Origin of the sequence: Cytobacillus pseudoceanisediminis (assembly GCF_023516215.1) — a bacterium.
GTDB lineage: Bacteria > Bacillota > Bacilli > Bacillales > Cytobacillaceae > Cytobacillus > Cytobacillus pseudoceanisediminis.
Genome location: NZ_CP097349.1, coordinates 1152663 through 1210333 on the forward strand (window position 1 = coordinate 1152663; position 57671 = coordinate 1210333).

Consider the following 57671-nt stretch of genomic DNA (forward strand, 5'->3'; position numbering starts at 1 on the left):
GATGCCACGGAAACGATCGTGTTAATCAGCCATTTTGATACAGTAAATACCGAAGAATATGGCGATCTTCAGGAGTACGCGCATCTCCCGGAGGAATTGACGAAATTGCTTCATTCCAGGGCAGATGAGCTTCCGGAAGAAGCCAGGCAGGATCTTCTCTCGGGAGAGTTCTTATTTGGCAGGGGCACGATGGATATGAAAATGGGGCTTGTCATGCATATGGGATTATTAGAAAAAGCTACTGTTGAACGCTGGCCTATTAATCTAATTTTGCTGACGGTTCCTGACGAAGAAGTGAATTCATCCGGAATGCGGGCAGCTGTTCAGAAACTTTTAGAATTGAAGGAAAAACATCAGCTCACCTATAAGCTTTTCTTGAATGGGGAACCGGTATTTACGCAGGAACCGGGTGACAGAAACTATTATGTGTATTCAGGCTCTATTGGTAAAATCATGCCGGCCGCACTCTTTTATGGAAAAGAAACGCATGTGGGGGAACCGCTCAGCGGTATAACAGCGCCTTATATTGCCTCGTTTTTAACACAAAGAATGGAGTGGAATACAGCGCTGCAGGAATCAGAGAAGGGAGAGCAGACTCCGCTTCCGGTGACACTGCAGCAAAAGGATCTTCGTCTGGAGTATTCCGCGCAAACACCTTATCGTTCAGCGGCTTTGTACAATGTATTTTTAATGAAACGGAATGCCGGTGAAATCATGGATATATTCGAAAAGGTAGCGCTAAAAGCAGCTCATATCTGCAATGAAGCCTATAAAGAAATCTGCAGTGAACAGAATGTATCTCCCGTAGGTGAGGTGCGTGTGCTGCGCTATGAAGAACTGGAAAAGCATGCTATTCGAAAATTTGGTGCAGCTTTTGTTGCGGGCATCAAAGACTACGTACAGAAAAAAGCGGAATGGGATGACCGGGAGAAATCTATCCGAATTGCTGATGCGTTAATCATTAAGTGTCAGGAGCTGACACCCGCAATCGTTCTGCTTTATGCACCGCCTTATTATCCGGCAGTCAATTCCTCTGAGGATGAGCTGGTCGCAGAATGCATCGAATACGTTAAACAACAAGGCTTTGAAAAGTTTGGACTGCCTGTTAACCAAGTACACTATTTTAATGGGATTAGCGATTTAAGCTACGTCAATTATCAGGATGCTGGTGACGGCTGGATCGTATTTAAAGAAAACACGCCGGTTTGGTGCAGCAGCTACAGTATTCCATTCGATGAAATGACAAAGCTCCAGGCACCGGTACTAAACGTAGGCCCATTCGGAAAAGACGCTCACAAACGAACCGAACGACTTCACATCAAAAGCGCGTTCGAAGAAGTACCTGCCCTTGTAGAAGGGATGGTCAAAATGCTGGCAAAAAAGCATCTAATGGTGTCAGGCGCAACTAGTTGACAAAATGGCGATTTTGTCCATTCAGGTGGACAATTCGCGCAAGCTTAATGTGCCTGATGCCAATCTAATAAAGGGATGTGATCTAGATGGTAGAGCAAGATGGTCAGAAGAATCAATTAAACCGGTCGATGAAGCGCCGTCATTTGTTTATGCTTTCTTTGGGTGGAGTAATCGGGACCGGATTGTTTTTAAACGCCGGCTACACGATCAATCAAGCGGGGGCAGGAGGGGCTTTAATCGGGTATTTATTCGGTGGGGTCATTTTGTATCTTGTCATGGTTTGCCTGGGGGAGCTTGCTGTGTACATGCCAGTTACGGGATCGTTCCAGACCTATGCCAGTAAATTCATTAGTCCTTCGGCTGGTTTCTCATTAGGCTGGATGTATTTCATTGGATCGGCAACCACAGCTGGAGTAGAATTTACGGCTGCCGGAATTTTGATGAAACGCTGGTTTCCGGATATCTCCGTATGGGTATGGTGTGCAATATTCATCCTTCTTTTATTCGCACTCAATGCCTTAACAACAAGGGGCTTTGCTGAGGCGGAATATTGGTTTTCCGGCATTAAAGTTGTAGCTGTGATCTTCTTTATTATTATAGGCTTCAGTGCCATCCTGGGCATCATACCACTGGCGGACAGGCCGGCGCCATATATGGAACATTTAGCTCCTAAAGGCCTTTTCCCTGCTGGAATCGCCATCGTGTTTGTAACGATGATGAATGTTATATTTTCCTATCAGGGATCTGAATTAATCGGGATTGCGGCCGGAGAGAGCGAGGAGCCTCAAAAGAATATTCCTCGTGCGATTCGAAATGTCATATTTAGAATCATCATTTTTTATATTGCTTCTATTATTATATTATCCGCCATATTTCCAACACAAGAGCTCGGAATATTAGAAAGCCCGTTTGTAACCTTAATGGACCTGGCTGGAATTCCATTTGCCCCTGATATCATGAATTTTGTTATCTTAACAGCTATTTTATCTGTAGGAAACTCTTGTATTTATGCTTCGACCCGCTTACTTTGGGCGATGGCTCATGATGGAATGGCACCAAAAGTTTTTGGAAAACTCTCAAAACGGAAGGTGCCGTTCACTGCTCTAGTATTCACCATGATATTTTCACTTTTATCATTACTCACAAGCGTGTTTGCTGCTGAAACCGTGTTTGTATTATTAATGTCCATTGCTGGTATTTCTGTTACCATATCATGGATGGGAATCGCGCTCTCTCAATTCATGTTCCGGCGTAAATATATAAAAGCAGGCGGAAAGGTAGAGGATCTAAAATACAAAGTCCCATTCTACCCAATCATCCCTCTGATTTGTATTATATTCTGTGTCTCTATTCTAGTATTCCTGGCCTTTGATCCAACTCAGCTGGCAGGACTGCTTATCGGAATAGGATTCCTGCTTGTCAGCTATATATTCTATTACTTCAAAAATCGAAAGACAGATAAAGTTCGTTCCAATAATGAGATTGGTGCGTGAAGGCAATCTTAAACATTTGTAAGTTTCTAAGTATCTAAATGAATTAACCGGATGACCATGATGGCTGTCCGGTTTATTAGAATTATAGAGGGATATTGTAGTTTTCATAATTACCTATTCGAATAAACACTTACTTTCAAACGAGTTGATTTCATAGCACTCATCTGATAATGAGAATTTGCTGTAAAAGTAAATACCACATGTTCATTTGGCTAAAAAACATGTGGTATAACTTATTCCCATTAAATGCTTGAAATTAATTTGTCAAAAAAAATAACAATTAACCAGAAAATTATTATTGAGAAAACTTGTTGTTAAATACTTGAACAGCAGCCTCTGCAACCTGGAGATATCATGGGGAGCGGTACTGCCGCTGACTCCCACGGCGCCTGCCACTTTTCCATCATTGACCAGAGGGATTCCTCCGCCAAAAACGACAAGGCGTCCAGGCTTTATTTTGGGCAATTTCGATGCTGGCTAACCAGGCATCATCCATTCGGTGAACAGCAATTAGATTTCCACCCTCATCCACTACGGAGATAACCATGGAAACCCCAATTCTTTTTGCTTATTCTTCAGCACCTGCAATAATTTGCTTAGCTAAATCTAATGTGATTTTGCTCATCTTAATGAACCTCCTAATCTTTTATGGTTAGATTACCGGTATCATATTTTTTCAAGCGTTTTGTTCACATACAGAATACTTTTTGCCTCAAAATTTGCTCACTCAAATTTTTTAGTGAATGCTTCTGACAGACTTTATTTATTAAATATCCCGTGAGGGTCAATAACAAATTTCTTGGAAGCACCCTGATCAAATTCGGTATATGCTGCTGGTGCCTGGTCTAATGAAATCAACGTTGCATTTACAGCTTTGGCGATTTGTGCTTTTTCGTTTAGAATAGCCATCATTAAGTCACGGTGATAGTTCATAACGGGTGTTTGACCAGTCACAAAGGTATGTGCTTTTGCCCAGCCGAGCCCCAAACGGACCTTCAATGTTCCGCTTTTCGCATCATTATCGATCGCACCCGGATCACCAGTAACATATAGACCTGGTATACCCAGCCGTCCTCCGGCACGTGTTACTTCCATTATCGAGTTTAATACAGCTGCTGGAGCTTCACCTGCTCCAGCACCATGTCCGTGGGCTTCAAAGCCTACACAGTCAATTGCGCAATCCACTTCTGGAATTCCTAAAATTTGTTCAATTTGTTCCCCCAGATTTGGATGTTCTTTTAGGTTAACCGTTTCACAGCCGAAACTTCTGGCTTGGGCAAGTCGCTCGCTATTCAAATCACCAACGATAACGACAGAGGCACCAAGAAGTTGAGCAGAATGGGCAGCAGCCAAGCCGACTGGTCCAGCTCCAGCAACATATACTGTAGAACCGGGCTTCACGCCAGCGCTTACCGCACCATGATAACCGGTTGGAAAGATATCGGAAAGCATCGTTAAGTCAAGAATTTTCTCCATGGCTTGTTCTTTATCTGGAAATTTCAGTAATTGGAAGTCTGCATAGGGTACCATTACATACTCGGATTGGCCTCCAATCCATCCGCCCATATCTACATAACCATAAGCGGATCCGGGACGATCCGGGTTAATGTTCTCACAAATATGCGTGTTGCGTTCTTTACAACTGCGGCAGCGGCCACAAGCAATATTAAATGGAACGGATACAAGATCTCCTTTTTTGATAAATTCAACATCGCGTCCAACCTCAATGACTTCACCCGTGATTTCATGGCCGAGAACGAGTCCCTCAGGAGCAGTCGTCCGGCCGCGAACCATATGCTGATCGCTTCCGCAAATATTGGTCGTAATGACTTTTAGAATTACCCCATGTTCACACTTACGGCCGACATTTAAAGGATTTACTCCGGGTCCGTCTCTTAGAATCAAATCCGGATAGCTAATATCTTCCACGGCTACCCGTCCTGCACCCCTGTAGATTACTGCTCTGTTTCCTGCCATTCTTGCATCCTCCATTCTATTTAAATAGTGAGTTGGTTATCGTATAGATAGAGTGTTTTTTAGGATGCTCCACCCTAATTTTATAAAAAACCAAAATCTCAATTTTCTCTATCTTGAATATATTCTAAAAAATAATCCTTTTTTATGGAAGAACGCACTTTTTTGTGAGAAGGTTACTAAAAGGATACTTTTAGACTGCAGGGAAGTGGAGGGGATATTATGGATGACTTGCGGAGCGAAGTGAGGAAGAAAATTGAAAATAGAGAATTTAATTGTGAAAAAGAATTGACATTATCCCTTATTAGCGGCAAGTGGAAAATAACGATTATATACTATTTAGGAACTGAAGGGACTTTACGATTCAGTGAAATTAAGCGTCTGTTTCCAAAAATCACCCACAAGGTATTGACAACTCAGATTAGAGAATTAGAGGAAGATGGGATAGTTCATCGGAAAGTTTTCCCGGAAGTCCCGCCTAGAGTGGAATATTCATTAACAGAATTAGGGCAAAGCTTAATGCCGGTTATTTTAATGATGTACGATTGGGGGAAAGAAAATATAAAAACATTCATAAAATAGGTTGACAATGTATGGATTTATTTAAGAGATGCTGACTTTGTGACGTCCAATAGAGAGCAGGTATAACGCAGTTTCATATTGTTGAGAGGATAAAAAAGTTATGTTTCACATTTTCAATATAGCTCCAATACTATGCTTTATTTGAAAGAGGGATATTATGATTCCAGGTTCATGGAGAGCGTTAGGATGGATTGGATTAGCTGAATTATGCGCATTAAGCTTGTGGTTTAGTGCTTCTGTTATAGCCCCTGAACTGATTCAAGTATGGAATCTTAGCTCCAGCTCAGAAGCATGGCTGTCTGCTTCTGTCCCAATTGGCTTTGTAATGGGTGCATTAGTTAGTTCATATTTTGGGATAGCAGATCGTTTTAATCCCCGAAAGGTTCTTGCCGTTTCAGCGTTTCTGGGTGCGCTATTGAATGCCTTGCTTTTATTGGCAGATCAGGCTTTTTTCGGTATTCTGCTTAGGATATTAACCGGTGTATCACTCGCTGGTGTATACCCGACAGCTGTTAAAATATTATCTCAATGGTTTCCGAAAAAACGCGGGCTTGCAGTTGGTATCTTAATAGCCGCCTTAACTCTAGGGTCCTCTTTGCCACATTTTATTGTTATATTCTCTTCTTCTTTAAATTGGCAATTAGTGATTATTTGCAGTTCAATATTGGCTCTCCTGGCAGCTGTAATTGTCAATTGGGTTTTAACAGATGCTCCAGTAACAACGAAAAAATTACCTTTCTCTTTTAAATTAATAAAAAAGGTAGTTTCGAATAAACCAGTAATGCTTGCGAACTACGGTTATTTTGGGCATATGTGGGAATTGTATGCGATGTGGACGTGGATTCCCATCTTTTTGACTGCTAGTTTTACAAGCTATTCTCCAGGGATTCCTCCCTGGTTCATTGCATTGTCCTCTTTTATTATTATCGGAATTGCAGGGGGATTGGCTGTGTAGTAGGCGGGCTAGTCTCAGATAAAATTGGAAGAGCAAATCTAACGATTATTTCTATGTGTATCAGTGCCATTTGCTGTATCTTGATTGGCTTTACTTTTGGTCAATATATTTGGTTAACTCTTCTCCTTTCTATCATTTGGGGAATGTCTGTCATCGCTGATTCTGCCCAGTTTTCTGCCGCAGTTTCAGAAGTTGCAGAAGTTGAGTATGTAGGAACAGCTTTGACTTTTCAAATGTGCATTGGTTTCCTGATCACTATATTTTCTATAAATTTAATCCCTATTATACAGAGGTTAGTTGGCTGGGAATGGGTCTTTGCCTGTTTAGCGATTGGACCAATTCTTGGTATTGTATCTATGGTCCAGTATAAACGGCATGATTTTAATAATGTCAAAGGGACAATCGGTCATTTTAAATAAATTAAACAATATCTATTTGTACTAACTTTGTAAATTATATCCCAGCAAAAATTAACTCCTGAATAGCAGATATAAGTTCTTTTTACCAATTCCTATATCTAAAAGTCAAAGGCATTAACATAGCATTTAAAAAATTAAGAAAAAAATAATATGCCAAAATTGGTCATTATATGTTATATTAGTAAAAAATTAATATATCAATTTGAATAAGTGCTCACTTTGGTGAGGTAAAAGGGAAACCAGTGAAAGTCTGGTACAGCCCCCGCTACTGTAAAAGCTGATGAAATTACAATGCCACTGAGAAATCGGGAAGGTGTAAGAGTAAGAAGAAGCTTAAGTCAGGAAACCTGCTTATTTAAACGACACTTGCTTTTCGGAGGGAGAAGTATAGGCGGGACAATTATGATCAATTGTTTTTGAGTTTCAGTATGCTAATTTTTATACTGTCATTTCATATGCCTGTATTCCTTTGAAAAGGAGTGCAGGCATTTTTTATTTGGCAAGAAGCAATGAATTTTGAGAAATGTCCGGCGCAGGGCGCCTGCTAAGAGCAGCACGGCAGCAGGCAAGGCGCATATGCTTTTCTTAATTGGAGGTTACCTATGAAGAAGGGAAAAATCTTTGTTGTCGGCTTCGGTCCGGGCGATCGTGAGCATATAACGAAACGGGCTGTGGATGCGCTGCAGCAGAGTGATTGCATTATTGGCTACAAAACTTACGTAGATCTGATCATGCCATTCGTTACAGCAAGTTCCATTGTGAGCACGGGGATGACTGAGGAGGTATCCCGTGCGCAGGATGCAGTGAAAAGAGCGGAAGCCGGCCATATTGTTTCCGTGATATCGAGCGGTGACTCGGGTGTATACGGCATGGCTGGCTTAGTGTATGAAGTGCTGATCGAAATGGGCTGGACGGAAGAAGAAGGAATCGAAGTGGAAATTGTTCCGGGCATCTCTGCGATTAATTCATGTGCGAGTTTACTGGGGGCACCTGTCATGCATGACTCCTGCACCATCAGTCTGAGTGATCATTTAACACCCTGGACTGTGATCGAAAAGCGCATTGAAGCAGCCGGGATGGCGGATTTTGTCATCGCATTATATAACCCGAAAAGCGGCAGAAGGACACGGCAGATTGTCGAGGCACAAAGGATTCTATTAAAATATCGTTCTCCTGATACACCAGTGGGTCTTGTGAAAAGTGCTTACCGCGAGAATCAGAATGTCATTCTGACTACACTGGCGGAAATGCTTGATCACGATATAGGCATGCTGACAACGGTTGTGATCGGGAATTCCTCCACTTTCTTTTATGACAATAAAATCATTACGCCTCGCGGATATCAGAGAAAGTATACGCTCGGTGAAGAGAAGCAAAGCTTAAAGCCGCATCAGCGTTTAAAAAAGGAAGCGGAGCCATGGGCATTAAATCAGGAAACCGGGGAAGCACAGGCCGGCTACGAGCAGATCCAGAGAAGAAAACAAGAAGCCAGCTCAATGGATATGGCTTTAAAGGCTTTATCGATGGCAACGAAATCGGGGATTGACCAAACACATTTGGTGCAGCAGCCAATCGAAGATATTTTTGAATTTGCAGTAACGCCTGGGGTTGCCAATAAATTTATTACACCAGACCAAATGCGCGTATTGGCAGAAGCTGTTGGCGAGAAAGGCACCATGGAATATACACCGGATCACCGATTTTTAATCAAGATTCCAACTGGACGGCCTCAGTCGATTGTGGAAAAACTCGAACAAAATCAACTTACAGTCATGCCAGTGGGCGATGTTCTAAATGTAAAAGCCTGCGATTTTTGCTACGGGGAGAAAGCAGAATCCATTCCATATGCAGAGGAAATTGCAGCTGAACTGGGGGGTTAAAGCTTCCAAAGGAACTGCATATTGGTTTTAACGGCTGCGGTATGGCCTGTTATCGGGCCGTATTTGATGATATCGGCATAGTTTACCGCAAGAAGAAGTTTGATCTATTTATCGGGGCAAAGCCGGTTGGCCGTACAGCCCATGCTGCCCAGCCGGTGGCAGAGGGAATTGAGCCCGATCAGCTGGTGCCGTTATTAAAGGAGATTATCGAAGAATACAAAGAAAATGCGCATCCAAATGAACGGCTTTTTAAATATTTTAAGCGTGTGAAAAAATTCAGTATTTTACCTATCAGGATATGAGCTCCAAGATCGAAGTCGAGCCGGCACCATGCGGGGATTAGGGGGATCTTATGATTTTATTTTTAGCAGGCACAAGTGATGCGAGAGCATTAGCTATTCAATTGAAAAATCAAGGTTATCCCTTATTGGCAACCGTTGTCACAGAATCGGCAGCTGACAGTTTGAAGGCTGAAGGCATTGCTTATAAAGTGGGACGGCTGTCAGAAAATGACATGATTGAATTAATTCAGATGCAAGAGATGACCACTGTGATTGACGCAAGTCACCCTTATGCGGACGAAGCGTCAAAAACGGCAATGGCAGCAGCCAAAGCATGCAGCATTCCTTACATACGTTACGAAAGGCCAAATGAACAGTTTACCTCACCGCTCATAACTGAAGCCGAAAGTTATGAGGAAGCAGCAAAATTGGCTCAATCGCATAAAGGAACGATTATGCTGACAACCGGCAGCAAAACGCTGGAAATCTTCACAAAATATTTAATGCGTGATGATATCCGGCTTGTATGCAGGATGCTTCCAAACATGGGAAATATGGAAAAATGCCAAAAGCTTGGGGTTAAACAAAAGGATATTATTGCGATTCAGGGGCCATTTTCTGAGTCATTAAACAAAGCTCTTTGTGAGCAATATGAAGTGACCCTGATGATTACAAAAGAAAGCGGCAAAGTGGGATCGGTGGATGAAAAAATGACCGCTGCTCTGGAATTGGGGATTCCTGTTATTTTGATTAAGCGGCCACCGCTCGTATATGAAAACTTCTGCACTTCTTTCGAAGAAGTGATTCAAAGATTGGGAGGGCTTTACACATGGCAAACATGAACTTTAATACAACATTTGTACCGGTAACGGTAGATCCGGATAAAATTTATGATCACAGCTTCGCAATTATTAAAGAGGAGATGGGCGAGCATCCATTTACAGACGAGCAGTGGCTGGTGGTTCGGCGTGTCATCCATGCCTCGGCAGATTTCGAGCTGGGCAGAAGCATGATTTTTACACGGGATGCTATTGAAGCAGGTGTTCAATCCATTTTAGCGGGCCGTCATGTCGTGGCAGATGTACAAATGATTGAAAGCGGGTCAGGACGCAAGCGATTCCAAAAGCATGGCGGGGACCTGCATTGCTATATTGCGGATGAAGATGTTGCAAAGGAAGCGAAGGCCCAGGGAACAACACGTGCGATCATTTCCATGCAAAAAGCTGTGAGTCTGCATGAAGGAGGAATCTATGCCATCGGCAATGCGCCAACAGCGCTCCTGGAATTGATTCGTCTAGTGAAAGAAGGGCTCGCGAAACCAGACTTGATTATTGGCATGCCAGTCGGCTTTGTATCAGCGGCAGAGTCCAAAGCCGAGCTGGCCGTGCTTGAAGGGATCCCATTTATTACGAATGCAGGGAGAAAGGGTGGCAGTACAGTGACGGTCGCTGCGCTGAATGCCATTTCGATAATGGCGGATGAACGGGCAAAAGCAGCGAAATAAAAAAGATCCATCCCAAATGCGGCACGGCTACACGACAGGTGCCTGTGCCGCAGCCATGACAAAGGCAGCACTGCAGGCACTAGTGACCGGAGAGGTGCCAAATGAAGTTACGATTTATCTGCCAGTTGGCCAGTTTGCCACTTTTAAAGTGACGGCATTTGATCGGTCAGATGGCCGGGTCATGTGCGAAACGATCAAAGACGCAGGGGACGACCCGGACGCCACACATCAGGCACGAATTCAAAGTACAGTGACTTATGCCAAGGAAGAAGGCATCCATTTAGATGGCGGAATCGGTGTAGGACGAGTCACGAAAGCAGGGTTGCCAGTAGCGGTCGGGCAGGCAGCGATTAACCCTGTGCCGCGAAAAATGATCCATGGTGTCGTCCAGGAAGCAATGGATAAATATAAAGTAAATCGGGGCATTGAAGTAGTCATTTCGGTTCCGGACGGTGTAGAAATTGCAGAAAAAACATTGAATGGCCGATTAGGCATTATTGGAGGTATCTCGATTTTAGGTACACGGGGAACGGTGGTGCCATTTTCCAGTTCCGCCTATATGGCAAGTATCGCTCAGGCGATCAATGTCGCAAAAGAAGCAGGATGTGAGCATTTAGTCATTACAACAGGCGGACGCAGTGAAAAATTTGCCATGAAGCAATATCCGCATTTGCCGGAAGAAGCCTTTATCGAGATGGGCGATTTTGTCGGTTTTACTTTAAAGAATATAGCAAGGAAGAAGTTTCCCAAAGTCTCTCTTGTAGGGATGATGGGGAAATTTTCAAAAGTTGCACAGGGAGTTATGATGGTCCACTCGAAAAGTGCACCAGTCAGTTTCGAATTTTTAGCAGGTATGGCCAATAAAGTGGGTGTCAGTGAGGAAATTCAGCAGGACATTTTACAGGCAAATACGGCATCACAGGTTGGTGAAATCCTTCAGGGAAACGAAGCATTCTTTGAATCCCTTTGCCGAAACTGCTGCTATTATGCACTGAATCATATGAACGCAAGCATCAAAGTATCGACAACTCTGTATGCCATGAATGGAAGCTGTCTAGGAAAGGCTGAGAATATTGACAAATTGGATGAAGATGATTGGTATCGGGGATAATGGCGCAGAAGGATTGCTCCCCCATACATAGACTGGATTCATGAATGTGATGTCCTGGTCGGCGGGGAACGTCATTTGCAATTCTTCCCGGAATTTACTGGAGAGAAAAAGTAATCAAAGGCGGCTTGTCGGCATTAACGGCTGACCTGCAGCAAGAAAAACGCAATACAGTTATTTTGGTATCAGGTGATCCGCTGTTTTACGGGCTTGGCGGTGTATTGGCGAAAAAGCTTCCATTGGAGATTTATCCTTATACAAGCTCTGTTCAGCTCGCTTTTTCGAAAATGCAGGAAAGCTGGCAGGATGCGTATATTGTCAGCCTGCATGGCCGTTCTATAAAGGGCTTTGCCCAAAGAATCGACGGGCGGAAAAAGATTGCTATTTTAACAGACGAAAAAAATACTCCGCAGGCCATTTCAACGTATTTAAAGAAGTTCGGCATGACGGAGTATGATGCCTTTGTTGCTGAAAACCTGCAGGGGGAAGATGAGCGCTGCCGCTTTTTCACTTTGGATGAAATGGAGCAATCGTCTTTTTATCCATTAAATGTGGTGATTTTAAAGCAGCGTGTGGCAGTAGAGCGCGCCTCACTGGGAATTCCGGATGATAGGTTCGTACAGAGAAAGCCGGATAAAGGCTTGATTACGAAAAAGGAGATCAGGACTCTTTGTATTCAGGAGCTGAAGCTAAAGGAAAACAGCATCGTCTGGGATATTGGAACCTGTACAGGCTCCGTTGCGATTGAGGCAGCGAAAATAGCCCGGGAAGGGGCCGTGTATGCGATTGAAAAGAATGAGGGCGACCTGGAGAATTGCCTGGAAAATCAATTAAAACATCGGACAGATTTCACGGCCGTCCTTGGAAAGGCGCCTGAGAGGCTGGATGAATTTCCTGATCCGAATGCGATTTTTATTGGCGGAAATGGCGGGAATATGGAGCTTTTATTGCAATCATGCCTTTCAAGGCTGCAGCCGAATGGCCGGCTCGTGATGAATATTGCCACAATCGAAAATCTCGCAGAAGCGATGAAGCATTTGAAAAATATGGGCTGTGAAGTATCCGTATTGCAGGCACAGATTTCAAAAAGCAAGCCAATCCTGCATTTAACACGCTTCGAACCGTTAAATCCCATTTTTATTGTGACTGCAAAGAAAGGAAAGAACTAAATGACAATCGGAACTTTATATGGATTAGGAGTCGGGCCGGGAGATCCGGAATTAATCACGGTAAAAGCATTCCGCAAATTGCAGGAAAGCCCGGTCATTGCTTATCCCAAAAAATTAAGAGGCAGTAAATCCTACGCCCATCGCATTGTAGACATGTATATAAATCCCGAAGAAAAAGAAATGCTTGGTTTGGTTTTTCCAATGACAAAAGACGAAGAGACATTAAGGGCTGAGTGGACAAAATCCGCAAAAGCTATTTATGGCTTTCTGTCTCAGGGAAAAGATGTGGCATTCGTGACGGAAGGGGATCCGATGCTGTTCAGCACATTTATCCATTTAATGAAGCTGATGCAGACAATGCATCCTGAAGTTCCGATTGAAACGGTAGCTGGCATCTCGTCCTTTAATGGTTCTGTTAATCGCTTGGGAATTGCCCTGGCTGATGGTGATGACCATGTCGCGATGATTCCGGCAACAGGGAATATGGAGGAAATGCGGCGGGTGATTGAAACTCATGATGCGATTGTCTTCATTAAAGTAGCGAAAGTATTGGACGATATGCTGAATCTATTGGAAGAAATGGATTTACTGGACAAAACACATGTTGTAACAAAGGTTACATCTGACGAAGAGGTCATATGGAATGTCCATGAGCTCCGAGGAGCTGAGTTAAATTACTTGTCATGTATGGTGGTGCGCAAATGAAAAAAATTTGGATTATCGGAGCGGGACCTGGAGATCCCGATTTAATTACGGTAAAAGGCTTAAAGCTATTAAATAAGGCTGATGTTGTCATGTATACCGACTCTCTTGTCAGCGAGACATTAGTGGCGGAAGCCAAGGAGTCGGCAGAGATTATCCGCACTGCCGGGATGCATCTTGAAGAAATGGTGGATTGCATTGCTGAACGAGTCAATGCTGGTAAAACGGTTGTACGTCTGCATACAGGCGACCCGGCCATGTACGGGGCAACGATGGAGCAAGTGGCGCTATTGAAACAGCACGATATCAGCTGTGAAGTAGTACCAGGCGTCAGTTCTGTTTTTGCCTCCGCAGCGGCAGTAGGGGCAGAGCTGACCATTCCGGATTTAACGCAAACTCTTATATTAACAAGGGCAGAAGGGCGGACACCAGTGCCGGAGCGTGAAAAATTACAGGCATTGGCCAGCCATCACTGTACAATCGCAATGTTTCTAAGTGCGACCCTAACAAAGAAAATCACAAAGGAACTGCAGGCAGCCGGATGGGCAGACAATACACCAGTTGCAGTTGTGCAGCGTGCTTCGTGGCCGGATCAGAAAATTGTCCGCACCACACTGTCTGAGCTGGACGAAGCGATGCGTGTCAACGGCATCCGCAAGCATGCGATGATTCTGGCAGGCTGGGCATTGGACCCGCATATCCATGAAAAAGAATACCGATCGAAGCTATATGACAAAACATTCACACATGGCTTCCGCAAAGGTGTGACGGCGAATGATTAGTTTGCGCGAAGGTGAAATTCCGGTAATCGAAAAGCGCAAACCCTATGCACTTGTTGCCATTACAAAGCATGGGGTTGCGCATGCAAGAAGCTATACGGAAAAATTCCCGTATGCAGACCTTTATTATATGAAAAAATTCGAACAGGGCGATGAAGAAATACGGCAAATTCAGTTATTTGATGGCACGGTCCGCCTATTATTGCCCGCATTATTCCAGCAGTATAAAGGGATTATCTGCATCATTTCCCTTGGTGCTGTCGTCCGCATGATTGCCCCGCTTCTGATCGATAAAAAGAAGGACCCTGCCGTGCTGGTGGTTGATGATAAAGGCCAGTATGTCATCAGCGTTTTATCCGGCCATATTGGCGGTGCCAATGCATTAACACATGAATTTGCCCATGCGATTGAGGCGGCGCCCGTTGTGACCACCGCATCAGATGTTCAAAAAACAATTCCCGTCGATTTATTTGGAGCCCAATTTGGGTGGGTGTGGGATAGCGAAGAAAAATTAACACCTGTCAGTGCATCGGTTGTCAATGAAGAACATGTGGCGATCGTGCAGGAAGCCGGGGAAAAGAACTGGTGGACGTATGATCGGGAATTGCCGGAAAATCTAAAGATATATCCATCAATAGAGGAAGCCATCAAGGCAAAGCCGCAAGCCGCACTGCTTATTACAGATCGCCTTATGGAACCGCATGAAGAGGTGCTGCTTGAAAACGGGGTCCTGTACCGTCCAAAATCAATTGTTCTCGGCATAGGCTGCAATCGCGGAACATCAATGGCTGAGATTGAACAAGTCATTGATGAAACATTGGCAGAAATGAAGTTGAGCAAGAAAAGTGTGAAAGCCGTTGCGTCTATTAATCTAAAGAAAAACGAGGCTGGCCTGCTTGAATTAACATCTAAATATAACTGGCCGTTTGTTACATACACACCTGAAGAGCTGAATGAGACTCCGATGCAGAATCCGTCGGACACCGTCTTCAAATATACAGGCGCGTATGGGGTCAGTGAACCGGCGTCCATGAGGTATGCGAATGCGAAGGAATTGCTGCTGGAGAAAAAGAAAAGCGGCAATGTGACCATCAGCATTGCACGCGTCCACTTTGAGGAGGGAAGAGGATGAATCGATTTGTTCTGGCAGGAACAGGAAGCGGTGTCGGAAAAACAACGTTCACCATCGGTATTATGCGTGCGCTGATGAAGCGCGGGTTAAACGTACAGGGTTTTAAATGCGGTCCTGATTACATTGACCCGACGTATCATTCAGCTGTCACGAAACGCCCTTCCCGGAATATTGATAGTTTCATGATGGACCATGATACCGTCCGCGCCATTGTCTCAAGAGCGAGCAATGATGCAGATGCAGCGATTATAGAAGGGGTGATGGGATTCTATGATGGCAAATCCCCATTATCAAATGAAGGGTCTGCAGCCCATATTAGCGAGATTACAAGCAGCCCCGTCATTTTAATTGTCAATGCCGCAAGTATGGCAAGAAGTGCGGCGGCGATTGTAAAAGGTTTTCAAATGCTTGATGAAAACTCCCATATCGTCGGTGTCATTGCCAATCAATTAGGAAGCAGAAGCCATTTTGACATTGTCAAAACAGCGATTGAACAAGAATGCGGAATTCCTGTCATTGGCTATCTCCCGAAAGGAGCTGTAGCCAAGATGCCAAGCCGTCATTTGGGGCTGGTGCCGGCCATAGAACGCGGTGATTTAGATTCCTATTTTGACAGTCTGGCAGAAGCGATTGAAGAAACAGTCGATATTGATCAGCTTCTGGAACTAACGAAAGCCCAAGTCCTGGCGGTTTCCTCTTCGATTTTTGATGCACAGCCGGAAAGACAGGAAGTACATATTGCGGTTGCCAGAGATGCGGCCTTTAATTTTTACTATGAAGAAAACTTAGAATTGCTCCGTGCCCATGGTGCCACATTGGATTTCTTCTCTCCATTGCAAAATGAAGAGGTTCCCGAAAAAGCGCAAGGGCTCTATATAGGCGGCGGTTTTCCTGAAGAGTTTGCTGAAACTTTGGCAAAAAATGAAGCAGCGAAGCTTTCCATCAAGGCCGCGCTGGAGCGGGGACTTCCAACATTGGCAGAATGCGGCGGTTTTATGTATTTAACAGAAGAAATTGCGGATCGAAAAGGACAGGCATTCCCGATGATCGGTGTGATTCCGGGCCGGGTGAGGATGCAGGATAAATTGGCTGCACTCGGATATCGGGAAATTACAGGTGTTCCGGGCAACTTCCTGATGAATGAAGGAGAGCAGGCAAAAGGGCATGAATTCCATTACTCATCATATGAAGGAGAGCTTTCATCACCGGCTTACTTTAGCAAAGGCCGCTTCCGCTCTCAGCGGGAAGGCTATTTAACTGATAATCTTGTAGCCGGCTATACACACTTTCATTTTGCATCGAATCCCCAGCTTGTGAAAAATTGGCTGGCAGCTTGTTTGGAGGCAGAACATGAATTATTTCCCGTTATTAATGAATCTTGACTATAAAAAGGTGGTCATTGTCGGTGGTGGACATGTGGCACGCCAGAAGGCAGAAGCACTCCTGCCAACGAAAGCGCAAGTTACTGTGATCAGCCCGGTGGTTACTGAAAAATTAGAGCAGTATATCCATGAAGGACTTGTGACATGGAAAGAAAAATCGTTCGAACCGGCTGATTTAGATGACGCGGCCCTGATCTTTGCCGTAACAAACGACGAAGAAGTAAACAATGCAGTGGAAGAAGCAGCACAGCATTGGCAGCTGCTCAGCCGTGCAGATGCAAAGGGCCGTATTGATTTCATTAATCCCGCAGTTGTCCGACGCGGTGAATTCGTTTTGACCGTATCAACATCTGGCGCAAGCCCCGGTCTGACCCGCAAAGTGAAGTCAGAATTAGCAGAGGAATATGGAGAGCATTATGCGCAGTATGTATCTTTTTTAAAGGAAGCCCGTCAGCGAATCTTAGTGAAGTTTACGGGGGATGAAAAAAGCAGCTTTTGGCAGAGCTTTTGGATCCTCAAGTTTTGGAGTGGGTGGAGCAAGGCGATATGCAAAAATGTGAAGCCTTGCTGCTTAAGCGTTTAGGAGAAGAGCAATGAGCGGATTTGTCTATATTGTTGGAGCTGGACCAGGTGACCCTAAACTGCTGACGATTCGCGGATTGGAGTGCATTCAGGAGGCTGATGTGATTTTATATGACCGTCTGGTGAATGCGGAAATTTTAACACATGCAAAAGAAGATGCAGAGCTGATTTACTGCGGGAAAGAGCCGGGAAGGCATGGATTGATTCAGGAAGAAATTCATCGGGTGCTGGTGGATCAGGCAAACCTGGGGAGGCAGGTGCTGCGCTTAAAGGGCGGTGACCCTTTTGTATTTGGACGCGGTGCTGAAGAAGCGGCCATTTTGCGGGAAGCGGGTATTCCCTTTGAAATTGTTCCTGGTATAACCGCCGGGATTGCTGCGCCTGCATATGCAGGGATTCCTGTGACACACCGTGATCATGCGGCAAGTTTTGCCATTGTGACAGGCCATGGCCGCGCTGAAAAGGAGCAGGACTTTTTAAAATGGTCTGCGCTTGCTCAAATTGATACGGTCGCCTTTTATATGAGCATTGGCAATATTGCTCACATTACGAAAAGCTTAATTGCCAATGGCAAAAGCCGAACAACCCCTGCCGCTGTGATTGAATGGGGCACAACTGCCAATCAGCGGACGATTACAGGGACACTTGAAACGATTGCAGAGGATATCCAGATTCATGGCATCTCGAATCCATCGATGATATTGGTTGGAGATGTGGTTGGAGTACGGAATCAAATTGCCTGGTTTAGAGAAAAGGAGCATGAATTATGTTAGAAGCCTTGAAAAAACGCCGTGCGATTCGAAACTTTGAATCGCGCGAAGTAGAACGAGACAAAATCGAGACATTATTAGCAGCAGCCACCTATGCACCAAATGACCGTATGCGTGAACCATGGCATTTCTATGTATTACAGGGAGAAAGCTTAAAACGCTACGAGCAGGTGGCACTTGATTACTTGCAAAAGCGCTTTCCCGCGAAGCCGAATTTAGTGGAGAGTTCCATGAAAGCCATCACGAACACGCCCTTGATCATAGTCGTGACATCCGCCATTGTTGAAGGAGATGAAGGAGCGACAAAAGATAATGTCTTTGCTGTAAGCAGTGCCATCATGTCGATGTGGCTGATGGCCGAACAGCTGGGGTTAGGCATGGTATGGCGTACAAGAGGCGTTGGTTTGGTGCATGATACCGCACTGCATGATTTTATCGGTGCATCTGACGAGGAGCAATTAGTGGGGACGCTATGCATCGGCTATCCGGCAGAAGAAATTGCCTCCGAGAAAAAGCGTACACCATTTGCTGAAAAGACAACCTGGCTTTAAGGAGGAATGTTGTATGGCACAAAAAGGGATGCTGTTAGTTTATACAGGCGATGGCAAAGGAAAAACAACCGCCTCGCTTGGTGTCGCATTAAGGGCCATTGGCCGCGGCATGAAGGTTAAATACTATCAATTTATTAAATCACCGGAACGTACATATGGTGAACAGCTGGCACTAAGAAAACTTGGTGTTGAAACTGTTCAATTAGGAATCGGGTTTACATGGACAAAAACACCGGAGGAGCATCGACAAGCACTTGCGATCGCATGGCAGACGGTAAAACATGAACTAAAAGATGAAACAACAGATGTATTAGTGCTCGACGAACTGAATAATGCCTTGGCCATCACACGGTTTCCAATTGACGATGTGCTGCCGTTATCCGAGGTGGTAGACGCCATTCAAAACCGTCCAAAAAAGATGCATCTGGTTATCACAGGGCGTTCCGCACATCCTGCCATTCTCGAATTAGCCGATTTAGTGTCAACCATCGATGCCACCAAGCATTATTATGCCGAACAGGATGTTAAAGCCATGAAGGGGCTGGAGTTTTAAGCAGCCAGCCCGAGAATTTAGGACGCTGTATCTATTTAGGTATTAGAAATTGAGGAGAATTTCAATGATTAAAGAATCCCCTTTGCAATACGATTTTGATAAGCTCTGGAAGGAAGGCATGCTGGACTGGCATGGCAGGATGCCGGAGCGAATGGTTGATGATGAGCTGGAAGAAGCCTTTTGGATGCAGTCCATGAAGAAAAAAGATACAAGCAGACAGATGAGTATGCCAAAAAGATTTACGAAAAAATGAGGCCGCACATCACGAAAGACTCTACCTGTATTGAATTAGGTCCGGGATGGGGCAACTATACATTTCCGCTCAGCCAGGATGTCAGAAGCTTAACGCTGGTCGATGGTTCAAAGAGTGTGCTCGCATACTTAAAGCAGTACTTTGAAGAGGATGGGCCTATCCAGTTTGTCCACAGCAAATGGGAAGAAGCACAATTGGAGCCGCACGATGTCGTGGTGGGGGTGAACTGCTTTTATCGGATGTATGAAATGAATGAAGCGCTGAAGAAAATGAACATGCTGGCAAAAAAGCGTGCCATTATCGGCTTAACAACAGGGCCTATTCAGCCTCATTACGTCCTATTGGATGAGCAGTTTGGCTATGACATTAAATACCCGCGCCGGGATTATATCATGATCGTCAACATGCTGTACCAGCTAGACATTTATGCAGATTGTGAAATGATAAAGCTTGAGCGGGAGGATCGTTATGATACATGGCAGCAGTTAATTAGTGCCCAGAGCAAGAAAATCTTATCTCCCCGGTTTGAGCAAGCACATGTGGAAGCATCCTTGGAACGGTTTATTTCCAAAGAGGATGGCCAGTATGTGTACCGTTACCCTTTCCATGCAGCAATCATCAGCTGGGAGCCTGTAAAGCATATATGACTAGTGCACGATTTACATTACTGATGGCTGCACTGGCCGCGGGGCTGCTTGCTTCCATGACTTTTGCCGTGATGGTAGGATCTGTGGATATTACCCCGCGCCTTATTGGGGAAGTGCTATTCTCCAAGCTGGGTGTATTCACAGAAACAGATGCTTCCAAGGCACAAACGGTTATTATTTGGGATATACGATTCCCTCGTATTGTACTTGCGGCCATAGTAGGTGCTTCCCTGGCCATTTGCGGCGCAGCCATTCAAGCATTAGTGAAAAACTCGATAGCAGATCCTTATATTCTCGGAGTATCTTCCGGAGCATCCGTTGGAGCTGCATCTGTCATTTTACTTGGTGCATTCAGCATTTTGGGGGAGTATGCCATATCCTTGGCCGCATTCTTAGGGGCTATCCTTGCGGTCATGATTGTGTTTTTCCTAGCACGTGTCAATGGACGCCTATCGGTCATTCGTCTGCTTTTGGCAGGGATTGCGGTTTCGATGGTGTTATCCGCCATTACCAATTTTATGCTGATGATGTCCAAGCAGCAGGGCGGCATTCAAGCGGTCATGCATTGGATGCTCGGCAGTCTGGCAGGCGCGAAATGGTCCAATCTTGGCATCCCATTTTTTTCAATGCTGCTTGTTTTTATTCTGCTGCTTATGAATTATCGGCAGCTTAATGCTTTATTGCTTGGAGAGGAAACGGCAGCGACACTTGGTGTTAATCTGGACCGGTTTCGTATATTTATCATTCTCTTTGTATCCCTTCTGACCGGTGTGGTCGTCGCGGTCAGCGGAAGCATTGGCTTTGTCGGGCTGATTATCCCTCACATCGTGCGGATGATGGCTGGGTCTAATTACAAAATGGTTCTCCCGATAAGCGCCCTAATGGGTGCCATTTTCTTAGTTTGGGCCGATATGGGTGCACGTATAGTGCTGGCGCCTGAAGAAATGCCAATCGGGATTATAACCGCTATTTGCGGAAGCCCATTCTTTATCTGGATGCTTAGGCGAAAGCAATATTCTTTTGGGGACGGTGAATAAGGATGATCCAGGTCAAAAATATGTCCTTTTCAGTGCCGGACAAGCAAATTTTAAATAATATCTCTTTTTCTGTGGAACTGGGGAAATTCGTTGGCATCATTGGGCCGAATGGCAGCGGAAAATCTACGATGCTAAAAATCATTTATCGTCATTTAAAACAAACGAGCGGTTTCGTGACGTTATATGAAAAAGATATTCTCGATATCTCTCAGAAAAAGCTTGCTCAGGAGTTAGCTGTTGTCAGTCAGGAAACACCGGTGCTCTTTGATTTTACGGTAAAAGATTTAGTCATGATGGGACGGACGCCGTACAAAAAATGGCTTGCCGCTGATAACCGGGACGACTTTGCCATTGTGGAAGAAAGCATGATGCTCGCGAATGTGCTTCACCTGGAAAACCGCACATTCAGCCATTTATCCGGCGGCGAGAAAAAAGGGTGATGCTCGCTCGCGCCCTGGCACAGCAGGCAAACATATTAATTCTGGATGAACCGACCAATCATCTGGATATTGAACATCAATATCAATTAATGGATTTAGTGAAGGATCTGCCTATCACCATTGTGGCTGCCCTTCATGATTTAAATCTGGCAGCCGGGTATTGCGATGAACTCCTTGTCATGAACGATGGAGCTCTTTATATGTCAGGGACACCTGAGCAAGTCCTTACAGAAGAGACATTAAGAGAAGTCTTCCATATGCAGGCTGGTGTTTCGAAAAACCCATTTACCAAAAAGATTCATTTATTTTTTTACACAAACGATTAAATGGAATCGAGGGACCTATATACATGAAAATCAGCAGAATTTGGGCTTTTCTGGTCTTAGCGGCCGTATTATTATTGTCCGCATGCTCAAGCGAAAAGGCAAATACAGCAAAGGTGAAAAATGAACAAGCGGAGCAGACGGAGAAAGTGGTTATTGAAAATGAAGGGTTTGTGAATGAATACGAAGAAGCGCCAAAGCGTGCTATATCATTAAATCAGCATGTGACTGAAATCATGCTGGCACTTGGTTTAGAAGATTCAATGGCTGGTACAGCATTTTTAGATAACGAGATTTATGAGCCACTACAGGAGGCATACGACAAAGTTCCAGTATTAGCAGAACAGTATCCATCAAAAGAACAAGTCATATCAGAAGAAGCAGACTTTCTATATGGCGGCTGGGAAAGTGCCTTCAATGAGAAAAACATTGCAACACGTGAAGAACTAAAGAAATTAGGCATTAATAGCTACTTACAATCTTCATCTGTTAAAGTGGCACCCACCCTGGAAGATATCTATGGTGACATCCGCAATATCGCAAGCATTTTCCGGGTAGAAGAACGCGGTGAAAAACTAATTGCCCAAATGAACCAAGAGATTGAAGCCATTACATCACAATTGCCCAAAGTAAAAGAGCCGCTGGATGTCCTGGTTTACGACAGCGGCGAAACAGATGTATTCACCGCCACACAAAACTTCATGAACACACTTGTCACAATGGCAGGCGGCCACAATGTCTTCGGGGATGTAAAAGGAAATTGGGCGACTGTCTCAAAAGAAGATGCAGTTGAACGCCAGCCTGATGTAATAGTAGTGATAGATTATGGATCAACAACTGCAGAACAAAAAATAGAATTCCTAAAAAAAGATCCGGCCTTAAGCCAGACACCTGCCGTCCAAAACGAACGCTTTGTCATCCTGCCTTTATCAGCAGCATCTGAAGGAGTTCGTGTTGGGGAAGCGCTTGAGGTTTTGGCAAAAGGTTTTTATCCGGAAGCTTTCAAAAATTAGGTTGTCAGTGGGGGTTTAGATTTCAAAATAGATTTATTCGCTGAGTTGATTGGAGCGGAGGGCACTTAACTCCTGTGGGAGCAGCGGGACAGGTGAGACCCCGCAGGCGCATGCGCCGAGGAGACTCACCGCACGCCCCGCGGAAAACAAGTGCCCGCAGCGGAAATCAACGGGCTTAATACTAAGCCTATCCAAACTTACAAGATTGAGAAACAAAATAAATAGAGGGAGGTCACCTAATGACAACCTGGAACCTAACACAAATGCAGCGTCACCTGCTCATCTGCAACGGCGCAACCTGTATGGGAGCAGGCGCAGAAGAAGTCACACAGCAAATACGCGATGAAATCCGAAAAAACCGTTTAGACGAGCATATTCATACATCCCGTACACGCTGCAATGGCCGCTGCAAAGACAAATGCGTCGTCATTGATTACCCAAAAGGAACCTGGTATTCAGTCCAGCAAGAAGAAACAGCCCGCGGCATTGTTCAAGAAGCAGTGAAAGAAGATGCAATCATATACTCCATGGAACACGGCGAACGTAAACGCAATGAAAACCGCATAAAAGGAATTGATAAATACAAGAAAGGAAAAGGAACAATGAAAAAAGCTGTCTTATTTGTCGGGCATGGCAGCAGGATGGAGGCAGGGAATAACGAGGTCCGCCAATTCGTCGGGCAAATGAGAGACTGCATTGACCCAGCCCTTCTGGTAGAAACCTGCTTCTTGGAATTTGCATCCCCCAATATTGAAGACGGAATTCAGCTTTGTGTTGAAAAAGGGGCAGATGAAATCCATGTCATTCCCATCATCCTATTGCATGCCGGACACTCCAAACTGCACATTCCGGCAGAAATTGAACATGCCAAAGAGCATTTCCCGGATATTCAGTTCACCTATGGCCAGACGATAGGGGTTCATGAGGAAGTCCTTGAAATATTAAAAACAAGACTTGCCGAAACCGGCTTTGATGTAAATCAAACACATGAAGATACGGCTATTTTATTAATCGGACGGGGCGGCAGCGATCCATATGCCAATGCTGATTTTTATAAGATCAGCAGATTGCTGTGGGAAAAGTTAAATGTATCTGCTGTTGAATGTGCCTTCATGGGGGTTACAACCCCAACCGTCAAGGATGGGATGGAGCGCTGCATTAAACTGGGCGCCAAAAAGATCATCATGCTGCCATATTTCTTATTTACCGGCATTTTAATGGAAAGAATGAACAAAATGGCCGAACAGTTTAAAGCAAGCTATCCTCATATATCCATAGATATTGCTGAATACTTCGGATACCATCCAAAGTTGAGAACAGTGCTGCTAGAGCGTATGAATCAGGCCCTTGACGGCACTTCGACAGGAATGCAGGATCTGGAAAATTTCCGTAAGTATGCAGAAGAACATGGCTATGAGCATCATCACCATCATTAAAATGAATAATTCCTATAAGATAATTGATCCGGCTGCCAAATGGCAGCTTTATTTTTTATAAAATGCTTAGAATTAACAGGTTCAAGAATAAATAAATTCAAAATGGGTGAATTTAGTACTATCTGTAATAGAAAGGCTGATTCTCAATGGAGAAAAAATTATTGAACCTGCTTCTCGGATTGTGCATTTTTTCAGTTCCATTTTTGTTTAAAGGGAAAAAAATGAGGGAGACTTTAGTTGTCTTTTTCTCGAAAGGCGTTCTTGCCACTCTTGTTGATGCCTATGTTGTTGGAACGAAAAGAGTTGAATATCCGGTCCGCCCTTTTTCAAAAATTTTTAAAACCAACGTAATTTATGATATTTTGTTTTTCCCGCTTTTAAGTGTGATTTGGGTTAAGATTTCTTACAATGACAAATTAAGAAATATCTTTCTCAAAAGTTTGATATTCAGTGTCCCAATGAGCATCGCCCAATGGTATTTTGAGAAAAACACCAGACTATTTAAGTGGAGGAAATGGTCCATTTTCCATACCTTTGGCAGTGTGAATTTTACCTTATTCACTATTAGAGGTTTTGTTGGGTTTATTAAGATATTGGATCGATTAAAGAATAATCGGAACTTAACTAAGTTAGAAGGTTAATGTTTTTTTGCATACTGCCTTACTATATCCCATAATAAAATTCATGCTGCCATTACGGCAGCATTTTTTATGTATATTGCTGATGTAAATCTTACTCCATGCAAAGTCTCAGAAACGCATCTGGTATTAATACACAACCGGAATTAATAATAAAAGAACACTATGATTTAAATTATCCATGATGATGGTTATTAAATTTGCGCTCTGTCCATAAGAAAACGTCCGTAATCACCTTAGCTAATATAATGACGATTAGGTAACATATAAAAAGAAAAAATAGTTTGTGCTTCCATATAGCTTGAATAGACCGAGACCTATAAGAAGAGGCTTAAAAACAAAGGCTAAAACGGCAGAAGTCAGCACAGTATAAACATAGTAATTTTTTTATGATTCAATGTCCATTGATAAACAAGCATAAATGTGACAGGAACGAAACTGGAGTCAAGGGAAATACCTGGAACGGCTGGAATCATAGGAAAAGGATAATTCAGCACTCCGGAGTTTTTATTATACAAGTCGATATAGCCAAATAGCATATGAATACTATAACCATAAAACCCCATGAAAAATAATTTTCTTTTATCAATTTTGAAAAATAACACTATTAAAGGAACAATAAAAAGCATAACCATAAACCAATATTCAAAGGAATTGTAAATGCTGTATTCCACCCAGTAATCATTTAAAGCTTTTTGTCCCTCTTTACCCATTTTGACAATCTGATCGAAGTCTTTTATCCGGTTTTCCTCCACGGCGAATTAACCCCTTTTAGATACGTGTTATCTACTTCTATATTTCCTAATTTCTTATTTTAATATGTGTGATTTTATAAGGACATTGAGGAAAGACTCATTATTTTTTACTTATCGCTAATCAAACAATGTCGAACATTATGGCCTAGGGGGAAGGACTAAAAAAATCTTTATGGAATAATTAGTAACAGGAGTCTAAAGAAAAGGAAGGCTGTGTGGAATAAATGAAGGATGAAATTAAGAAATATTCACTTGTGGGTACAGTCAAAGCGGTAAGTATAAGCAAAAAGCACACTTTCAGTAAAAAAATCAAAATATCATAAAACTGGTGAAGGGTTTTGGGATCGAAGGGGATGCCCATTTTGGTTCAACGATTAAACACCGGTCAAGAGTGGCACAAAACCCTGACCAGCCGAATCTAAGACAGGTTCATTTAATCCACAGTGAGTTATTTGAGGAGTTAGCAGACCGTTTCCATATTGAACCTGGCCAAATGGGTGAAAATATTACAACTGCCGGAATCAATCTTCTTGAACTGCCTGCTGACAGTGTTTTATTTATTGGGACATCTGCCGTTATTCAGGTAACTGGATTACGGAATCCTTGTGCTCAGATCGATCATTTTCAACCTGGTCTTTTAAAGGCTGTTATTGACCAGGATGGAGGAGGAAACTTAATAAGAAAAGCTGGAATAATGGGAGTTGTTTTGGAGGGCGGAGAAGTGAAACCAGGTGATGAAATCCGTGTTGAATTACCGCCAAAGCCTTTTAAAAAGCTAGATCGGGTTTAAAACCTGTTAATTAAAGGGGTAATTACATTCGTACCAGGGAGATGAATAGTATTGAAAAATCTGCTGATTCCTATTTTAATAGGACTGATGGCTTTCTTGTATATTTTCATTATTCCTCAAGAGCCCCTGGCAATTAAGGTCGTCTTCAAGCTGATTCCTATGGCACTAATTATTATTAATGCATTCCGTAAGCTCCCTGCCAGTCCTTCGCCGGCATTGCGTTTAGTCATTATAGGCTTATTTTTCTGCATGCTCGGGGATGGATTCATTGCCGTGTCATTTGTTGCCGGACTTGGGGCTTTCCTGGTTGGCCATCTGTTCTATTTGACTGGATTCCTGAAAATGGCGCATATCACTAATCTGCGGCTGGCTGCCATAATCCCGATTGGTTTATATTCCTGGCTCATTGGCCGCCAGCTGATTGCATCCTTAGCTGCTGAGGGAAATGGGATGCTGGTGATGTCGGTTATTGCCTACATGTTGGTCATTTCAATAATGGCTTTATCAGCCATCCTGACCGGCAGCAAATGGGCCATTGCCGGGAGCCTTTTGTTTGTGATCTCGGACTCCATTCTGTCTTGGAATATGTTTGTTTCAGGCGTTTTTTATTCAGATGTTTTCATCATGACAACTTACTACTCTGCCCAATTCCTGATTGCGTGCAGCCTTTCTTCATTTGGGAAAAGAGAGGCGACAATCACAGCAAAATCGGAAGTGATTCGGCCATTCTAAATTGATTTTATGAGATAAAAAGTACACTTTGGATGCAGAAAAGACTTTCCGATAATTAAGAAAGTCTTTTATTTATTTCATTTTACTTTCCTTCCGATTTTATCTCATCCAGCCTATGTAAACTCTCCATTCTCGTTATCCAATATCCGGCATAGTAAAGTGTGAGGAAAATGACAAAATCATATAAAGTAGACCAGCTTTTTGGATTATAAAAATCAATGGCGTTAAAGAAATTCATCCCTCCAAAAGCTGCAATGGCAGAGAAAAGAATTCCTTTTAACAAGCTATTCATTTGCGGCTTTATCTGGAGAGCAAACATTATTCCGACTGGTGCTAAGGAAAAGTGATACGGCAAAAATAGAAAAGGTGCCAGAGGAATAATGATCAAAGGATAGGACCATAACCCCAAGGATAATGCTGCCAGATCGATTGTAAGGGATAAAATAATAATTAATAAACCAGCTAAGAGAAGACGCCCGGTGCTGTCCTTTTTCCTGTACTTAATCCATACCAGCCAGGGAATGATAAACAAAGCAAGTCCAACCCACCATTGCCATGTTGTAATAAAATCGTTCTTAACGATATCCGCGAATGCAGCGCTTATCTCCGTAAACTGTTCATATGCTTTTTCAGATTTTGCCAGTCCCTCTTCAAACGCCATATAATTCACCCTATCTTTTTCTAATTATTTTCAAATGGTAAATCAATTATGCCACTCTTTTAAGAATCAGGAGTTACAAATTGCATCTATAGATCCCTCTGTTTGCTGTAAATAGGGAGAGTTTCGCTTAATATATAACAAGTGCATGTAAATCCTTGTATTTTCTTTCCGCCTCTACACAACATATATAATGAGGAGGTAAAAAGATGCCTAACGCGTTAGAAGCAATTTTTAATATGCTCAGAATTTCATTTGATAATACAAATGAACCTAAATCTCTCTTACATGTGATTGAAGTTGGAGACCTATGGAAGTATGTAACTTTAGTTGAAGAATTTATCCGGTACGAAGAAATGGGATTAAACACAACTGCTGATGATGAAGTACGGGAAATGTTGACAGATATAGTAAAGGTATGTGAAGCACAGGTGAAAAGGGTAGGCAATTTTATGAAAAACGAAGGAATTCCTTTACCTGATGTAACTTCTTCAAAGCCAAATTCAAACCCGAAAGATGTTCCTTTAGGTGTTAAGTTAACGGATGATGAAATTGCAAATGGCGTCGCCTTTAAATTAGTTACATGTTCACAAGCATGCGCAAAAGGACAGGCAGACGCTATCCGTAATGATTTAGGCCTCATGTGGACTGAATTCTTTTTAGAATGGACAGCAATAGGGGCAACTGTAAAAACATTGATGAGGAAAAGAGGATGGCTTAAAGTGCCGCCATATTACTATACTCCAGGTTCTCCACAAAGGTAAAAAATCCAACTCAAGGGGTTTGAGTTGGGTTTTTCATTTTTCGGAGGAGGTGTTTAAATAGTATTCTGCCTGAGCAGTTTGGGAAATGAGTGCTTATTAGGGAGTTTTTTAAGCCGGTAGTGAAAATTAACGGCGAGAGGAAAGAAATTCTCACTTGTAGTTGAATCCGGCAGGCCTGATGACGGCATAGTTACAGAAAGAAAGGGAATTGGCAGATTTATCTTTGATGTTAAAGGAAGAAGTGCCCATGCCGGGGTTGAACCCGAAAGAGGACGAAGCGCCATCGATGAACTGGCGCATAAAGTGGTTAAACTTCATGATTTAAATGATTACGAGAGGGGCTTATCGGTCAATGTTGGCTTAATTGACGGCGGCATCTCTTCCAATACCGTCGCCCCGGATGCAGAAGCGCAAGTGGATGTTCGAGTGAAGAACATGGAACAGGCAAAGGAGATTACTGCAAAAATCACAGAAATTGCAGAGGAGGAAGAAGTGCAGGGAACAGAAACCAGCTTATCAGGTAAAATTGGAAGGCCGCCAATGGAAAAAGTCGCAGGAACGGACAAATTGATTGAGGAAATAAAGGCAGCAGGGGAAGAACTTGGAATGTCTATTAGGGAAGTCAGCACCGGTGGAGGTTCGGATGCAGCGTATACATCCACTGAAGGCGTCCCAACTGTGGACGGCATGGGACCGCTCGGAGAATTTTCCCACAGTGAAACAGATGAGTATATCGATTTAAAAACGTTCCCGAAGCGAACGGCTTTACTGGCAAGTACGATCGAGAGGCTGAGCAAGCTTGGATAACAATGTTAACCTCCTGGCCAGGATTTCATATTAAACAAAAAGGAGATCATTTTTATTAGAAATGGTCTCCTTTTATTTTCTTGATCTTCATTATTTTAAATAAATAGCTGACAAAAGGTAACACTAATCCAAGAAAATAACGGGAGGCAATCAAAATGGACAAGGATTCATTTAATCACCATACAAAAATTACGGCACCTGAATTAGCTACCCTCTGGTCACAATATATGAATGACAGCTTATCTCACTGCATACTGCGTTATTTTGTTCATCATGTCAAGGATGAAGACATCAAGGATGTCCTTATCTATGCACTTGATTTATCTGAACGGCATCTCCAAAAAGTAAAGGAATTTCTGACAGAAGAAAAATATCCAATACCTATTGGATTTACGGATGAAGATGTCAATCTGGAAGCTCCGCCATTGTTTACCGATACATTTATGATCATTTATATTCATATCATGTCCATTCATGGGCTAACAAGATATGCCGGTGCAATGGGAAACGCCATTCGCGAAGACCAGAGGCAATACATGATGCAAGTGATAGGGGAAACTCTTAAACTGGTCGATCGGGCATCTAATGTCTTGCTGAACAAAGGGATTCTGAGTAAGCCGCCGGTTTTTAATAATCATCAGTCTGTTGACTTTTTGGAAGAGAAAAAATATTTAACAGGGTGGCTTGGAAAACGCAGACCAATTAGCGCAGTTGAAATTAGCGGTACATATATGAATATGCAAAAGACAATGGCGAAAATTGTTCTGGAACTGGGCTTTAGTCAAGTGGCTCAATCAAAAGAGGTACGAAAATATATGGAAAGAAGCAGACATCTCTGCCATAAACACTTTGAGATCCTCTCATCAATGTTGGAAGAAGATAATTTAAACATACCGAAAACTCTTGAAACAGAAGTAACCGATTCAACTGTTCCACCCTTTTCTGACAAACTGATAATGACACATATAGCAGCACTGCTTTCATCTGCCATAGGATATTATGGTGAGGCATTGTCCATGTGCCAGAGGAGGGACTTATCAGCGAGCTACGCGCGAATGATTGCTGAGATGGGAGTATTAGCTGAAGATGGCATCAATTTATTAATCAAAAATGAATGGATGGAGCAGCCGCCCATTGCGACCGATCATGAAGAATTGGCAAAGAGAAAATGAATCCAGCCACATGATCATAAAACAGGATAAAGTCATTGAAAGTCTTTTATGGAGTATCGTTTTGCACAAGTTTTGCATGGCAAGCTTTATAAAAGAACTCTCTTTATTGTCTTGGTAGTACTGACCATATCAATTCCAATTTCAATGAAGTAATTCGTTTAAGCTTTCACGGAAAAATACAGGAAGCAATTGTTCTGACTAATTATCAATGGCTGATGCTCTATCCAGGTTTATACTTTTTTGCCATATGGGATGCGTTAAAGAGGCAGGCTGAGGAGGAGAAAAAACTTCTCGTAACTCCCATTTGTCTGATCAGCGGCATTTATAACAGCAGGGCTCTTGGTCCCATCAAAAGTAAAGATTTGGAAATCACTCTTGGGACTATGTGGTTTCCCATGTTATGTGTTTTTCCTGGACTTCTTATGGGAATCAGCTTAAAGAGAATTTTGAATGGACAGTTATACCTGCATTTGATTCATTATGGATGAATAGCCGTCAGCCTGAGGAAATTCAAACAGAAGGGTATTGCTGTTAATGATCGTGCAGGTTGTGCCTTCAGGAAAATTCATCCAGGTGCCGGGCGGGTGAGGAGCATCCCATTTTTGCACCTCATCAAAGCTATATTTGACATTTGCAGCGGAAAGCTGCTGACCATAATGAAAATTAGTTACATGCAAACGGATCTGCATGGTATGTTCATTAAGCCATTTTATTTCTTTCGCAAGTGAAGGAATCAATCCGCCTTCCCGGTCTGCCCCTGACTGGTTCTTCCATTGTATTAAACAGCACATATAGCCAATTCAGTTCCGAAAAATCCGCTGCATGAATCGTTCATCTTGGATATTCCAGCGTGTTTTCTCCTTTCATATCCCATCTCCTTTCCCTCATATATCAATATCTATATTTGCCCTTAACTGTATGTATGTGCAGTGAGAATGATATTTGATTTAATGTCAGGAACTATCGGTTTTAATAAATGAACTAATATTTTTATGGGAGAAAGCGGTAAATTTCGTTTTTAAATCTTTTAGACCTTTATCATTCGATGAAAGCTAAATCTTTTCCCATTTCCATTCCAGGGAACTTAAGTGCCTGAACATGCTGTTATCATTTTCATTACGAATGAAAGTTACTTCTTTTCTAATGGGAACTGAAAAAGAAAGGTAGACCAACATTCCATCATTTATCTAGCAAGTTGGCAATGCAACAAATGGCCGCTGGATAATATGAACCTAACCAAACCCGTAATCAATTATAAATTCCATCTGCAGACTACTCTTTCTCAGGACCTGCTGAGCAATCAGAGAATATTGGTAATAGAGCATTTTGAAATAAGAAATGCTCTATTTTAATTTGTTTGATTCAATGAGTAGGTTACATTTCAATAAAAATATAATAAAAAACACTAATTATTTATTGCAAAACGATAAATATTGTATTAAAATCAAACTGAAAATAAGAAGTGAGGTGTTTTTTATGGAAAAAGTAACAACATTGTTCTTAAAAATAGCCGTTTTTCTATTAGGAGTCCCAATTTTAGTTCTATGTATTTTTTTGGTGCCTGAGCTGGGGAAAGTTGCAGGTGAAATGCTGCCGAAGTTTGCTTTCCTTAAATATTGGTTTACATCGTGTTTTATGCTTCGACGATTCCTTTTTACTTTGCGCTGTATCAGGCTTTCAAACTTTTGCGCTATATTGACGAAAATAAGGCTTTCTCAGATTTATCTGTCACAGCTTTAAAGAAAATTAAATATTGTGCCATCACCATCGCCGGATTACATGTGCTGGTACTGCCGATTTTCTATATTTTTGCAGAAATAGACGATGCCCCGGGTGTCATCTTCGTTGGCTTGCTGGTTCCTTTTGCTTCAATGGTTATAGCAGTCTTTGCGGCTGTTCTGCAAAAGCTTTTGCAAGAGGCAATTGATATAAAATCAGAAAATGATTTAACGGTCTGAGGTGAGAACATGGCTATTATTATAAATGTTGATGTGATGCTGGCAAAAAGGAAAATGAGTGTAACAGAACTCTCAGAAAGGGTAGGAATCACAATGGCAAACCTCTCTATTTTGAAAAATGGAAAGGCGAAGGCGATAAGGTTTTCAACTCTGGAGGCCATTTGTAAAGCTTTGGACTGCCAGCCTGGTGATATCCTGGAATACCGCAATGATAAGGAAGATTAATGATACAGGTGGGGGATTAAAGATGCATTTGACTATTCGGAAAGAGGAGCCACGTTCGATTCGGTCACTGAAACAGCTCTTTCGTTTTGGCTGGGAGCAGGCATTGTCCTGCTTATTTCCTGTTGTTATTTTTGCTTCTTTAGCTTTAACCAAATTCCTGCCGATGCCCATTCTGCCGAGATATGACTGGCTGCTGATTATTTGTCTCCTGATGCAGTGGTTCATGGTGCGGTCGGGGCTTGAAACGAAGGATGAATTGAAGGTTATCACTTTGTTCCATATTATTGGCCTTGCACTTGAACTATTTAAGGTCCATATGGGCTCATGGGCTTATCCGGAGGATGGCTATACCAAAGTGTTTGGAGTTCCTTTATACAGCGGTTTCATGTATGCCAGTGTAGCAAGTTATCTCTGCCAGGCGTGGAGAAGGCTGAAGGTTGACTTGATTAAGTGGCCGCCATTCCTGGCAGTAGTACCTCTTGCTGCTGCGATTTATTTGAATTTTTTCACTCACCATTATTGGATCGATATCCGATGGTGGCTGTCTGGAATGGTTCTGATTGTTTTTGGAGATCCTGGGTCAGTTACGAGGTAGGAGGAATCCAATACCGTATGCCGCTTGCACTTTCTTTTGTGCTTATCGGATTCTTTATATGGATAGCGGAAAATATCGCAACATTCTTTGGGGCCTGGGAATACCCCAATCAGGCCGATGCATGGAGCCTCGTTCATTTGGGGAAGGTGAGTTCATGGCTTTTATTAGTGATCGTCAGCTTTCTTATAGTGGCGACGTTAAAGCAGGTTAAGGGAAAAAATTCCACAGGGGAAGCTGCTGATCACCTTTAAAACGGTTCTGAGAATGTGTTTTTTAAGGTTGTATGTATTTGGCTGGCATCCCGATGTGTATTTATAGATAATCAAATAAATATAAATAAATAGCTGCAATAATAACCGAAAGAAATAATGCACGAAGTTTATGGACATAGTGTAAATGAATCATTGGAAACATAATGATTACAAATAAAAATGACCACCAAATATTCCATCCATTATGGTAGGATATAAAACTAAATCGGTTTGCCAGCCATTCAGCCGCCCAAAATAAGACAATCCATTTTGCATAATAGAAAATTTGCTTTTTTAGGCTGCTGGGGATATTAGATAAGAACATAAATCCAATTAAAGGGTTAATTAGGATGTTATGCAATAGATGAACACCCATCAGATTTAAAATGCCTTTTTCAAGTTCCCATAAGTGAAAATGGCTGTGTGATATAAATTCATAAATGAAGGATGCTACGGAAATGTATAGCATGGAAGGATAATATCTTTCCCAATTGTGCCAGTCACCTTTAAAATAAGCAAAGATAATGACCAGGATAACAAGGATGCAGTGCATAAGTTCACCTCATTTTTCTCATATTAGTATTGACGATATCTAAAATTAAATACCAATAAATGTAAAATAAGGAAATTATCCTAAAAAGACTTTTTGTAAATTTAGTTAAGATCTGAAGTTTATCATTCAAGGGATTTTCATCTTAGTAACTATAGAACAAGCTGCAAATTAGCAGCTTGTTTTTTCATGCAAAGGGATTGGTTTTGTTTAACTATGGAATATATTACTTCATGAAAAGATAGATTTTTTTGTTAATCTTTTTGGAATAATAAACCTACTAAAACATGGTGGGGGGTCATTTGTGGAATACGGGAATAAGAAGGTAAATATTGAACTGACTTGCACAGAAATTGGAGGCCTTTGGGGGGTTTATTTACAAGAAAGCATGGGTTCCTGTTTTCTCCAGTATTTTTTACACCACCTCCAAGATGAGGAAATCATTCCATTAGCAAAAGAGTCATTGCAAATTTCGCAAGGAAGAATAGATAAGATCAAAAAAATTTTTCTCTCAGAAAATTTTCCGGTACCGGCTGCCTTTTCCGAAGGGGATGTCAATTTGTCAGCCCCGCCATTATTCAATGATGTGTTCACCTTAAGCTATATTTATATGATGAATCGATTGGGAATGATTAACTTCAGCTATACTGCTTCAAATAATGTTCGGCTGGATGTACTGGATTTTTTTACAGAGTGTATACATACCTCTACAGAAATGTTTGGCAAAGCAGTCAAGATGATGCTGGGTAAGGGTATTTATGATCGCCCGCCAAAAATGAACTATCCCAAAGAAATTGAATTTGTTCAAAAGGATTCATTTCTGTCGGGAATTATAGGTGCAAAACGTCCCTTGAATGCAATAGAATTATCGGAAATATTTTTTAACATCGAGCGGAATTATTTTTCAGTTCTCATCATGCTTGCGTTTGCTCAAGTAGTAAAAGACAAAGAATTGAAAAAACATATTTTGAAAGGAAAAACGCTCAGCGAAAAACAGATATCCATTTTCAATAACTTATTAATGGAAGAAGAGCTTCTTGGAACCGTGACCGTCGGAATGGAAGTAACAGAATCCATGGTGGCACCTTTTTCAGACAAACTTATTTTTTCAATGATCAATGTTTTAAATTCCGTAGACATTAGCTTAATTTCACATGCCATGTCAGTGTCCATGAGAACTGATCTAACATCTCAATACAGTAAAATTATTGCAGAAGTCATGCTTTATGCAAAGGATACCTTTGATATCGTGGTAAAGGAAAAATGGCTGGAACAGCCTCCGCTTGTAACTAATAGGAAGATGCTGATACATAAAAAGCAATAATGTATAAGCAATAGAAATAAGTATGAATCATTTATTTTACTGCAGCCTTAAAAGGCTGCAGCAGTGTTTTCAAAGCTATTCAGTGCTATCGGATGTATTTCCTCTTTTCACTAAATACATTGCAGTAATCCACGAAGTGACAGGAATGACCATCGTAACACCAATTCCTGCACAGAAGATCGTAATCATCTCACCGCTGAAAATCTTTGAATTGATAATTTCACCTGGTGAATAGGATAGGTCTTTAAACCATACCAGAAGTGCTAAATATCCGCCAAAGAAGGCGAAAAATAATGTGTTGGTGCTTGTTCCGAGAATATCCTTACCGATGCTGATGCCAGCTTGGAACAAGTCTTTTCTGCTAATGTCCGGATGATGATAATGAATTTCCCTCATTGGCGAAGAGATGGCCATGGCAGCATCTGTTATGGCGCCGATTGTACTCATGATGATGACAGATGCAGCCACTTTAACAAAATCAACCCCAATATAAAGGGAAAATATGCTCAACTCTTCTATTTCCTCTTCACCAAATCCCTGAATATTTGCCTTATCTGCAATGATGACAATGAACACAATGAGAACTACTGTAGTAATGATCGAAGACAGAAATGCGGTTTTCGTCTTAATGTTCACTTCATTTATAAAAAATAGATTGATACAGCCAATTAGTGCACATGCGAATAATGTAACGATAATTGGATTGATGTTTGGATCGTTCATAAAGAAGAGGACGAAAATAATCACACCGAAATTGAGGAAGATCGCAAAAAATGATCTCGCTCCTTTTTTCCGCCGATAAGGGTCATCAGAATAAATAATATGGCTGACAGTAATAGGATGGCGTTCATCTTTGGGCCCTCTTTCTATTAATGAAGTATATCGTCGTATACAACCCAATCGGAATCGTGATTACAATCCCAATTCCTCCGGCAAGTGCCCGGGCTAATTCCAGTGAAAGGTTCATGGATAGGCTGAATCCGAGCGGGGAGTCATTTTTTATATACAGAATAAGCATCGGAATGGAGCCGCTGATATAGGCGAAAAACAAGATATTCGTCATGGTGCCCATAATGTCTTTGCCTACTTCCATTCCAGAGCGTTTAAGAGCCTGCACTGGAATGCTGTTATTTTTTTCATACAAACTAAACAGTGAAGATGACATGGTAATGGCTACATCCATAACCGCCCCCAACGAGCCGATAAATAAACCGGCTAAGAAAACCATCTGATAGGGCCTGGTTATAAACTGGAGCTCTTCGTATCTTAGCCCCTTCCCGCCAGTTAACCATATGACCAGATAAGTGACCAATAATGATAAGAATGTAGCCGCTAGCGTTGCAATAATCGCAGCATATGTTTTTTCGTTGAAGCCATTTACGAGCAGAAGGGAGGTAACGGTAAATAAAATGACTGCCACACAGCAGATCAGCAGCAGGCTTATTTCCGGATTTTTCAGATATACATCCAATGCATAGGAAAGCAGCACGGCATTAACTGCCAGGCTGATTATGGAAAAGAGACCTTGTTTTTTTCCGACAAAGAGCAGTATCAGGATAAGGATCCATCCTGTCAAGAGTATGTAATGGTCGCGCTTCAGATCTAGGATATCTCCGCTTAGTTCTGCAGCACCTGCTTTTTTCCTTTATGGACACAAATAACTTTTGTCCTGTCTGAATTTCATAATCGTATGCTTTGGATTTAGAAAACTGATTTGATAAGTGGATTTGCTGCCCTTTTTCTTCGCCATTCGTTATTTCTGCCACTATCTGCTGTTCATAAATGCGGTCTTCATTATCGTAAATATCCGTTACTTCTTCAGCTTGATGAGTTTTAACCGCTTTAACTTCAGCGATGGTTCGTTCATAGAATGAGTCATTGTTTTGAACAAATAGAACGGAGGCAGCAATGCAAAATGCCAATATGATATATAAATAGAATTTTTTGAGTGGGATGTTTTTCAAAATTAACCTCCAGAGGAAATAAAGACAAATTTTAGTATAAATGAGCGGTTTTCCCGCTGAAAATCCATAATGATGCCATGCAGCTGCCTGCTTCAACGAAAATAGAATAACAGTAATTTTTTCAGATAGTCAAGCTTATCAAAGTGTGTGTGAAATGTCTAATTGTTTTGGTCTGTAAGCATCAATGGCTGCAGATAAGGTCAAAGAGAAATGCCTGCCAGGTTTAACACTTGGCAGGCATTTTTAATTACAAAATTATGAGGAATATCAAGGAATCACTGGTCAGTGAGATCCATAGATCGAACAATTTAACTAATATGAGAACTGCAAAGGATGTGATTTTAACATGATGACAGGTAAAAACGCGAACAGTTGAAGGGTTTGCAGCAAGACACGAAAAATTGTTTCATCTACAACTTGCATCGTGCTTATTCTATATCATGCATCAGTGCAATTCAGATTTTAAATAATCCACATGCTCTCTTTGCTTATCTAATATTTGATGAACAAGACTCATGCTTTTTTCATCCAGCTTATCCCGGACTAACTTCTCCGTCATTTAAATTCCGTAAAGATTTTCTCCTTTAATGGCATGCTTTAAGATATCCTTTTCACCTTGTGGGTGATCGAATATCTGACTGATGAATTGTTCAATTTTGCCAATAACTCCTTCGCTGGTAGCCGGTGTTCCGTGCAGCTCCTGAATTCGTTCTGATAGCAGCTCTGCATGATGCTTTAGATCCTTTTGGATCATAATGAATCTAGAGCGAAGCGGGGAAGCGTCATCAAGGTTTTTAATAAATTCTTCATAAGAATGTATTCCCATATATTGACCCTGCAGTAACTTATTTAAGGGTTTTGTAACTTTCTGTTCTTCCATCAAAATCAATCCCTTTTATTTTATAGGCTCAGCTGATTGTAGTTTAAACGGAAAAAAATAGTTTCATGCAACTTTTGGAAACCCGAGCTTTTATGGAGATTGGTAACAATGCATAAGCAACTATTCAAGATTTAAACCAGACTTCAGCATAAACCCTAATAATCCAGGGCAAATTATCCTCGTAATCAACATCTCTTCCTGCAGTCATCGAGTTTCGTTGCCTTCAGTAAATGTAACAGCGTGGATTCTCCGTGCTGTTAAAAGGCTAGCTGATCTTAAATAAGTGAAAATACTAAAAAGTGGTTGAGTCAAACAATAATACACTACCTAAACCATGGCTTTAAGAGGCTTATCTTCAAGCTGATATTACTCAATTGGAGGTACATAATGACTACTATAATCGAAACAATAAAAGATTATTTACAGGTAAATTTAGATAATGAACCAAAAAGCCCTCTTCACGTAGGGGAAGTCATGAGCTGCTGGCTTTACCTCACAATCATGGATGAAGCAAGTGTATATATTCAGACAGGCTTGAATACGACAACAGATGATGATGTGGTCAAAATCCTGAAAGAAAGCTTGAAGCAATGTGATGTTCAAGGACAGAGATTTAAAGACTTTATGAAAAAAGAAGGGATCCATTTGCCTCCAACGAGTGAAGAACGACCGGATTCAGAGCCTAATTCAGTTCCTTTGGGAACTAAACTGACGGATGATGAAATTATGAACGGCTTAAGCATTAAAACTGTGGCTGCCATTGTTCATTGTTCGACAGCAGCCGCTCAGTCTATAAGAAATGATGTAAGTTCGCTGTTTACCCACTGCATGCTGGAGAAAATGAAATTTGGTGCCTCATTAAAGGATTTAATGAGGAAAAGAAGCTGGATTAAGGTTCCTCCTTACTATTATCCGCCAGGGTCTCCTAGGAACTGATATATGAGCATCCCATAAATAAAAGGACTGCGATTTTTTTTATTATTTGATGGTAATTTCGGTTCATCCTGAAAACAATGCCATCACTAAAATGGTGTGTTTAAAGGATTGCACAGGAAAAACCGGAATGAAGGGGTTTTACCTTTCGTCCTTGCATACTCCGGTATTTTCTGCGTTCTGTATCGGTGGAAATTATAACTATACCTGAGCGTTAACAAAGGTCTGAAACATCAAAATGAATAGAAGCATTGAGACAAAGCACCATTGAATTCTCTTTAAGTCATATCAGAATTTGATTTACTGACCTGCAGCGTCAATGAATATTTGGATCAAGTCATATTTCTCGCATTCATTTATGGATTCAAACTTCAAAAAAATCATCCATAAAGGATGACAGAGTATGACTGCTGAGCCATGTGTTAATTCTTTTTCTTCAAATTGCAGCTTTCAGTTTGCTGGTTCTCTTGTTTCTGCCTTTCTGCGTCCTTCTTGAATGCCTCCATTGCTTTATAGAAAAGCAAAGTCACCTCTATCACCTCCATATAAAATGTATCCCCCTGTATCATTAGATAAAACGTTAAATGAAGAATTTATTATATGAAAAAAACATTGACCAATATGGTCATTTTTTGTTATGTTAAAAATGACCACTTTGGTCATTTTGGTGAAAGGAGTGGAATATAATTAATACTACTTTTTACAGCTTGAAAAGCGAAAAACAGGAACGAATCATCAATGCAGCCATGAAGGAATTTGTAAAGAGCGGCTTTGAGAAGGCATCTACAAATGAAATAGTAAAGGATGCACAAATAAGCAAAGGCTCATTGTTCAACTATTTCAGCAATAAAAAGGATTTGTATTTCTTTTTGATTCAGAATGCAATAAACATCATTGAACAAATCTATGTTGAAATAGATATGAATGAAAGGGACATTTTTGAAAGAATCAGCCAGGTAGGGTTCATTAAATTAAACATTCAAAAGAAGTATCCCCTAGTATTTGATTTCTTAAAATCCCTGCTTGAAGAAGATGCTCAGGAAGTAAAATCTGATATAAATCAACTGCTGGCAAACATTCAAAAAGATGGCATGAAAAGAATCTACGAAAACATCGACTGGTCAAAGCTACGGGAGGATATAGAACCTGAACAGGCGATAAATATCCTTAATTGGACAATGACTGGTTTCGCGGAGCTGCAAATCACGAAAATCAAGTCATTTGAGGATATCGGTATCGAGCTGATTAACGAATGGGACAGTTATAAGGAAATTCTAAAGCGCTGTTTTTATAAAAATGGGGAGGAATGACCATGAGCCTTTTAAAAGTAACCAACCTAACAAAAAAATTCGGCAAGTTTACGGCACTGAATGGGGTAAATCTCGAGTTAAATGCAGGTGAGATACTGGGGTTCATCGGCCCAAATGGGGCAGGAAAATCCACCACCATTCGGGTTTTATTGGGGATACTAAAGGCAACAGGCGGAGAAGTAAAGCTTTTTAACAAGGACGCCTGGCAGGATGCTGTCGACATTCATAAGAGGGTGGCATATGTGCCTGGTGACGTGAATCTTTGGCCGAACTTAACAGGGGGAGAGGTCATTGATTTATTTATAAAATTAAATGGCACTGCGAATAAGGCGAAACGTGAGGAGTTAATAGAGAAATTTGATTTGGATCCATCCAAAAAGTGCAGAACCTACTCTAAAGGAAACAGGCAAAAAGTTGCTCTGGTTGCGGCCTTTTCCTCTGATGCAGACCTGTTCATTCTGGATGAGCCGACATCAGGCCTGGATCCATTGATGGAAAAGGTTTTTCAGGAATGTGTGATGGAAGTTAAGAGACAAGGAAAGAGTGTTCTCCTGTCCAGCCATATATTATCAGAGGTAGAAAAGCTGTGCGACCGGGTAAGCATTATCCGTCAAGGCAGGATTATTGAGTCGGGAACCTTAAATGAGCTTCGCCACCTTACACGGACACAAGTCCTCGTTGACACAAGCATGCCGATTACAGGATTACTTGATATGCCAGGCATTCATGACATTCAGGAAAGTGAACATGGGATGTCGTTTCAGGTTGATACGATGCAAATGGATGCAGTCATCAGGCATATAAGTCAATTTGGCATCATCAGGCTGGAAAGTGCCCCGCCAACATTAGAGGATTTATTTATGCGTCATTATGAAGGGGAAAAGGATACAGGAGGTGTCCGCTGATGGCAGGCAATCATTTAGCAAAAACCGCTTTCCTTTCAAAATTTATATTCAGGCTGGACCGTTTGCGTATCCCAATATGGGTGCTGGCACTAACCTTTTTTACGATAATCGTTCCAGCAGCCTTTAAGGGATTATACAATTCTCAGCAGGAAAGGGATGCTATGGCACAAACAATGGCCAACCCGGCGATGACTGCCATGACTGGCCCCGCGGATTTAAGCAACTATACGATTGGTGTCATGACAGCCCATCAAATGCTTTTAATGACAGCTGCTGTGACCGGTTTAATGAGCATCCTGCTGGTTGCCCGGCATACCAGGGCTGATGAAGAGGATGGGCGGCTGGAATTGCTCCGTTCGCTGCCTGTAGGGCGTCTATCCTATTTAAATGCATCATTGCTTGTAGTATCGGCAGCTTGCATCGGATTGGCTTTGATTAATGGATTCGGCCTTTATGCCCTGGGAATTGAAAGCATGAATCTGGAAGGGTCATTGCTTTATGGTGCTGCATTAGGGGCGGCGGGTCTATTTTTCGCAGGTGTAACAGCTGTATTTGCTCAGGCTTCAGATAGTTCACGGGGAACAATCGGCTATTCGATAGCCGTGCTTCTTATTTCTTATCTTTTTAGGGCAATCACAGATATCAGCAATGAATCATTATCCTGGCTTTCGCCGCTTGCATGGGTAACCAAAGCAGAAGTCTATGATTCTAATAATTGGTGGCCTATTGTCTTAATGATTGCTGCCGCCATGGTTCTTTTTGCCATCGCGAATTATTTGAACGCTATTCGGGATCTTGATCGCGGATTTTTGCCATCCAGGCCGGGAAAAAATATGCATCCCTTTTTTTGCAGAGTCCAATCGGCCTTGCGTTAAGGTTGCAGCGGACCGGAATCATTTCATGGGCAATAGGCATGTTTGTGCTGGGGGCTTCTTACGGTTCAGTATTAGGGGATCTGGAATCATTTTTCTCAGATAATGAAGCCATGAAGCAGCTCCTTAAGCCAACAGAGGGGGTAACATTAGTAGAACAATTCATTCCAATGCTGATGATTGTCATCTCACTGATGGCAACTATTCCTCCAGTGATGGCCATGAATAAACTTCGAGGTGAAGAGAAAAAGGAACGAATTGTTCATCTTTTGAGCAGAGCCGTTTCACGGACAAAACTGTTAGGGAGTTATTTCGTTATATCTGTCATTAATGGATTTTTCATGATATCGCTGGCAGCACTCGGATTATGGTCTGCCGGGACTGCTGTGGTTGAAGGCGGTTTATCCTTTGGAATGATCTTTGGGGCAGCATTATCTTATTATCCAGCAATGCTGGTCATGATTAGCCTGGCCGTCTTTCTGATTGGATTTCTGCCAAAATTCACGGGTTTTATTTGGCTATATGTTTTATATTCATTTATTGTGCTGTATTTAGGAGGTTTATTTCAATTCTCTGACTGGATCGGCAGTATTTCTCCTTTTGGCCATGTTCCGCAGGCACCGATTGAGGAATTCTCAATTATTCCGCTGCTTCTATTGTGTTTAATTGCTGGGGGACTGGCGTTAGCGGGGTTTATAGGGTTTAATAAGAGGGATATCGAGCAATAAAAATTAAGAAACGCAATCTATATGGGGATTGCGTTTTTTATTCATACTAATAACAGTCCAAAGGGTAATCTGAAGTTACATGTGTTGCAATATCAAAATTTTTGTGATTAAATAACAATATTCAAATCGTAATAATTACGATTTTCATCAGAAAGGAGTGACATACCTTGGCAAAAAAATCTAAGATAGCAAAGGAAATCAAACGGCAGGAGCTTGTATTAAAGTATGCAGAATTACGAAAGGAACTAAAAGAAAAAGGGGATTATGAGGCTCTAAGGAAACTGCCAAGAGACTCATCACCGACACGGCTGAAAAACCGCTGCCAGGTTACGGGCAGACCGCGGGGATATCTTCGCAAATTTAAAATGTCCCGAATTGCTTTCCGGGAATATGCGCACAAAGGGCAAGTTCCGGGAGTAAAGAAATCCAGCTGGTAAAATAAAATGCGGAGGTAATGAAAATGAAGGTAAATATTCATCCGGAATATCATAAAGTAGTATTCATGGATATGAACAGCGGCTTTAAATTTTTGACAGGATCAACAAAGACTGCAAATGAAACAATCGAGTGGGAAGATGAAAACACATACCCATTGATTAAAGTTGAAGTAAGCTCAGATACACATCCGTTTTATACTGGAGTTCAGAAGTTCACGGATCGCGGCGGACGTGCTGAACGATTTATGAAGAGATATAACATGAAGAGCAAGTAAATTGTTTCTCCACTTGGCGAGATGAGGTGAAAGATATGAATTCACATCTTATGGAAATGGTCTCAAGAGAGATTGTAAAGTCACTACCTCCTGAGCAAAAAGAGATTTATGAATTTGTCGTTGGTCTGGAAGAAGAGCTGGCTCAAAAGGCTTCGACTTCTGAAGAATTTATGGCTCTTCTTGTGAAGCATTCACCTCATAGGCAGGCGGCAGCACATTTTAACCTTTCATTTGGACAGCTGATGATGACCATGCATGAAATTGAAGACAAAATTAACAGGCTGCTTGAAAATAAATTGAAACATGTCACATGGGTCGAATTAACAGACAGTGTCCGGGCAAGAAAGAAAAGAAATAAAGTTAAATATTTTTATTTCTCCTTAAACGAAAGTAAGTCGTAAAAAAATTTATTCTTTAAATCGTAATGATTCCGTATTAAAACCTGCATCAGGAGGCTCATATGGTCTATGATTGGATCGTTGTAGGAGGCGGCATTCAGGGCAGTACCATTGCAGCCTTCTTAGTAAAAAATAATAAGGTATCAACTGATAAGCTGCGCATTATTGATCCACATGTAAGGCCATTATTTAAGTGGACTACAAGTACGGATCGGATTGGCATGAAATTTCTGCGCTCACCTTTTGTACATCACCTTGATGTCGATCCATTCAGCTTAAGAAGCTACGCAGCAAAGCACCAATGGAAGAAAAGTGAGTTCTATGGGGTCTATAAAAGACCATCCCTGGAAATGTTTAATGAGCACAGTCAGACTCTTCTCCATGATCTTGGATTAGGGGCCAGCTGGCATCAGGGATATGTAAATGGTCTCGATAGGGAGGACAATTATTGGATTGTAAATACAGCCGGAGAAGAACGTCTAAAGGCAAAAAGAGTCGTACTCGCATTAAGCATAAACGATCAGCTGCATGTACCCGAATGGGCAGATTCTATTAAGCAAGAATGGCATGTGATGTTTCACATCTTTGATGATTCTGCAGATTTTTCAAAATTGAGGATGCCTGTTGCTGTCATTGGAGGAGGCATTACAGCCGCCCATACAGTCATCAAGCTTTCGGCACTCTATTCAGGTCAAGTCACTTTAATAAAAAGGCATCCCTTTAAGGTTTGTGATTTTGACAGTGATCCGGGCTGGCTGGGACCTAAATATCAAAAAAGCTACCAGCGAATCACCGATTATTCCGAACGCAGAGAAGTTATTAAAAAGGCAAGAAACCGGGGATCGCTGCCCTCAGAGTTATTTCACAAGCTTAGGAAGCTTGAAAATGAACAAACGATCAAGGTGGCAGACGGAGAGATTACTTCCGTGAAGCAAGGAGAAAACAAGGAACTGATTCTTTCCGTGGACACACAGGAAGTCAAGGTGCAGTCAATTGTTTTTGCAACCGGGTTCAGGCCATCCAGGCCTGGCGGAAGCTGGCTTGAGAAAGCCATTGAAACGTTTGGCCTTCCATGTGCAAAATGCGGATACCCGATTGTGAATCAATCCCTTGAATGGTGCCGGCATCTATATGTAACAGGGCCTCTTGCAGAACTGGAGATTGGGCCGATTGCCCGAAATATTTCAGGCGCGCGTCAGGCGGCTGAAAGAATTGTTCAAAGCATTTAAGAAGTTAATAGGAGGAAATTAATATGAGAGTAAAGATTACATTAGCTTGTACAGAGTCAGGGGACAGGAATTACATTACCACTAAAAATAAGCGGAACCATCCTGGCCGGATCGAATTAATGAAATATTCTCCCCGTTTAAAGAAGCATACATTGCACCGTGAAACGAAGTAACGGTCAAATGTAATACTTTAATGACTATTTGTCAGCATAATAGCTGCAGAAAGTCTAAAGGATTTAAGGCTTGTAGGCACCTTTAAAAAACGTATTGTAAATCTTTATTAAATGGGATAATTGATTTTCAAAGCGCTAAAAGTAAAAATTGAGCTAACATATTGAAATAGAATAATAAAAACCCGCCCGCACATACTAAAACTACGATTTGTTAAGTTTTGGAGGAGTGCACGGTGGGTTTTTTTAAATCAAAATTAAAAAGGTTTAATAGGGACAATAAACAAAAGAAGAATGAAAATAGTGAGCATGAATTGCGGATTGATGAACTCCTTCATCGATGTAAAGAATCAACAGATTTTGTTTCCTATAGATATTCAGAATCCAGCCCATTTTATATTCATTATTACCAGACAATTGTAGAAATTAATATTTTGCATCAATATGTCTTGCCTTATATCAATGAAAATAAGAGCAATACCCTTTTTGATCTTCAGCAGGCTATTCCCATTGATAATACTGAAATTATAGATAATGTTCATGAAATAAGGGATAAATTGCTGACAGGCTGTATTGTTATTGAAGTAAAAGGTTCACTGCAGGAGGCTCTGGTTATTTCTGCTGTATCGCTTGAGAAGAGACCCGTCAGTATGCCGGAAGTAGAGTACAGTGTTGTGGGGCCTAAGGAAGCTTTTGTCGAATCAATTGATGCTAACATCAATCTGGTCAGGAAGAGGCTGCCTATTCCTGATCTCATCGTGGAAGAAGTAAAGATTGGAAGCCTGACAAAAACTAGGGTGGCTGTTCTTTATATTAAAGGAGTTACTGACGAAGAAAATGTGAATACGATCCTGCAGCGCCTGAATGATATTCAATTTGATCAAATTGTGGACAGCTCTTTTATTAACCAGATCATATCTGATAATCATAAGTCTCCCTTTCCTCAATTAATTGATACGGAAAGGCCGGACCGGGTAGCGAGTGTGCTCTCTGAAGGGAAAATAACGATTCTTGTTGATGGCTCACCGCATGCATTAACAGGTCCTACAACTCTGGTAGAGTTTTTTCTGCATTTGAAGATTACTATCTATCCTGGCATATTGCCTCCATTTTTCGGCTGGTCCGCTTGTTTGCGGTATTCTTTTCCGTTTTGTCGACATCTCTTTATGTTGCCGTGCTCACGTATCATTACGAAATGATTCCGGAAAACCTGCTTAATCCGCTCATCGCTTCAAGAAGCGGCATCCCGTTCCCGCCGATACTGGAAGCGATTATTCTGGAATTGACCATTGAGCTATTGCGTGAGGCTGGGGCAAGGCTGCCGACAAAAATCGGTCAGACGATTGGTATCGTAGGCGGTATTGTAATCGGGACTGCTGCTGTACAGGCTGGTCTGACCAGTAATGTGCTGCTGATCATCGTGGCGCTTGCAGCCCTGGCTTCTTTTACAACGCCTGTCTATCAAATGGGCAATACTATCCGCTTAATCCGCTTTCCTTTCTTAATCACTGCCCAGTTATGGGGACTTCTGGGAGTTACCTTTTGTTTCTCATACATTTTGAGCCATTTACTTAAAATGTCTTCTCTGGGACGCCCATATCTGGCACCCGTCTATCCATTACGGCTGGCTGACTTAAGGGATTCACTCTTCCGCCTCCCGTTTTTCATGCAAACGAAGCGGCCATTGCAGGTCAGATCTCCTGTACGAACTCGTTTTCAGCCCAAAAAGCACGAGAAATCCAAAACAGATATAGAAGATTAATTGGTGTAAATATGTTCCGATAAAGGAGGCTAGTTGATGTTTCCATTGCCTAAAGAGGATAAAATGGTATCGCCCTATTTTGTATTTTATTTAATACATGCTATGCAAATAGGCGTTGGTATCCTAGGTTTCGAAAGAGTTATTGTCCAGTCGGCCGGCTATAGTTCCTGGATCGCAATCTTAACATCCGGCGCCTCCATTATTGGATTGATATGGGTTTCCTATCGCATCTTAAACAAGGGAAACAACGACATCGTAGCCATACATGCTGATATTATGGGAAAATGGATCGGCGGTTTTTTCAGCTTTCTATTTTCCTTATACTTCTTTGCTTTTGCATTGGTTGTACTTAGATCATATGTGGAAGTGCTCCAGGTATGGGTATTTCCCGAAGTCTCCGAATGGATATTCGTACTCATTATCATTTTTTTATCCTATTCCTATGTCACAGGAGGTTTTCGGGTTGTAACAGGGGTAAGTTATTTAGGGATTTTATACGGGTTGCCATTATTATTGGTGAAGTTTTATCCTTTACAGTATGCCGATTATGGTAATCTTCTGCCAATCCTGAATGCCTCTCCTGCACAATTATTTAAAGCTTCAAAAGAAATGACCCTTAATTTTCTCGGGTTTGAGACCTTATTTATGTTTTATCCTTTTATAAAAGATGGTCCGAAATCTGAAAAGTGGGCATACTTCGGCGTGCTATTCAGCATATTTATTTATCTGCTGACTGCTTTTGTTACGTTTGTATACTTCAACCAGGAACAGTTGAAAGGCACCATTTGGGCTACACTCACACTATGGAAAATCGTGGACTTAATCATTGTGGAGAGGTTCGAATACATAGGAATTTCCGTATGGTTTTTTACCATTCTGCCGAATATCTGCATCGGCCTCTGGTGTGCCAGCCGGGGGTTGAATCGGCTGTTTCCTGTCACTCAAAGAAATGCCTTGAGGATCTTTTGCCTATTGCTGTTTTTCATCAGCATTCTTCTAACGGATAGACAGCAAATTGATGTGCTGCAGAAAGCTGTTTCCCAAATGGGTTTATATACTATCTACTTTTACTTACCATGCTTGCTGGTCTTACAATATATCATCATGAAGGTGAAAAAAGGATGAATGCTAAAAACTATTTATGCTGTTCCTTGATTACAATCCTCCTTGCAGGCTGTACTCCAAGTCCAAAGGTATTGGAGGATATCCAATTAGTGCAGACCATTGGCTATGATTATGTTAATGGTGAGGAATTTGAAGGAACAGCAGGCTCTTCCAATATACCTCCAGGTGAACAGTCTTTACCGGTGAATGAGGTTTTTTCTGCAACAGGCAAGACAAGTAAACGGATCAGGCAAAAGATTCAGGCGGAAGCTGCAAGGCCCATAGTCGTTGGCAGGGTGGGATTAGTCATTTTCAATAAGGAGCTCGCAGAGCATGGGATTGAAAAACAAATAGACAGTCTGCAGAGAAACCCCAGTATTGGCCGGAAATTGCTGCTTGTAGTATCGAAAGAGAAGGCGAAAGACATTATTGATTCAAATTACTCGCAAAGTGATTCTGTATCACAGTATTTAATCGATGTGGTGGAACAGAATCTTGAGGCGACTATTCCTGAGATAAATTTACACCGTTTTCTTGTTCACTATTACAGCAAAGATGCCGACCCATTTTTACCTTTAATTGAGAAACAGGGTAAGCATTTGAAAGTAAGCGGAATGGGAATTTTTAAAGAAGATAAGCTAGTTGATACAATCAGCTTTGGTGATGCCTATATCTTTAAAATCCTTTATGAAAAATTCCGGCGGGGACAATTTGAAGTAGAACTTAGCGGGGAGAAGATGTAAGTCTCGAAAACCTGTCATCAAAACCTAAAATAAGGGTGGACAAGAGGAATGGGAAATATATAGCCACTTTTAAGGTGAAAGTAAACGGCAGAGCGATGGAAGGGGTTAATTTAGATCTTACAGACAAGAAAACGATTGAGAGAATTGAAAAAGCAGTGGAAAAAGAAATAACTGAGAGAGCAGAGAAAATGATCAAGAGGTTTCAGGAACTGGATACAGATCCCCTTGGCATCGGGGAAAAGGCAAGGCAGCGCTCTGATTTTAATCGTAAGGAATGGAAAGAGCAGTATAGTCAAATGGAAATAAAGATTGAAGCAAAAGTGAATGCTGTTCAATCGGGGATTATAGAATAATCATGTATATAAAAAGAGAAATTGGCATCCGATATAAGGGTGTCATTTTTAATTAAAAAATTTTCAGAATTATTATTGTTTTACAAAGAAATATATGATAGTTTAGTTAAAACGAAGTTCAGACTTCATAAATTTAAAAAATTCAGCTTAAACTTCATAATATTAAGGTGAGTCTAAATGGTATTAAAAGAAGTGATCGAAAAAGAGTTTAATAACCTCTCCAAAGGGCAGCAGAAGGCCGCTAAGTATTTACTGGATCACCCTAAGGATTTTGCTGTGAAGTCAGCGGGTGAGATTGGCAAGAGAATCGGGGTAAGCGAAACGACAGTCATCCGATTCTGCTATTCGATTCAGCTTTCCGGCTATTCGGAGCTGCAGAAGATGGTAAGGGAACAGCTATTGAAGGCGAATAGCACACTGGGTCAGTATTTTACCAGCAAGGTGGAACTGGCAGAAAAGCCGGAGTTCCTTGCGAGTGTGATGGAAAAGGATTGTCTCCATATCAGAGAAACGATTCAGAATATAAGTCAGGACGATTTTGATGTTTTAGTGGAGCGTTTGATCAAAACAAAAAAATATATGTTACAGGTCTGCGGTCTTCCTTTGCGGCATCAAGCTGGCTTTCTTTTACCCTTGGGGTGGTAAGGGGAAATGCGAAGCTGATCCGGCCGGATACGGATGATCTGCTGCTGACGATCACTGAAATGGATAAAGAAGCGACGTTTATTGCGATTTCATTCGACCGCTACATGAAAGATACGATTAAAATGGCGGAACTGGCGAAAAAGCAGGGTGCATTTGTAATTGGCATCACGGATTCAGCAATCGCACCGATTAAAGAGCATGCCGACTTGCTTTTTCAAATCCATTCATCGGAAAAATCGACGATTGATGCTGCGCCAGCACTCTTTTCCTTTCTGAATGCGGTGATTGCGGGTGTGTCGATTCAAGATGGTGACCGATTTCAAAAAAGGAAAGAGCAATATGAAAAGCTGGATAGTGAACATTTTTTTATTCAGCCGGGAGGGAAGATGGATTGAAGGAAATTATTGAACAGATTAAACCTGCATTGGATATGGTTTTTAATCATTTGCACGAAAACCCGGAAGTAAGCTGGAGGGAATATAAGACCACAGAGTACTTGCGGAAATTCCTGGAAAGCCGGGGTTTTCAGGTTCAGCTGTTTGGGGATTGCCCTGGTTTGGTTGTTGAAGTGGGGGAAGGAGTCCATGCGTCGCGCTGAGAGCGGATATGGACGCACTTTGGCAGGAAGTGGACGGCAAGTTTCAGGCCAATCATTCGTGCGGACATGATGCCCACATGACAATGGGGGTTGGGGCCATGCTGCTGCTTCAAAAGGCTGGCTTCCCCAAAAAAGGCAAACTGAAATTCATCTTCCAGCCGGCTGAAGAAAAGGGCACTGGTGCCTTGAAAATGATTGAGCATGGCGTGCTGGATGATGTGGATTACCTGTACGGTGTACATCTGAGGCCAATCCAGGAAATAAGAGATGGAGAAGCGTCTGCAGCCATTTACCATGGCGCTGCAAGGTTTCTGACCGGGGAAATTATCGGGGAAGATGCCCATGGAGCCCGCCCGCACCTTGGGCAGAATGCCATCGAGATCGGTGCTTCATTCATTCATGAAATTAAAAATATTCATTTGGATCCGATGGTTCCGCATACGGCCAAGATGACCAAATTCCATGCCGGCAGTGACTCAGGCAATATCATTCCGGGAAAAGCGTCCTTCAGCCTGGATCTGAGGGCACAAACAAATGAAATCATTACTGCACTGGGAGAAAAAATAGAAACGATCACTGAGTATTTATCCAAGCTGTATGGAGTCAAGATCAGCCTTGAGATGAAAGCGAATGTGGCAGCAGCTGAAGTAGATGAAGAAGCTCAGAAGTATCTGGAGATGGCAATAGTTGATGTCCTGGGAGCTGGCCAATTAAGGGAACCAATCGTGACTTCGGGCGGGGAAGACTTCCATTTTTATACTCTCAAGAAGCCGAATATAAAGGCCACGATGCTTGGATTGGGCTGTGATTTAAAGCCGGGGCTGCATCATCCGGACATGACGTTCAATCGGGAAGCGATTTACTCGGGAATGGAAATACTGGCCAAAGCCGTAATGGCCACTTTGGAAAAGGAGGAGTGAAGATGGCTGCTGTGACAATGGATTTACGGGTATTAAAGACAGCATCCGATATGGATCTTATACAAAGGCTGGAGAAGACAATCTGGAATATGGATCCCCTTCCGGTTCATCAAACCATCACAGCTGCCCAGAACGGAGGGCTGCTGCTCGGGGCATTTATAGAGGATAACCTTGTGGGATTCAGCTACGGATTTCCAGGTTTCCACAAGGGAAAAGGCTATTTATGCTCCCATATGCTGGGCATTCACCCTGACCACCAGGATAAGGGACTGGGGGCATTATTGAAGCAGAAGCAAAAAGAACTGGCTTCAGGTATGGGCTATGACCTGATCACCTGGACTTTTGATCCGCTGGAAAGCCGGAATGCTTACTTGAATCTTTCCAAGCTGAATGCGGTTTGCTCCACTTATGTGGAGAATTGCTACGGAGATATGGATGATAGCCTGAATCATGGGCTGCCGACAGACCGTTTAAAGGCAGAATGGTGGATTACCAGTTCGCATGTGGAGGAGCCAGTAGGCATTGAAACAGCGGACGCACATGGGGAGTATCAGAGGACGACTTTCCTGTTTTATTAAATACTGAATGGGATGCTGCGGAAGGTCCAGTGCTTGTTCCGATTCCGGCAAACTTCCAGATGATTAAAAATAAGAATTTCGAGCTTGCGATCGATTGGCGCTTTAAAACAAGAAGGATTTTTCAGGAGTTATTTTCTAAGGGGTACGCTTTGGCAGGATTTCAAAAAGGGCTGGAAGGCCCTGTGCATTACTATGTATTAGTTCAGAGGAATCAGCTTAAACTCAACTAACAGGAAAAGGCGGGAATGAATATGAAAGTGACAGAAGTCGTATTGCGGCATATGAAAATGAGAATGAAAGCTCCATTTACAACAAGCTTCGGCACGTTTCAGGATAAGGAATTTCTCTTGCTGGAAGCCAAGGATGAAAATGGTGTGAGCGGCTGGGGAGAATCTGTTGCCTTTCATTCACCATGGTATAACGAAGAAACGCTGAAAACGAACTGGCATATGCTTGAAGATTTCATTATTCCGAATCTATTAAACAAAGAAATGCAGCATCCAGATGAAGTTTCGGAAACTCTCTCCTACATACGGAAAAACAATATGGCGAAATCAGCATTCGAAGGGGCGGTTTGGGAGTTATATGCCAAGCAAAAGGGAATTCCGCTTGCAAAGGCTCTTGGCGGTACAGCGAATGAGATCGAGGTGGGCATTAGCATCGGGATTCAGGATAGTATTGATGAACTGCTGAACCTCATTGATGAATATGTAAAGGAAGGCTATAAGCGCATCAAAGTGAAAATCAAGCCAGGCTGGGATGTTGAAGTCATGAGGGAAGTGAGAAAGCATTTCCCGGATGTAGCGCTTATGGCTGATGCAAACTCAGCATACACCCTTGAAGATATCAATCTTTTAAAGCAGCTGGATGAATTTGATTTAATGATGATCGAGCAGGCGCTGGCATCAGATGATATTATTGATCATGCCGTTCTGCAGAGAGAACTCATAACGCCTGTCTGCCTCGATGAAAGCATTCATTCCTATGAAGATGCGCGCAAGGCGATTGAGCTGGGAAGCTGCAAAATTATTAATATCAAAATCGGCCGGGTCGGCGGGCTGACAGAATCGAAGAAAATTCATGATCTCTGCCAGGAACGGGGCATTCCAGTATGGTGCGGAGGCATGCTGGAATCCGGGATCGGCAGAGCACACAATATTGCCTTAACCACACTTTCCAATTTTATCATGCCAGGGGACACAGCCGCATCATCCCGCTATTGGGAGAAGGATCTGATTGACCCTGAAGTAACTGTCGAAGATGGAATGATCAAGGTTCCAGGAAAACCTGGCCTTGGATATGAGCCAAGTTATGAAACCATTAAACAGTTTACTGTTTTTGAAAAGAGCTTTTCTTAAGGGAGAGAGAATTCTCTCTTTCTCTTTTAAGAGGAGTTGTCGAAAAATTCAAATATCTAAAAGGGGGATCAGAATGAAAAAGAGTATTCAGATTGCCGGTGCTTTTATCGGGGTCATAGTCGGAGCGGGTTTTGCTTCAGGCCAGGAAATTTTGCAGTTTTTTACCAGCTTTGGCTGGATGGGGATAGGCGGTGCCATTCTGGCGACCATTTTCTTTGCTTTTCTGGGGATGAACTTAACACAGCTTGGAAGCCGTCTGCAGACAGATTCCCATAAAGATGTCATTTACCATATTTGCGGCAGGTATTTAGGGATAGCCGTCGATTTCATTATTACCTTCTTCCTTTTCGGTGTGGCCGCTGTCATGCTTGCCGGATCGGGATCCATTTTTGAAGAGCAGTTCGGAATCCCGAGCATGGCCGGCAATGTCATTATGGCTATATTAACGATCCTGACCGTTTGTCTGAATATCCAAAAAGTGATTTCCATTATCAGCCTGGTTACACCATTTCTCTTAGTAATGGTGATTGTCATTGGCGGTTATGCCCTAAGCACGATGGGGATTAATTTCTCTGAAGTACAGAAACTGGCAGAAAGCCAAACCCCAGCCGCTTCCAACTGGTTTATGGGCGGACTATTATATGTTTCATACAATATTGCGGCCGGTGCTGCAATGCTTGCTGTCATGGGCGGAACCACTAAAGATGAAAAGCAGGCAGGAATGGGGGCATCCTTGGCGGTGTAGGTTTGGGAATTCTTATCTTAATAATCAATGCAGCCATGCTTGTCAAAATGAATGTTGTGGATGGCTCTGACATGCCGATTCTTGCTCTTGCCAATGAAATTTCACCTGTATTTGGATTATTGATGTTCGTTGTATTGCTGGGCATGATTTACAATACCGCTGTTGGTATGCTGTATGCCTTCACGGCCAGGATCGTGAAAAGGGAAAATCCTAAATTTAATCTTTTTGCTGTATTATTTGGTGCGGCAGCGTTTGGAGCCAGTTTTGCAGGCTTTATTACGCTGGTGGGAACGGTTTATCCTTTGATGGGATATTTAGGGTTTACGCTTATTGCGGCAATTGTGTTTGCCTGGCTGAGGGGGAAACGGAAGGCTGTTGTGAGTATGGATAATGGAGTTGCTTTAAAACAGTAGAAACTTTGCTGATACTTTAGAAAGCTCAGTTCTCCTGAGCTTTCTATACCTTCTCAAATTTACCTCATAATGGTATTGCGGCTCTTGACACTGAACTGGTGGAATCCATCTTAATAAAGATTATATTCTCCATTTTCCGGGCCGCTTCCAGCGGAAGGAAAAGTAACACCCATCGTACGCAATGCTGCTTTTGCTTGAGATAGATAATTTTCTGCCTGGTTCTGCCATCTGATGATCAGGCTAATAAACGCCTTATATTCAGGACCTGCATTTTCCTCCATCGTATTTAGCCCTTCACGCACCTTTTTATCCTCATTTTCCGCATTTACGATGCAGGCCGCCAATGTAGCGATTATCGATTGCCGCTGCTCTCCATTCACAAGTCTGCGGGCACAGCCGACAGTGGTCACGCGGTGATACGAAGCCGGAACCAGATGCTTGTGCATTTCTGCATTTCCTTTTAAATCTTTGGTCTCAGGAATATGAAAAAGCTCAGAACTCATGGAACAAACCATTTCTTCAGCATATAAACTTTGCTGCAGCAGTGTTAAAATATCTCCCCAGCTTGTTGTCCGATAATATGGATAATAATAAGGATTCAATCGAACCATCTCCTTTTATGGATATAGGAACCCCATTATTATAGATATGTTTGTTAAGCGGGTGTCATGTCATCTTGGGTGGCGGGGGTCAGTCCATATCTTTTAGAAATAAGAATGAGCTAACGCACGAATCCCATCCCCGATCTTCTTCACACCAACTGCAATTATCCGGTCCTCCACCTGAGAGACACTCAATCGAATTCTATTTTCCTTTAGATATTCTGGAAGATACATTGGTGCAGCATCCTGAACCAATACATTTTTCTTTTGAAGATGCTTTACAAGATTCTTCGCCTTCATTCTGCCCGGAAGAACAACTGTCGAATAGAATCCCGAATCCCCGCCAGTAAATGAAGTATTGGGAGGCAAATGCTCCAGGTATGCTTTTTGGAGAATGGTACCCTTCTTCTTGTATTGCCGCCGGAGTTTTTCAATATGGGCTTTGAACATACCGCTGCTTAAGTAAATCTCAAGTGCCCCTTGTGTGAGGACGGGTGTATGGACGTCCGCTGCAAATTTGGCCTGTGTAAAACTTTTCATTAAGGCTTCTGGAAGAACTGCCAATCCTAATCGCAGCCCTGGCAGCAAAACTTTCGAAAAGCTTTTTGTGTAAATGACTCTTCCGGAAGGATCATAGGCAAACATGGGATCTGCCTTTTTTCTTGTATCAAGATCACCCATATAGTCATCCTCCACTATGTAGACATCATATTTCTGAGCGAGCTCGACCATATCCTTTTTTTCCTGGTTGGAGTAGCTGCAGCCTGTAGGGTTTTGAAATCTGGAAACAGTGTAGAAAAACTTGATGTTTCTCTCTCTGAATATCTTTTCTAAGTAATTGAGGTCAATGCCTTTCTGATTTACCTCTATGCCAATAGGCTTCAAGCCGCGGGAAGTGATGGAATCTATGAAACTGAAGTGGGTTGGCTGTTCTGTGCAGATCTCTGTTTTATTATTAGGAAAAGGGAGTGAGACCAAGAGATCCAGAGCCTGCTGGGAGCCGGATACCACCGCAATTCTTTCAGCCGGGGCGAAAACCTGCAGATCCTGAAGCTGAGCTGAAAGCTGATGCCGAAGACTCGGCAAACCGAGGGGATGGGAATACTGAAACATTTCCTCTTTATATAGCTCAATTGCCTGATTCATACAATGCTGATAATCACGGTAGGGCATCTTGCTTTTATCCGGTCCTGCTGAGACAAAGTCAATGATCATAGGTTTTTGTTTTTTTGGCATATCAGTACCAACCGCAAAATAGCCGCTTTTTGGCACAGAGTAGATGAGATGTGCCTTTTCCAATTCACTGTAAGCTCTCATTACTGTGTTAATGCTGCAGTTAAATTCTTTGGCAAACCTGCGAATGGAAGGGAGCTTTCCTCCGGCTTTCAAGCGTTCATCATCTAGTCTTGATTGAATTTCTTCTATGAGTTCATCATATTTATTGCCCATAAAAACACTCCGCTCGTTGAATTTGTATGGGTACAGATGGCCAAAACTGTTCTTTTCTGTATCCATCATGCTGTTTATAGTATAAGGGACAAATACAAGAGCTGACATCATGACAGAAATCCTATTTTATATGAAGGAGGAAGAAAAGATGAAGTGGATGAGAAGAGCAGGTATTGCTGCCCTTTCCGTGTTATTGCTGCTGACGGGTACAGGTGCTGGGGCATTAGGGGGAAAAGAAAACACAAAGGATCTGCACATTGAAGAAGCTTTTGCAGGAACAGAGGGCACTATGGTTCTCAAAAGTCTTAAGAATGACAAGGTTTATGTCTACAACAAGGAGAGGAGCAAAGAGAGACTGACGCCTGAATCAACCTTTAAAGTCGCCAATGCCCTAATCGGACTGGAAACTGCCGCTGTAAGAGATGAATACGAAGTGAAAAGGTGGGATGGAGTGGAACGGGAATTCGAAAGCTGGAACCGGGATCATTCGCTTGCTTCTGCCATGAGGGAATCAGCTATCTGGTTTTATCAGGACCTGGCGAGAACGATTGGTGAAAAGAAGATGCAGGAATACGTATCAAACATCCAGTACGGAAACCAGGACATATCAAGAGGAATCGATGCCTTTTGGCTGGACAGCAGCCTGAAAATTTCCGCAGCAGAGCAAGCTGATTTTATCGAAAAATTGGTTGAAGAAGAATTG

General features: G+C 42.2%; 52 protein-coding genes, 14 pseudogenes and 1 riboswitch (2 of these 67 cut by a window edge). Of the genes and pseudogenes, 54 read left to right on the top strand and 12 right to left on the bottom strand.

The genetic code is table 11. The features are described 5' to 3' along the window. Positions 1–1413 carry the 3' portion of a M20 family metallopeptidase gene (locus M5V91_RS06115; protein WP_284521898.1) on the top strand. 222 nt of this gene lie to the left of the window's left edge, so 1413 of the gene's 1635 nt are visible here — the last part of the coding sequence; its start codon lies beyond the left edge, outside the window; its stop codon occupies positions 1411–1413. 86 nt (positions 1414–1499) lie between these two features. Continuing rightward, positions 1500–2906, top strand: coding sequence for an amino acid permease (locus M5V91_RS06120; RefSeq protein WP_251174649.1), 1407 nt, complete (start codon positions 1500–1502; stop codon positions 2904–2906). Between the two features lie 264 nt (positions 2907–3170). On the opposite strand, the pseudogene M5V91_RS06125 reads toward M5V91_RS06120, so the two are convergent. Then, positions 3171–3453: pseudogene (locus M5V91_RS06125) on the bottom strand (GlcG/HbpS family heme-binding protein). A gap of 212 nt (positions 3454–3665) precedes the next feature. Next, positions 3666–4883, bottom strand: coding sequence for a formaldehyde dehydrogenase, glutathione-independent (fdhA, locus tag M5V91_RS06130; protein WP_284521899.1), 1218 nt, complete (start codon positions 4881–4883; stop codon positions 3666–3668). A 219-nt stretch (positions 4884–5102) separates the two neighbouring features. Between fdhA and M5V91_RS06135 the strand changes: the two genes are divergently transcribed. From M5V91_RS06135 to M5V91_RS06240, 23 genes and pseudogenes are all read left to right on the top strand, one after another. Next, positions 5103–5462 carry a winged helix-turn-helix transcriptional regulator gene (locus tag M5V91_RS06135; RefSeq protein ID WP_019383376.1) on the top strand — a complete coding sequence of 120 codons (360 nt, stop codon included), beginning with the start codon at positions 5103–5105 and terminating at the stop codon, positions 5460–5462. A gap of 157 nt (positions 5463–5619) precedes the next feature. Continuing rightward, on the top strand, positions 5620–6417 hold the full coding sequence (locus M5V91_RS06140) for an MFS transporter (protein ID WP_369425938.1): 798 nt from the start codon (positions 5620–5622) through the stop codon (positions 6415–6417). 44 nt (positions 6418–6461) lie between these two features. Then, positions 6462–6836, top strand: a complete 375-nt coding sequence (locus M5V91_RS30320) for an MFS transporter (protein WP_369425978.1) — start codon at positions 6462–6464, stop codon at positions 6834–6836. Positions 6837–7027: 191 nt separating this feature from the next. Beyond that, a riboswitch (cobalamin riboswitch) is annotated at positions 7028–7205 on the top strand. Between the two features lie 233 nt (positions 7206–7438). Continuing rightward, positions 7439–9059 (top strand): annotated as a pseudogene (gene cobJ / locus M5V91_RS06145) (precorrin-3B C(17)-methyltransferase). A gap of 9 nt (positions 9060–9068) precedes the next feature. Continuing rightward, positions 9069–9839 (top strand): precorrin-6A reductase, encoded by a 771-nt coding sequence (cobK, locus tag M5V91_RS06150; protein WP_019383378.1) that lies wholly within the window; start codon positions 9069–9071, stop codon positions 9837–9839. Then, positions 9827–10501 (top strand): precorrin-8X methylmutase, encoded by a 675-nt coding sequence (locus tag M5V91_RS06155; protein ID WP_251157059.1) that lies wholly within the window; start codon positions 9827–9829, stop codon positions 10499–10501. The genes cobK and M5V91_RS06155 overlap by 13 nt, the downstream gene beginning before the upstream one ends. Further along, positions 10476–11612 (top strand): cobalt-precorrin-5B (C(1))-methyltransferase, encoded by a 1137-nt coding sequence (locus M5V91_RS06160; RefSeq protein WP_284521900.1) that lies wholly within the window; start codon positions 10476–10478, stop codon positions 11610–11612. Before M5V91_RS06155 ends, M5V91_RS06160 begins: the two co-directional genes overlap by 26 nt. Continuing rightward, positions 11587–12778, top strand: a pseudogene (gene cbiE, locus M5V91_RS06165) (precorrin-6y C5,15-methyltransferase (decarboxylating) subunit CbiE). The gene M5V91_RS06160 and the pseudogene cbiE overlap by 26 nt, the downstream one beginning before the upstream one ends. Continuing rightward, on the top strand, positions 12779–13483 hold the full coding sequence (gene cobI / locus M5V91_RS06170; RefSeq protein ID WP_009334115.1) for a precorrin-2 C(20)-methyltransferase: 705 nt from the start codon (positions 12779–12781) through the stop codon (positions 13481–13483). Beyond that, positions 13480–14262: a precorrin-4 C(11)-methyltransferase gene (gene cobM, locus M5V91_RS06175; RefSeq protein WP_019383381.1), complete on the top strand. Its 783-nt coding sequence runs from the start codon at positions 13480–13482 to the stop codon at positions 14260–14262. The genes cobI and cobM overlap by 4 nt, the downstream gene beginning before the upstream one ends. Then, entirely contained in the window at positions 14255–15391 is a 1137-nt protein-coding gene (locus M5V91_RS06180; RefSeq protein ID WP_284521901.1) for a cobalt-precorrin 5A hydrolase, read from the top strand. The genes cobM and M5V91_RS06180 overlap by 8 nt, the downstream gene beginning before the upstream one ends. After that, positions 15388–16773 (top strand): cobyrinic acid a,c-diamide synthase CobB, encoded by a 1386-nt coding sequence (locus M5V91_RS06185; RefSeq protein ID WP_009334118.1) that lies wholly within the window; start codon positions 15388–15390, stop codon positions 16771–16773. The genes M5V91_RS06180 and M5V91_RS06185 overlap by 4 nt, the downstream gene beginning before the upstream one ends. Continuing rightward, positions 16742–17356, top strand: coding sequence for a precorrin-2 dehydrogenase/sirohydrochlorin ferrochelatase family protein (locus M5V91_RS06190; protein ID WP_439649960.1), 615 nt, complete (start codon positions 16742–16744; stop codon positions 17354–17356). The genes M5V91_RS06185 and M5V91_RS06190 overlap by 32 nt, the downstream gene beginning before the upstream one ends. Before the next feature lie 10 nt (positions 17357–17366). Further along, positions 17367–18128, top strand: a complete 762-nt coding sequence (gene cobA, locus M5V91_RS06195) for a uroporphyrinogen-III C-methyltransferase (RefSeq protein ID WP_009334120.1) — start codon at positions 17367–17369, stop codon at positions 18126–18128. Next, positions 18122–18676 (top strand): nitroreductase family protein, encoded by a 555-nt coding sequence (locus M5V91_RS06200; protein WP_009334121.1) that lies wholly within the window; start codon positions 18122–18124, stop codon positions 18674–18676. Before cobA ends, M5V91_RS06200 begins: the two co-directional genes overlap by 7 nt. Positions 18677–18689: 13 nt before the next feature. Further along, positions 18690–19229 (top strand): cob(I)yrinic acid a,c-diamide adenosyltransferase, encoded by a 540-nt coding sequence (locus tag M5V91_RS06205; RefSeq protein WP_192908716.1) that lies wholly within the window; start codon positions 18690–18692, stop codon positions 19227–19229. A 64-nt stretch (positions 19230–19293) separates the two neighbouring features. After that, the gene (locus tag M5V91_RS06210; RefSeq protein ID WP_284521902.1) at positions 19294–19482 is read left to right on the top strand and encodes a hypothetical protein; all 189 of its coding nucleotides are present in this window, start codon (positions 19294–19296) and stop codon (positions 19480–19482) included. After that, positions 19410–20129 carry a class I SAM-dependent methyltransferase gene (locus M5V91_RS06215; RefSeq protein WP_284521903.1) on the top strand — a complete coding sequence of 240 codons (720 nt, stop codon included), beginning with the start codon at positions 19410–19412 and terminating at the stop codon, positions 20127–20129. The genes M5V91_RS06210 and M5V91_RS06215 overlap by 73 nt, the downstream gene beginning before the upstream one ends. Then, positions 20126–21166 carry a FecCD family ABC transporter permease gene (locus M5V91_RS06220; protein ID WP_034296895.1) on the top strand — a complete coding sequence of 347 codons (1041 nt, stop codon included), beginning with the start codon at positions 20126–20128 and terminating at the stop codon, positions 21164–21166. Before M5V91_RS06215 ends, M5V91_RS06220 begins: the two co-directional genes overlap by 4 nt. A 2-nt stretch (positions 21167–21168) precedes the next feature. After that, positions 21169–21932, top strand: a pseudogene (locus M5V91_RS06225) (ABC transporter ATP-binding protein). A 23-nt stretch (positions 21933–21955) separates the two neighbouring features. Then, complete coding sequence (locus M5V91_RS06230) at positions 21956–22942, top strand: ABC transporter substrate-binding protein (protein ID WP_284521904.1); 987 nt, start codon at positions 21956–21958, stop codon at positions 22940–22942. A 239-nt stretch (positions 22943–23181) separates the two neighbouring features. Then, positions 23182–24378, top strand: coding sequence for a CbiX/SirB N-terminal domain-containing protein (locus M5V91_RS06235; protein WP_071158338.1), 1197 nt, complete (start codon positions 23182–23184; stop codon positions 24376–24378). A 146-nt stretch (positions 24379–24524) separates the two neighbouring features. Beyond that, a complete protein-coding gene (locus M5V91_RS06240) occupies positions 24525–25019 on the top strand; it encodes a CBO0543 family protein (protein WP_009334136.1) in 495 nt (164 codons plus the stop codon). Positions 25020–25375: 356 nt separating this feature from the next. Here M5V91_RS06240 and M5V91_RS06245 read toward each other — a convergent pair whose 3' ends face one another. Then, complete coding sequence (locus tag M5V91_RS06245; protein WP_284521905.1) at positions 25376–25771, bottom strand: hypothetical protein; 396 nt, start codon at positions 25769–25771, stop codon at positions 25376–25378. A gap of 224 nt (positions 25772–25995) precedes the next feature. Between M5V91_RS06245 and M5V91_RS06250 the strand changes: the two are divergent. Both M5V91_RS06250 and M5V91_RS06255 read left to right on the top strand, forming a co-directional pair. After that, a pseudogene (locus tag M5V91_RS06250) lies at positions 25996–26561 on the top strand (MOSC domain-containing protein). A 51-nt stretch (positions 26562–26612) separates the two neighbouring features. Beyond that, complete coding sequence (locus M5V91_RS06255; protein ID WP_284521907.1) at positions 26613–27293, top strand: lysoplasmalogenase; 681 nt, start codon at positions 26613–26615, stop codon at positions 27291–27293. Positions 27294–27375: 82 nt separating this feature from the next. Here M5V91_RS06255 and M5V91_RS06260 read toward each other — a convergent pair whose 3' ends face one another. Beyond that, positions 27376–27954, bottom strand: a complete 579-nt coding sequence (locus M5V91_RS06260; protein WP_192908709.1) for a CBO0543 family protein — start codon at positions 27952–27954, stop codon at positions 27376–27378. 206 nt (positions 27955–28160) lie between these two features. On the opposite strand from M5V91_RS06260, the gene M5V91_RS06265 reads away from it, so the two are divergent. From M5V91_RS06265 to M5V91_RS06275, 3 genes are all read left to right on the top strand, one after another. Continuing rightward, positions 28161–28715, top strand: coding sequence for a DUF3231 family protein (locus M5V91_RS06265; RefSeq protein ID WP_009334146.1), 555 nt, complete (start codon positions 28161–28163; stop codon positions 28713–28715). 219 nt (positions 28716–28934) lie between these two features. Continuing rightward, entirely contained in the window at positions 28935–29522 is a 588-nt protein-coding gene (locus M5V91_RS06270; protein ID WP_284522256.1) for a M20/M25/M40 family metallo-hydrolase, read from the top strand. Positions 29523–29677: 155 nt separating this feature from the next. Next, positions 29678–30694: a DUF3231 family protein gene (locus M5V91_RS06275; protein ID WP_009334150.1), complete on the top strand. Its 1017-nt coding sequence runs from the start codon at positions 29678–29680 to the stop codon at positions 30692–30694. Positions 30695–31152: 458 nt separating this feature from the next. On the opposite strand, the gene M5V91_RS06280 is transcribed toward M5V91_RS06275, so the two are convergent. Then, the gene (locus M5V91_RS06280; protein ID WP_284521908.1) at positions 31153–31485 is read right to left on the bottom strand and encodes a hypothetical protein; all 333 of its coding nucleotides are present in this window, start codon (positions 31483–31485) and stop codon (positions 31153–31155) included. A gap of 685 nt (positions 31486–32170) precedes the next feature. Between M5V91_RS06280 and M5V91_RS06285 the strand changes: the two are divergent. The 3 genes and pseudogenes from M5V91_RS06285 to M5V91_RS06295 all read left to right on the top strand — a co-directional run bounded on the left by M5V91_RS06285 (position 32171) and on the right by M5V91_RS06295 (position 33723). After that, positions 32171–32652 (top strand): annotated as a pseudogene (locus M5V91_RS06285) (DUF2975 domain-containing protein). A gap of 9 nt (positions 32653–32661) precedes the next feature. Then, positions 32662–32877: a helix-turn-helix domain-containing protein gene (locus tag M5V91_RS06290; protein ID WP_009334156.1), complete on the top strand. Its 216-nt coding sequence runs from the start codon at positions 32662–32664 to the stop codon at positions 32875–32877. A gap of 58 nt (positions 32878–32935) precedes the next feature. Then, positions 32936–33723, top strand: a pseudogene (locus M5V91_RS06295) (DUF817 domain-containing protein). Between the two features lie 61 nt (positions 33724–33784). Here M5V91_RS06295 and M5V91_RS06300 read toward each other — a convergent pair. Next, positions 33785–34276, bottom strand: coding sequence for a CBO0543 family protein (locus tag M5V91_RS06300; protein WP_009334158.1), 492 nt, complete (start codon positions 34274–34276; stop codon positions 33785–33787). A gap of 301 nt (positions 34277–34577) precedes the next feature. Here M5V91_RS06300 and M5V91_RS06305 point away from each other — a divergent pair, with 301 nt between their 5' ends. Further along, complete coding sequence (locus M5V91_RS06305; RefSeq protein WP_284521909.1) at positions 34578–35597, top strand: DUF3231 family protein; 1020 nt, start codon at positions 34578–34580, stop codon at positions 35595–35597. A 75-nt stretch (positions 35598–35672) separates the two neighbouring features. On the opposite strand, the pseudogene M5V91_RS06310 reads toward M5V91_RS06305, so the two are convergent. From M5V91_RS06310 to M5V91_RS06320, 3 genes and pseudogenes are all read right to left on the bottom strand, one after another. Further along, positions 35673–36448 (bottom strand): annotated as a pseudogene (locus tag M5V91_RS06310) (YibE/F family protein). Further along, positions 36445–37561 (bottom strand): annotated as a pseudogene (locus M5V91_RS06315) (YibE/F family protein). Before M5V91_RS06315 ends, M5V91_RS06310 begins: the two co-directional pseudogenes overlap by 4 nt. Positions 37562–38120: 559 nt before the next feature. Beyond that, positions 38121–38441: a DUF2383 domain-containing protein gene (locus tag M5V91_RS06320; RefSeq protein WP_284521910.1), complete on the bottom strand. Its 321-nt coding sequence runs from the start codon at positions 38439–38441 to the stop codon at positions 38121–38123. A gap of 387 nt (positions 38442–38828) precedes the next feature. Here M5V91_RS06320 and M5V91_RS06325 point away from each other — a divergent pair, with 387 nt between their 5' ends. Continuing rightward, positions 38829–39377 (top strand): DUF3231 family protein, encoded by a 549-nt coding sequence (locus M5V91_RS06325; protein ID WP_009334163.1) that lies wholly within the window; start codon positions 38829–38831, stop codon positions 39375–39377. Between the two features lie 419 nt (positions 39378–39796). Here the strand turns inward: M5V91_RS06325 and M5V91_RS06330 are convergent, their stop codons facing one another. Further along, positions 39797–39919 carry a hypothetical protein gene (locus M5V91_RS06330; protein WP_284521911.1) on the bottom strand — a complete coding sequence of 41 codons (123 nt, stop codon included), beginning with the start codon at positions 39917–39919 and terminating at the stop codon, positions 39797–39799. A 162-nt stretch (positions 39920–40081) separates the two neighbouring features. On the opposite strand from M5V91_RS06330, the gene M5V91_RS06335 reads away from it, so the two are divergent. From M5V91_RS06335 to M5V91_RS06415, 18 genes and pseudogenes are all read left to right on the top strand, one after another. Then, on the top strand, positions 40082–40684 hold the full coding sequence (locus M5V91_RS06335) for a TetR/AcrR family transcriptional regulator (RefSeq protein ID WP_019383404.1): 603 nt from the start codon (positions 40082–40084) through the stop codon (positions 40682–40684). 2 nt (positions 40685–40686) lie between these two features. Beyond that, entirely contained in the window at positions 40687–41589 is a 903-nt protein-coding gene (locus M5V91_RS06340; RefSeq protein ID WP_009334165.1) for an ABC transporter ATP-binding protein, read from the top strand. Then, positions 41589–43189 (top strand): annotated as a pseudogene (locus M5V91_RS06345) (ABC transporter permease). Before M5V91_RS06340 ends, M5V91_RS06345 begins: the two are co-directional and overlap by 1 nt. A gap of 167 nt (positions 43190–43356) precedes the next feature. Then, on the top strand, positions 43357–43626 hold the full coding sequence (gene rpsN, locus M5V91_RS06350) for a 30S ribosomal protein S14 (protein WP_019383405.1): 270 nt from the start codon (positions 43357–43359) through the stop codon (positions 43624–43626). 23 nt (positions 43627–43649) lie between these two features. Then, entirely contained in the window at positions 43650–43901 is a 252-nt protein-coding gene (locus M5V91_RS06355) for a type B 50S ribosomal protein L31 (RefSeq protein WP_019383406.1), read from the top strand. A 35-nt stretch (positions 43902–43936) separates the two neighbouring features. Then, positions 43937–44302, top strand: a complete 366-nt coding sequence (locus tag M5V91_RS06360) for a hypothetical protein (RefSeq protein WP_019383407.1) — start codon at positions 43937–43939, stop codon at positions 44300–44302. 59 nt (positions 44303–44361) lie between these two features. Further along, complete coding sequence (locus M5V91_RS06365) at positions 44362–45528, top strand: FAD-dependent oxidoreductase (protein WP_284521912.1); 1167 nt, start codon at positions 44362–44364, stop codon at positions 45526–45528. Positions 45529–45551: 23 nt separating this feature from the next. After that, positions 45552–45701, top strand: a complete 150-nt coding sequence (rpmG, locus tag M5V91_RS06370; RefSeq protein WP_009334171.1) for a 50S ribosomal protein L33 — start codon at positions 45552–45554, stop codon at positions 45699–45701. Between the two features lie 233 nt (positions 45702–45934). Further along, a pseudogene (locus M5V91_RS06375) lies at positions 45935–47460 on the top strand (spore germination protein). A gap of 36 nt (positions 47461–47496) precedes the next feature. Beyond that, on the top strand, positions 47497–48585 hold the full coding sequence (locus M5V91_RS06380; RefSeq protein ID WP_009334173.1) for a GerAB/ArcD/ProY family transporter: 1089 nt from the start codon (positions 47497–47499) through the stop codon (positions 48583–48585). Then, positions 48582–49307 (top strand): Ger(x)C family spore germination protein, encoded by a 726-nt coding sequence (locus tag M5V91_RS06385; protein ID WP_284521913.1) that lies wholly within the window; start codon positions 48582–48584, stop codon positions 49305–49307. The genes M5V91_RS06380 and M5V91_RS06385 overlap by 4 nt, the downstream gene beginning before the upstream one ends. A 35-nt stretch (positions 49308–49342) precedes the next feature. Then, the gene (locus M5V91_RS06390) at positions 49343–49660 is read left to right on the top strand and encodes a Ger(x)C family spore germination C-terminal domain-containing protein (protein ID WP_284521914.1); all 318 of its coding nucleotides are present in this window, start codon (positions 49343–49345) and stop codon (positions 49658–49660) included. Positions 49661–49837: 177 nt separating this feature from the next. Next, positions 49838–50305, top strand: a complete 468-nt coding sequence (locus tag M5V91_RS30325) for a MurR/RpiR family transcriptional regulator (RefSeq protein WP_369425939.1) — start codon at positions 49838–49840, stop codon at positions 50303–50305. Further along, positions 50251–50700, top strand: a complete 450-nt coding sequence (locus M5V91_RS30330; RefSeq protein WP_369425979.1) for a MurR/RpiR family transcriptional regulator — start codon at positions 50251–50253, stop codon at positions 50698–50700. Before M5V91_RS30325 ends, M5V91_RS30330 begins: the two co-directional genes overlap by 55 nt. After that, positions 50697–51823: pseudogene (locus M5V91_RS06400) on the top strand (M20 peptidase aminoacylase family protein). The gene M5V91_RS30330 and the pseudogene M5V91_RS06400 overlap by 4 nt, the downstream one beginning before the upstream one ends. A 2-nt stretch (positions 51824–51825) precedes the next feature. Further along, positions 51826–52631, top strand: a pseudogene (locus M5V91_RS06405) (GNAT family N-acetyltransferase). Positions 52632–52652: 21 nt separating this feature from the next. Then, positions 52653–53759, top strand: a complete 1107-nt coding sequence (gene menC / locus M5V91_RS06410; RefSeq protein ID WP_284521915.1) for an o-succinylbenzoate synthase — start codon at positions 52653–52655, stop codon at positions 53757–53759. Between the two features lie 73 nt (positions 53760–53832). Then, positions 53833–54917, top strand: a pseudogene (locus M5V91_RS06415) (YkvI family membrane protein). Positions 54918–55027: 110 nt separating this feature from the next. Here M5V91_RS06415 and M5V91_RS06420 read toward each other — a convergent pair. Beyond that, positions 55028–55519 (bottom strand): hypothetical protein, encoded by a 492-nt coding sequence (locus M5V91_RS06420; RefSeq protein WP_019383414.1) that lies wholly within the window; start codon positions 55517–55519, stop codon positions 55028–55030. Between the two features lie 102 nt (positions 55520–55621). Beyond that, a complete protein-coding gene (locus tag M5V91_RS06425) occupies positions 55622–57079 on the bottom strand; it encodes an aminotransferase-like domain-containing protein (RefSeq protein ID WP_175502198.1) in 1458 nt (485 codons plus the stop codon). Positions 57080–57116: 37 nt separating this feature from the next. Between M5V91_RS06425 and blaOXA the strand changes: the two genes are divergently transcribed. After that, a protein-coding gene (gene blaOXA / locus M5V91_RS06430; RefSeq protein ID WP_439649974.1) for a class D beta-lactamase crosses the window boundary here: on the top strand, positions 57117–57671 show its 5' portion. The gene runs 243 nt beyond the window's last position; the window shows 555 of its 798 coding nt (coding positions 1–555); its start codon is at positions 57117–57119; its stop codon lies beyond the right edge, outside the window.

Excerpts from the sequence above, each read along its gene's own strand:
- M5V91_RS06120 (WP_251174649.1), top strand. The coding sequence starts at position 1,500 with ATGGTAGAGCAAGATGGTCAGAAGAATCAATTAAACCGGTCGATGAAG.
- fdhA (WP_284521899.1), bottom strand. The coding sequence starts at position 4,883 with ATGGCAGGAAACAGAGCAGTAATCTACAGGGGTGCAGGACGGGTAGCC.
- M5V91_RS06135 (WP_019383376.1), top strand. The coding sequence starts at position 5,103 with ATGGATGACTTGCGGAGCGAAGTGAGGAAGAAAATTGAAAATAGAGAA.
- M5V91_RS06140 (WP_369425938.1), top strand. The coding sequence starts at position 5,620 with ATGATTCCAGGTTCATGGAGAGCGTTAGGATGGATTGGATTAGCTGAA.
- cobK (WP_019383378.1), top strand. The coding sequence starts at position 9,069 with ATGATTTTATTTTTAGCAGGCACAAGTGATGCGAGAGCATTAGCTATT.
- M5V91_RS06155 (WP_251157059.1), top strand. The coding sequence starts at position 9,827 with ATGGCAAACATGAACTTTAATACAACATTTGTACCGGTAACGGTAGAT.
- M5V91_RS06160 (WP_284521900.1), top strand. The coding sequence starts at position 10,476 with ATGAACGGGCAAAAGCAGCGAAATAAAAAAGATCCATCCCAAATGCGG.
- cobI (WP_009334115.1), top strand. The coding sequence starts at position 12,779 with ATGACAATCGGAACTTTATATGGATTAGGAGTCGGGCCGGGAGATCCG.
- cobM (WP_019383381.1), top strand. The coding sequence starts at position 13,480 with ATGAAAAAAATTTGGATTATCGGAGCGGGACCTGGAGATCCCGATTTA.
- M5V91_RS06180 (WP_284521901.1), top strand. The coding sequence starts at position 14,255 with ATGATTAGTTTGCGCGAAGGTGAAATTCCGGTAATCGAAAAGCGCAAA.
- M5V91_RS06185 (WP_009334118.1), top strand. The coding sequence starts at position 15,388 with ATGAATCGATTTGTTCTGGCAGGAACAGGAAGCGGTGTCGGAAAAACA.
- M5V91_RS06190 (WP_439649960.1), top strand. The coding sequence starts at position 16,742 with ATGAATTATTTCCCGTTATTAATGAATCTTGACTATAAAAAGGTGGTC.
- cobA (WP_009334120.1), top strand. The coding sequence starts at position 17,367 with ATGAGCGGATTTGTCTATATTGTTGGAGCTGGACCAGGTGACCCTAAA.
- M5V91_RS06200 (WP_009334121.1), top strand. The coding sequence starts at position 18,122 with ATGTTAGAAGCCTTGAAAAAACGCCGTGCGATTCGAAACTTTGAATCG.
- M5V91_RS06205 (WP_192908716.1), top strand. The coding sequence starts at position 18,690 with ATGGCACAAAAAGGGATGCTGTTAGTTTATACAGGCGATGGCAAAGGA.
- M5V91_RS06210 (WP_284521902.1), top strand. The coding sequence starts at position 19,294 with ATGATTAAAGAATCCCCTTTGCAATACGATTTTGATAAGCTCTGGAAG.
- M5V91_RS06220 (WP_034296895.1), top strand. The coding sequence starts at position 20,126 with ATGACTAGTGCACGATTTACATTACTGATGGCTGCACTGGCCGCGGGG.
- M5V91_RS06230 (WP_284521904.1), top strand. The coding sequence starts at position 21,956 with ATGAAAATCAGCAGAATTTGGGCTTTTCTGGTCTTAGCGGCCGTATTA.
- M5V91_RS06235 (WP_071158338.1), top strand. The coding sequence starts at position 23,182 with ATGACAACCTGGAACCTAACACAAATGCAGCGTCACCTGCTCATCTGC.
- M5V91_RS06240 (WP_009334136.1), top strand. The coding sequence starts at position 24,525 with ATGGAGAAAAAATTATTGAACCTGCTTCTCGGATTGTGCATTTTTTCA.
- M5V91_RS06260 (WP_192908709.1), bottom strand. The coding sequence starts at position 27,954 with ATGGCGTTTGAAGAGGGACTGGCAAAATCTGAAAAAGCATATGAACAG.
- M5V91_RS06265 (WP_009334146.1), top strand. The coding sequence starts at position 28,161 with ATGCCTAACGCGTTAGAAGCAATTTTTAATATGCTCAGAATTTCATTT.
- M5V91_RS06275 (WP_009334150.1), top strand. The coding sequence starts at position 29,678 with ATGGACAAGGATTCATTTAATCACCATACAAAAATTACGGCACCTGAA.
- M5V91_RS06280 (WP_284521908.1), bottom strand. The coding sequence starts at position 31,485 with ATGTGCTGTTTAATACAATGGAAGAACCAGTCAGGGGCAGACCGGGAA.
- M5V91_RS06290 (WP_009334156.1), top strand. The coding sequence starts at position 32,662 with ATGGCTATTATTATAAATGTTGATGTGATGCTGGCAAAAAGGAAAATG.
- M5V91_RS06300 (WP_009334158.1), bottom strand. The coding sequence starts at position 34,276 with ATGCACTGCATCCTTGTTATCCTGGTCATTATCTTTGCTTATTTTAAA.
- M5V91_RS06320 (WP_284521910.1), bottom strand. The coding sequence starts at position 38,441 with ATGGAAGAACAGAAAGTTACAAAACCCTTAAATAAGTTACTGCAGGGT.
- M5V91_RS06325 (WP_009334163.1), top strand. The coding sequence starts at position 38,829 with ATGACTACTATAATCGAAACAATAAAAGATTATTTACAGGTAAATTTA.
- M5V91_RS06330 (WP_284521911.1), bottom strand. The coding sequence starts at position 39,919 with ATGGAGGTGATAGAGGTGACTTTGCTTTTCTATAAAGCAATGGAGGCA.
- M5V91_RS06340 (WP_009334165.1), top strand. The coding sequence starts at position 40,687 with ATGAGCCTTTTAAAAGTAACCAACCTAACAAAAAAATTCGGCAAGTTT.
- M5V91_RS06355 (WP_019383406.1), top strand. The coding sequence starts at position 43,650 with ATGAAGGTAAATATTCATCCGGAATATCATAAAGTAGTATTCATGGAT.
- M5V91_RS06360 (WP_019383407.1), top strand. The coding sequence starts at position 43,937 with ATGAATTCACATCTTATGGAAATGGTCTCAAGAGAGATTGTAAAGTCA.
- M5V91_RS06365 (WP_284521912.1), top strand. The coding sequence starts at position 44,362 with ATGGTCTATGATTGGATCGTTGTAGGAGGCGGCATTCAGGGCAGTACC.
- rpmG (WP_009334171.1), top strand. The coding sequence starts at position 45,552 with ATGAGAGTAAAGATTACATTAGCTTGTACAGAGTCAGGGGACAGGAAT.
- M5V91_RS06380 (WP_009334173.1), top strand. The coding sequence starts at position 47,497 with ATGTTTCCATTGCCTAAAGAGGATAAAATGGTATCGCCCTATTTTGTA.
- M5V91_RS06385 (WP_284521913.1), top strand. The coding sequence starts at position 48,582 with ATGAATGCTAAAAACTATTTATGCTGTTCCTTGATTACAATCCTCCTT.
- M5V91_RS30325 (WP_369425939.1), top strand. The coding sequence starts at position 49,838 with ATGGTATTAAAAGAAGTGATCGAAAAAGAGTTTAATAACCTCTCCAAA.
- menC (WP_284521915.1), top strand. The coding sequence starts at position 52,653 with ATGAAAGTGACAGAAGTCGTATTGCGGCATATGAAAATGAGAATGAAA.
- M5V91_RS06425 (WP_175502198.1), bottom strand. The coding sequence starts at position 57,079 with ATGATGTCAGCTCTTGTATTTGTCCCTTATACTATAAACAGCATGATG.